Source organism: Arthrobacter sp. TmtSoilC48 (assembly GCF_059739425.1).
Genome location: NZ_AP046049.1, coordinates 3,197,723 through 3,255,393, shown reverse-complemented (window position 1 = coordinate 3,255,393; position 57,671 = coordinate 3,197,723). Strand labels below are relative to the sequence as shown.

The 57,671-nt window shown below is 60.7% G+C and carries 50 protein-coding genes and 3 pseudogenes; 35 read left to right on the top strand and 18 right to left on the bottom strand.

Features of this window, described 5'->3' with window-relative positions; translation table 11 throughout:
• Positions 1 to 376: 376 nt before the first annotated feature.
• On the bottom strand, positions 377 to 1,447 hold the full coding sequence (locus AC6I97_RS15065; protein WP_497945318.1) for a DUF4238 domain-containing protein: 1,071 nt from the start codon (positions 1,445 to 1,447) through the stop codon (positions 377 to 379).
• Between the two features lie 70 nt (positions 1,448 to 1,517).
• Here AC6I97_RS15065 and AC6I97_RS15060 point away from each other — a divergent pair, with 70 nt between their 5' ends.
• The 4 genes from AC6I97_RS15060 to AC6I97_RS15045 all read left to right on the top strand — a co-directional run bounded on the left by AC6I97_RS15060 (position 1,518) and on the right by AC6I97_RS15045 (position 5,466).
• Positions 1,518 to 1,709: a hypothetical protein gene (locus AC6I97_RS15060; protein ID WP_497945317.1), complete on the top strand. Its 192-nt coding sequence runs from the start codon at positions 1,518 to 1,520 to the stop codon at positions 1,707 to 1,709.
• A 276-nt stretch (positions 1,710 to 1,985) separates the two neighbouring features.
• Positions 1,986 to 2,681: a hypothetical protein gene (locus tag AC6I97_RS15055; protein WP_497945316.1), complete on the top strand. Its 696-nt coding sequence runs from the start codon at positions 1,986 to 1,988 to the stop codon at positions 2,679 to 2,681.
• Positions 2,674 to 3,786 carry an XRE family transcriptional regulator gene (locus tag AC6I97_RS15050; RefSeq protein ID WP_497945315.1) on the top strand — a complete coding sequence of 371 codons (1,113 nt, stop codon included), beginning with the start codon at positions 2,674 to 2,676 and terminating at the stop codon, positions 3,784 to 3,786. Before AC6I97_RS15055 ends, AC6I97_RS15050 begins: the two co-directional genes overlap by 8 nt.
• Before the next feature lie 27 nt (positions 3,787 to 3,813).
• Positions 3,814 to 5,466: a DUF6119 family protein gene (locus tag AC6I97_RS15045; protein WP_497945314.1), complete on the top strand. Its 1,653-nt coding sequence runs from the start codon at positions 3,814 to 3,816 to the stop codon at positions 5,464 to 5,466.
• Between the two features lie 57 nt (positions 5,467 to 5,523).
• Here the strand turns inward: AC6I97_RS15045 and AC6I97_RS15040 are convergent, their stop codons facing one another.
• Both AC6I97_RS15040 and AC6I97_RS15035 read right to left on the bottom strand, forming a co-directional pair.
• Positions 5,524 to 6,141, bottom strand: a complete 618-nt coding sequence (locus AC6I97_RS15040; RefSeq protein ID WP_497945313.1) for a phospholipase D-like domain-containing protein — start codon at positions 6,139 to 6,141, stop codon at positions 5,524 to 5,526.
• 506 nt (positions 6,142 to 6,647) lie between these two features.
• On the bottom strand, positions 6,648 to 7,889 hold the full coding sequence (locus AC6I97_RS15035) for a hypothetical protein (protein ID WP_497945312.1): 1,242 nt from the start codon (positions 7,887 to 7,889) through the stop codon (positions 6,648 to 6,650).
• Between the two features lie 153 nt (positions 7,890 to 8,042).
• Here AC6I97_RS15035 and AC6I97_RS15030 point away from each other — a divergent pair, with 153 nt between their 5' ends.
• From AC6I97_RS15030 to AC6I97_RS15000, 7 genes are all read left to right on the top strand, one after another.
• Positions 8,043 to 9,158 (top strand): hypothetical protein, encoded by a 1,116-nt coding sequence (locus tag AC6I97_RS15030; RefSeq protein WP_497945311.1) that lies wholly within the window; start codon positions 8,043 to 8,045, stop codon positions 9,156 to 9,158.
• A 1,184-nt stretch (positions 9,159 to 10,342) separates the two neighbouring features.
• Complete coding sequence (locus AC6I97_RS15025) at positions 10,343 to 10,885, top strand: cytochrome P450 (protein ID WP_497945310.1); 543 nt, start codon at positions 10,343 to 10,345, stop codon at positions 10,883 to 10,885.
• A gap of 202 nt (positions 10,886 to 11,087) precedes the next feature.
• Complete coding sequence (locus AC6I97_RS15020; RefSeq protein ID WP_497945309.1) at positions 11,088 to 11,507, top strand: hypothetical protein; 420 nt, start codon at positions 11,088 to 11,090, stop codon at positions 11,505 to 11,507.
• Between the two features lie 43 nt (positions 11,508 to 11,550).
• On the top strand, positions 11,551 to 12,336 hold the full coding sequence (locus AC6I97_RS15015; protein ID WP_497945308.1) for an SIR2 family protein: 786 nt from the start codon (positions 11,551 to 11,553) through the stop codon (positions 12,334 to 12,336).
• Positions 12,337 to 12,353: 17 nt separating this feature from the next.
• The gene (locus tag AC6I97_RS15010; protein WP_497945307.1) at positions 12,354 to 12,908 is read left to right on the top strand and encodes a non-canonical purine NTP pyrophosphatase; all 555 of its coding nucleotides are present in this window, start codon (positions 12,354 to 12,356) and stop codon (positions 12,906 to 12,908) included.
• On the top strand, positions 12,883 to 13,542 hold the full coding sequence (locus AC6I97_RS15005) for an SDR family NAD(P)-dependent oxidoreductase (protein WP_497945306.1): 660 nt from the start codon (positions 12,883 to 12,885) through the stop codon (positions 13,540 to 13,542). The genes AC6I97_RS15010 and AC6I97_RS15005 overlap by 26 nt, the downstream gene beginning before the upstream one ends.
• A gap of 4 nt (positions 13,543 to 13,546) precedes the next feature.
• Entirely contained in the window at positions 13,547 to 14,527 is a 981-nt protein-coding gene (locus AC6I97_RS15000) for a beta-ribofuranosylaminobenzene 5'-phosphate synthase family protein (protein WP_497945305.1), read from the top strand.
• 721 nt (positions 14,528 to 15,248) lie between these two features.
• Here the strand turns inward: AC6I97_RS15000 and AC6I97_RS14995 are convergent.
• Positions 15,249 to 15,560 carry a hypothetical protein gene (locus tag AC6I97_RS14995; protein WP_497945304.1) on the bottom strand — a complete coding sequence of 104 codons (312 nt, stop codon included), beginning with the start codon at positions 15,558 to 15,560 and terminating at the stop codon, positions 15,249 to 15,251.
• Positions 15,561 to 15,634: 74 nt separating this feature from the next.
• Between AC6I97_RS14995 and AC6I97_RS14990 the strand changes: the two genes are divergently transcribed.
• Both AC6I97_RS14990 and AC6I97_RS14985 read left to right on the top strand, forming a co-directional pair.
• The gene (locus tag AC6I97_RS14990; protein WP_497945303.1) at positions 15,635 to 15,931 is read left to right on the top strand and encodes a hypothetical protein; all 297 of its coding nucleotides are present in this window, start codon (positions 15,635 to 15,637) and stop codon (positions 15,929 to 15,931) included.
• 295 nt (positions 15,932 to 16,226) lie between these two features.
• Complete coding sequence (locus AC6I97_RS14985; protein WP_497945302.1) at positions 16,227 to 16,451, top strand: hypothetical protein; 225 nt, start codon at positions 16,227 to 16,229, stop codon at positions 16,449 to 16,451.
• Between the two features lie 269 nt (positions 16,452 to 16,720).
• Here AC6I97_RS14985 and AC6I97_RS14980 read toward each other — a convergent pair whose 3' ends face one another.
• On the bottom strand, positions 16,721 to 17,164 hold the full coding sequence (locus AC6I97_RS14980) for a hypothetical protein (protein ID WP_497945301.1): 444 nt from the start codon (positions 17,162 to 17,164) through the stop codon (positions 16,721 to 16,723).
• A gap of 103 nt (positions 17,165 to 17,267) precedes the next feature.
• On the opposite strand from AC6I97_RS14980, the gene AC6I97_RS14975 reads away from it, so the two are divergent.
• The 13 genes from AC6I97_RS14975 to AC6I97_RS14915 all read left to right on the top strand — a co-directional run bounded on the left by AC6I97_RS14975 (position 17,268) and on the right by AC6I97_RS14915 (position 30,454).
• On the top strand, positions 17,268 to 17,486 hold the full coding sequence (locus AC6I97_RS14975) for an AlbA family DNA-binding domain-containing protein (protein ID WP_497945300.1): 219 nt from the start codon (positions 17,268 to 17,270) through the stop codon (positions 17,484 to 17,486).
• A complete protein-coding gene (locus AC6I97_RS14970; RefSeq protein ID WP_497945299.1) occupies positions 17,487 to 18,542 on the top strand; it encodes a hypothetical protein in 1,056 nt (351 codons plus the stop codon). It abuts the gene before it with no gap.
• Positions 18,543 to 18,704: 162 nt separating this feature from the next.
• Positions 18,705 to 20,189, top strand: a complete 1,485-nt coding sequence (locus AC6I97_RS14965) for an ApeA N-terminal domain 1-containing protein (protein ID WP_497945298.1) — start codon at positions 18,705 to 18,707, stop codon at positions 20,187 to 20,189.
• Positions 20,190 to 20,238: 49 nt separating this feature from the next.
• Positions 20,239 to 20,466: a hypothetical protein gene (locus tag AC6I97_RS14960; protein ID WP_497945297.1), complete on the top strand. Its 228-nt coding sequence runs from the start codon at positions 20,239 to 20,241 to the stop codon at positions 20,464 to 20,466.
• Positions 20,467 to 21,362: 896 nt separating this feature from the next.
• Positions 21,363 to 21,650: a hypothetical protein gene (locus tag AC6I97_RS14955; RefSeq protein WP_497945296.1), complete on the top strand. Its 288-nt coding sequence runs from the start codon at positions 21,363 to 21,365 to the stop codon at positions 21,648 to 21,650.
• 6 nt (positions 21,651 to 21,656) lie between these two features.
• The gene (locus AC6I97_RS14950) at positions 21,657 to 23,063 is read left to right on the top strand and encodes a type IV secretion system protein (protein ID WP_497945295.1); all 1,407 of its coding nucleotides are present in this window, start codon (positions 21,657 to 21,659) and stop codon (positions 23,061 to 23,063) included.
• Positions 23,056 to 24,534 (top strand): SCO6880 family protein, encoded by a 1,479-nt coding sequence (locus AC6I97_RS14945; protein ID WP_497945294.1) that lies wholly within the window; start codon positions 23,056 to 23,058, stop codon positions 24,532 to 24,534. The genes AC6I97_RS14950 and AC6I97_RS14945 overlap by 8 nt, the downstream gene beginning before the upstream one ends.
• Positions 24,531 to 25,991, top strand: a complete 1,461-nt coding sequence (locus AC6I97_RS14940; protein WP_497945293.1) for a putative type IV secretion/conjugal transfer ATPase — start codon at positions 24,531 to 24,533, stop codon at positions 25,989 to 25,991. Before AC6I97_RS14945 ends, AC6I97_RS14940 begins: the two co-directional genes overlap by 4 nt.
• The gene (locus AC6I97_RS14935; RefSeq protein WP_497945292.1) at positions 25,988 to 27,781 is read left to right on the top strand and encodes a type IV secretory system conjugative DNA transfer family protein; all 1,794 of its coding nucleotides are present in this window, start codon (positions 25,988 to 25,990) and stop codon (positions 27,779 to 27,781) included. The genes AC6I97_RS14940 and AC6I97_RS14935 overlap by 4 nt, the downstream gene beginning before the upstream one ends.
• Positions 27,778 to 28,278 (top strand): hypothetical protein, encoded by a 501-nt coding sequence (locus AC6I97_RS14930; protein ID WP_497945291.1) that lies wholly within the window; start codon positions 27,778 to 27,780, stop codon positions 28,276 to 28,278. The genes AC6I97_RS14935 and AC6I97_RS14930 overlap by 4 nt, the downstream gene beginning before the upstream one ends.
• Before the next feature lie 85 nt (positions 28,279 to 28,363).
• Positions 28,364 to 29,509: an ArdC-like ssDNA-binding domain-containing protein gene (locus tag AC6I97_RS14925; RefSeq protein WP_497945290.1), complete on the top strand. Its 1,146-nt coding sequence runs from the start codon at positions 28,364 to 28,366 to the stop codon at positions 29,507 to 29,509.
• Positions 29,510 to 29,562: 53 nt separating this feature from the next.
• On the top strand, positions 29,563 to 30,069 hold the full coding sequence (locus tag AC6I97_RS14920) for a single-stranded DNA-binding protein (RefSeq protein ID WP_224089811.1): 507 nt from the start codon (positions 29,563 to 29,565) through the stop codon (positions 30,067 to 30,069).
• Between the two features lie 103 nt (positions 30,070 to 30,172).
• Positions 30,173 to 30,454 (top strand): hypothetical protein, encoded by a 282-nt coding sequence (locus AC6I97_RS14915; RefSeq protein ID WP_223948729.1) that lies wholly within the window; start codon positions 30,173 to 30,175, stop codon positions 30,452 to 30,454.
• A 69-nt stretch (positions 30,455 to 30,523) separates the two neighbouring features.
• Here AC6I97_RS14915 and AC6I97_RS14910 read toward each other — a convergent pair whose 3' ends face one another.
• Genes AC6I97_RS14910 through AC6I97_RS14900 form a run of 3 tightly spaced genes read right to left on the bottom strand, consistent with a single transcriptional unit; the run spans position 30,524 to position 34,945 of the window.
• On the bottom strand, positions 30,524 to 31,030 hold the full coding sequence (locus AC6I97_RS14910) for a hypothetical protein (protein WP_224089813.1): 507 nt from the start codon (positions 31,028 to 31,030) through the stop codon (positions 30,524 to 30,526).
• A 19-nt stretch (positions 31,031 to 31,049) separates the two neighbouring features.
• On the bottom strand, positions 31,050 to 34,610 hold the full coding sequence (gene mobF, locus AC6I97_RS14905; RefSeq protein WP_497945289.1) for a MobF family relaxase: 3,561 nt from the start codon (positions 34,608 to 34,610) through the stop codon (positions 31,050 to 31,052).
• Entirely contained in the window at positions 34,607 to 34,945 is a 339-nt protein-coding gene (locus AC6I97_RS14900) for a hypothetical protein (RefSeq protein WP_224089817.1), read from the bottom strand. Before AC6I97_RS14900 ends, mobF begins: the two co-directional genes overlap by 4 nt.
• Before the next feature lie 517 nt (positions 34,946 to 35,462).
• On the opposite strand from AC6I97_RS14900, the gene AC6I97_RS14895 reads away from it, so the two are divergent.
• Positions 35,463 to 35,678 carry a hypothetical protein gene (locus tag AC6I97_RS14895; protein ID WP_497945288.1) on the top strand — a complete coding sequence of 72 codons (216 nt, stop codon included), beginning with the start codon at positions 35,463 to 35,465 and terminating at the stop codon, positions 35,676 to 35,678.
• On the top strand, positions 35,654 to 35,905 hold the full coding sequence (locus AC6I97_RS14890; protein ID WP_497945287.1) for a hypothetical protein: 252 nt from the start codon (positions 35,654 to 35,656) through the stop codon (positions 35,903 to 35,905). The genes AC6I97_RS14895 and AC6I97_RS14890 overlap by 25 nt, the downstream gene beginning before the upstream one ends.
• A gap of 317 nt (positions 35,906 to 36,222) precedes the next feature.
• Here the strand turns inward: AC6I97_RS14890 and AC6I97_RS14885 are convergent, their stop codons facing one another.
• Genes AC6I97_RS14885 through AC6I97_RS14875 form a run of 3 tightly spaced genes read right to left on the bottom strand, consistent with a single transcriptional unit; the run spans position 36,223 to position 37,443 of the window.
• Positions 36,223 to 36,549, bottom strand: a complete 327-nt coding sequence (locus tag AC6I97_RS14885) for a DMT family transporter (RefSeq protein WP_224089818.1) — start codon at positions 36,547 to 36,549, stop codon at positions 36,223 to 36,225.
• Complete coding sequence (locus AC6I97_RS14880) at positions 36,512 to 36,898, bottom strand: DMT family transporter (RefSeq protein ID WP_224089819.1); 387 nt, start codon at positions 36,896 to 36,898, stop codon at positions 36,512 to 36,514. Before AC6I97_RS14880 ends, AC6I97_RS14885 begins: the two co-directional genes overlap by 38 nt.
• A complete protein-coding gene (locus AC6I97_RS14875; RefSeq protein WP_224089820.1) occupies positions 36,895 to 37,443 on the bottom strand; it encodes a TetR family transcriptional regulator in 549 nt (182 codons plus the stop codon). The genes AC6I97_RS14880 and AC6I97_RS14875 overlap by 4 nt, the downstream gene beginning before the upstream one ends.
• Positions 37,444 to 37,477: 34 nt before the next feature.
• Here AC6I97_RS14875 and AC6I97_RS14870 point away from each other — a divergent pair, with 34 nt between their 5' ends.
• The 6 genes from AC6I97_RS14870 to AC6I97_RS14845 are packed head-to-tail and all read left to right on the top strand — an operon-like array spanning position 37,478 to position 46,216.
• A complete protein-coding gene (locus tag AC6I97_RS14870; RefSeq protein ID WP_224089821.1) occupies positions 37,478 to 39,220 on the top strand; it encodes an ABC transporter substrate-binding protein in 1,743 nt (580 codons plus the stop codon).
• Positions 39,221 to 39,224: 4 nt separating this feature from the next.
• On the top strand, positions 39,225 to 40,280 hold the full coding sequence (locus AC6I97_RS14865) for an ABC transporter permease (RefSeq protein WP_497945286.1): 1,056 nt from the start codon (positions 39,225 to 39,227) through the stop codon (positions 40,278 to 40,280).
• Entirely contained in the window at positions 40,277 to 42,226 is a 1,950-nt protein-coding gene (locus tag AC6I97_RS14860) for a dipeptide/oligopeptide/nickel ABC transporter permease/ATP-binding protein (RefSeq protein WP_497945285.1), read from the top strand. Before AC6I97_RS14865 ends, AC6I97_RS14860 begins: the two co-directional genes overlap by 4 nt.
• Complete coding sequence (locus AC6I97_RS14855; RefSeq protein WP_224089825.1) at positions 42,223 to 43,494, top strand: ATP-binding cassette domain-containing protein; 1,272 nt, start codon at positions 42,223 to 42,225, stop codon at positions 43,492 to 43,494. Before AC6I97_RS14860 ends, AC6I97_RS14855 begins: the two co-directional genes overlap by 4 nt.
• A gap of 35 nt (positions 43,495 to 43,529) precedes the next feature.
• On the top strand, positions 43,530 to 44,483 hold the full coding sequence (locus AC6I97_RS14850; RefSeq protein WP_224089826.1) for an alpha/beta hydrolase: 954 nt from the start codon (positions 43,530 to 43,532) through the stop codon (positions 44,481 to 44,483).
• A gap of 35 nt (positions 44,484 to 44,518) precedes the next feature.
• Entirely contained in the window at positions 44,519 to 46,216 is a 1,698-nt protein-coding gene (locus AC6I97_RS14845; protein WP_224089827.1) for a CocE/NonD family hydrolase, read from the top strand.
• A 656-nt stretch (positions 46,217 to 46,872) separates the two neighbouring features.
• Here the strand turns inward: AC6I97_RS14845 and AC6I97_RS14840 are convergent.
• Both AC6I97_RS14840 and AC6I97_RS14835 read right to left on the bottom strand, forming a co-directional pair.
• Positions 46,873 to 47,150, bottom strand: a pseudogene (locus AC6I97_RS14840) (GntR family transcriptional regulator); the annotation flags it as partial.
• A 456-nt stretch (positions 47,151 to 47,606) separates the two neighbouring features.
• On the bottom strand, positions 47,607 to 48,458 hold the full coding sequence (locus AC6I97_RS14835) for an aldo/keto reductase (protein WP_224090959.1): 852 nt from the start codon (positions 48,456 to 48,458) through the stop codon (positions 47,607 to 47,609).
• Here AC6I97_RS14835 and AC6I97_RS14830 point away from each other — a divergent pair.
• Positions 48,435 to 49,651: pseudogene (locus AC6I97_RS14830) on the top strand (IS3 family transposase). The gene AC6I97_RS14835 and the pseudogene AC6I97_RS14830 overlap by 24 nt on opposite strands.
• 24 nt (positions 49,652 to 49,675) lie before the next feature.
• Here the strand turns inward: AC6I97_RS14830 and AC6I97_RS14825 are convergent.
• The 5 genes and pseudogenes from AC6I97_RS14825 to AC6I97_RS14805 form a co-directional block, all read right to left on the bottom strand.
• On the bottom strand, positions 49,676 to 51,124 hold the full coding sequence (locus AC6I97_RS14825) for an MFS transporter (RefSeq protein WP_497945284.1): 1,449 nt from the start codon (positions 51,122 to 51,124) through the stop codon (positions 49,676 to 49,678).
• An 887-nt stretch (positions 51,125 to 52,011) separates the two neighbouring features.
• A complete protein-coding gene (istB, locus tag AC6I97_RS14820; RefSeq protein WP_224089828.1) occupies positions 52,012 to 52,803 on the bottom strand; it encodes an IS21-like element helper ATPase IstB in 792 nt (263 codons plus the stop codon).
• Positions 52,800 to 54,016 (bottom strand): annotated as a pseudogene (gene istA / locus AC6I97_RS14815) (IS21 family transposase). The gene istB and the pseudogene istA overlap by 4 nt, the downstream one beginning before the upstream one ends.
• Before the next feature lie 460 nt (positions 54,017 to 54,476).
• Positions 54,477 to 56,183, bottom strand: coding sequence for a CocE/NonD family hydrolase (locus AC6I97_RS14810; RefSeq protein WP_497945283.1), 1,707 nt, complete (start codon positions 56,181 to 56,183; stop codon positions 54,477 to 54,479).
• A gap of 32 nt (positions 56,184 to 56,215) precedes the next feature.
• Positions 56,216 to 57,166, bottom strand: coding sequence for an alpha/beta hydrolase (locus AC6I97_RS14805; RefSeq protein ID WP_497945282.1), 951 nt, complete (start codon positions 57,164 to 57,166; stop codon positions 56,216 to 56,218).
• Positions 57,167 to 57,671 lie beyond the last annotated feature (505 nt).

Sequence of the window (57,671 nt, the reverse complement as noted above, 5' to 3'; positions counted from 1 at the left end):
CGGGACCGCGGAAGGGCACACCGGCCGGCCTCATGAGGGCCCCGAGCGAGACCACATCCGAAAGATGATCGACCTGCGCTGCCCGTGTCCCGAGTCGCAGAGGGACTGCTTTGCGTGTACGCAGGTGCGGCGGGTCACCGGCCACCAGCGGATCGGTTGGCTCGTTTCGAGAACACCTCCGGCTCCGGCCTCGTCGCCGGACCGTGATCGGAAGAAGATCGAGACCCGACTCGCCGCAGCGGAGGCAGAGGTCCAGCGGCTGCGCATGCAACTCGATGAAGGGTAAAGCTGTGCGTCGGCGCCTGACGCGTGCGCGGCTTCTCACGATCTTTCCTTCAACTGCAAGGAGGGAACCATGAAAGAACGCATTGTGCGCTCACGTCCTGTCGAAGTCGAAATCCACAGCTTCCGTTGTTTCCGGTTTCCCGAACCAGGGCTCGCCATCGAACTCCGCGTCCATGAACCCACCCGCGCTCATGTTGATGAGGTTCGGCCCGGGAAGGCGATCCGGGACAAACTTCGCATCTTCTGGATGGTGGTAAACATATTCCTTCGCGGAGTGCGCCAAATGCTCGTTGAAGAGCTTCTCCATGGCTGTTGTGCCCCTTTGTATTCTGTCGGCCTCCCCTCGGAGAACAGCACCTCTGATCTTCTGAACTCGCGGATCGTCTGATTCGAGGCCGTCAACCATGACCATCGGATCGCTCATGAGCAACCCGAGCTTCCGTGTGAGGGGAAACGTAATGCCCCATGCCGTCATGAAGCCCACACCTTCCGACGGCTCATCCTTTGGATTGGGGATCAGATTCACCGGGGCGTCCGAGGTGATGAGGGAACGTTGCACAAATTGCACCAGGCTCCACGGTCTGGTTGCGAAGTAGGGCGTCAACTTTTCGGCCGTATCTACCATGTGCTGAATGTGTGCAATGTTTGAGAAGCTGATCGGCGGGCCGTCAGGCTGAGTAGCTTCGGCCCAGATCCGATCTGCCTGTTCCGGGGACGGATCGAATCCCAGATTCTTCCTGGCCCAGTTACCAACATTCTTGCGCCCGCCGGCACCGATCTCGACGCGGACGAATTTAGCCCGAAGATGTTCCATCGTCTTGCGGGTATCCGGTCCGCGCACGCTCTGAAGGGCCATGTAGTAGGAGAATGTCCACCGCTCGCTTTCTGATAGGGGGAAATCATTCCCTTCGAGCTTCCCAATGATGCTGATGGCTTCGCCCTCCATGCCACTCAACGCCTTCTCGAACTCGTCAGGTTCCTCTAGGCCGTCTAACGTGTGAAAGTGTGTTTGCGCTGCCACGTTCTTGACTGATGAGGTGAACGATTTCCGGGAGCGATCGAGGGGCACAGCGACGATTCGCCCCTTTTCGGAAGCGAATCCCCGAAGGTATCCCTGGGGCACGTAATGGTGAAGCTTTGCAGTATTGCCCTTGCCGGTCATGTCTGGCATCTTGCCACAGGCAGTGCCAGGAAGCGCTGGCGACGGCCAGGTCTAGCTATTGGAGTTGAGGATGACCACTGCAGGTGGGCGCGGTGTGCGGCCACTGCTGGGTACAGCCCGCGGAGCGGACCTGCCGGGCCTTGCAGTCCGGCTCGACATGGCCAGGGTAGCGGTCATAGCGTCCCGCGGTCATGGCCAGCTCCGCAATCAGGCGGAGGCAACGTGGCTCCGCCACCTGAAGCTGAGCTTGATGTTCATGTGATGATCGCACCCTTCCGGCTTGTCTTGCAGCGATTGCAATATCACTCTTCATGGTGTTATTCGCACTCCTCCGGGAGTGCGTCCTTAAGTGTGTTTGTGATGCGTCCTCAGTAATCGCGGAATTCATGCCTGCGGTGTCAGATGAACGACGCCACGAAGACAGGCTCCGACACGCCGCGTGTTTTCCTTGAAGCGATCATGCGCGAATCGTGTGCCATACTGAAGTTCCGAGCTGGCCGCGCCCGCGGCACCCGATATCTGTTCAGGAGGCCCCGCCGTGGTTCCAAACTCTACCGCCGATGCACTCGGACTCCATGCCCCCACCGTTCGCGGCCTGCTCATTGAGGCCGTGCGATCCCGGCATGACCGTTTCGCGGAGGCGCACCAGATTTCGGGGTCCCGGTACGGGATGGGGTTTGGCAGCCAGTGGCGGGACCTGCTCGATGACGCGCATGAAGTACTGACCGGGCGCGGTTTCCGGTCTTACAAGCTGGATCCGGCCGGCTACAAGCTCCCCGTGGTCAACGACTGCCTCGTGTATCTGTGGAGGGTTCCGGAAACCGCTGACGCAGTTGCCTCGTTCGCGTCGAGTCCGACCAAGAAGAGCGGGTTCAGCGCTCAGCCCCTGGACCCGATGTTGTTCGACCCGGTCTTGTTGGCTGGTCCTGAGCCTGTCGAAGCTGCAGACGACGAGACAGAACTCGAGCGTGTCGTACGCGAGGTCGGCGATACGATGCCGCTGGTGCTTGTCATGGTCCAGTCGTCGCCGCATCAGCTGCAGTCGATCGAGTGGGCGATCGCGGAACTCAACCATACAACCGGCGAGGTCGAGCTTCGCGGTTATGAGACCATCTGGGAGTCGGAACTTGCCACTGCCGACGCGGCGTCCTTCGTCGAGTCGTTCGACAGCGGCATTCCGGTAGCGCCCGCCGTGGAGCTGCAGAGGCAGGAGGCGACGCAGCCGGATGCGTGAGGACACCCCGAGCCTGTTCGACTTGCCCGGCTTTGGGCAGACACATGGACGGTTTGAACCGGCGCGGCTGACCCAGGCCCGGGTTCGTGCCGGAGTAAGTAAGACAGACCTCGCCACCGAGGTCGGGGTATCTGCCGCCGCGATCGGGCAGTACGAAGCTGGAGTCAACTCGCCCCGCCCCGACGTGTTGGACCGGTTGGCAGAGGCACTGCGCGTTCGTCCTGGCTTCTTTGGCATCGGCCGTCCTCTTGCCCGCATCGATACTGTGAATGCCCACTTCCGGAGCCTGCGGTCCGCTCGCGTTAGCGATCGGCAGAGGGCGCTAGCCACTGCGGCCATGGTCTGGGAACTGACGTTCGCACTTGAGCGGTACGTGAAACTTCCCGAGGCTGATTTGCCAGCAGTGGCTGCGGGGACCGCGCCCGCCGATGCCGCCGTAATGTTGCGCCGGCATTGGGGGCTGCCCGATGGACCGGTCAAGCATCTAGTGGCTACGGCTGAGGCCCATGGCATCGTGGTGACCATTCGACCCCTAGGTGAGATCGATGCCGTAGATGCGTTCTCGGTAGTGATTCTGGATCGCCCCCTCATCATCACGACGCCTCGCAGGAGCGAAAACGTCTTCCGGCACCGCTTCTCGATCGCGCACGAGATCGGGCACCTGCTGCTGCACAGTGATTGCGGTGAGCACAGCGCGGCGATCGAGAAGGAGGCCGACGAGTTTGCTGCAGCATTCCTGACCCCCTCGTCCTCGATGGATGTAGCGCTCCCGCAGCGTCTCGACCTGGCAGCCCTGGACAGGCTCGGCAGGACTTGGGGTGTATCGCCGCACTCGCTTATCCGCCGGATGGTCGAACGTGGCCGCACGACAGAGTCTTCAGCACGCCGGGCCTACCAGCGCCTTGCCGTGCTCGACGATCCCGATGCCGACCCGACCAGCTCCTACGCAGGAGAGGTTCCAACACTACTGAGGAAGGCCGCCGCGTTGGCCGGCGACAACGGGGCCGGAATACCCGCGCTTGCTGACGTCTTGAAGCTCAGCACCTCGCAGGTGCGGGATCTGCTCGGAATGGCAGATCAGCGCCCGGTTCTTCGAATCGTCTAAGGCGTCATATTCAACAGGGGAGTGAAGATGGTCGAGAAAAAGCAGTCGGGAAGACGCACCACGATTTACCGATTGACAGGAGTCTCGGACTTCGAGGATGCGATCCGCCGCAAGTACCTCGATCGGGAGGGCTTCGATCACCGTAGCGTCGAGGTGGGCGAGCGACCTGCCTACCTGGTAGCAGGTGCCATGTCCAGGGACAGGGCGGATTGGTGCTCGACGGTGACGACTCTCATCGGAGACACCGTGGAGATTGGCGGCGTCACGCCAGCGGGCGTGCTGTTGGTGAGGCCGAGCGGGGACCAAGTGGCAGAAGGGGGCATCGCCTATGCACTGAGCTACGGGATGGGCTTCCAGCTGCTCGAGCCCAGCAGGATAGACAACCTGTTTGGGCAGCGCATCGCGATCCGCGCAGCGGATCCGGGTAAGTTGCGCTCCCTCACAGTCACCACGATGGACGAGCGCTCGCGGACGTCGCGAGCGACCATCCCGCAGGGCGATGGCCTGTTGGGCTTCGGCGTCGGTGATGTCGGGGAGGCCGTCAGCCGGATCGTGGCGATCGCGGATTTGCCGAACCTCTCGCGATCTGCTGGCGAACCCCTGCAGATCCGGGGATCGGACGCACTCAACGTCCCGCTGGGCCTCACCGCTGAGGAGGTGCTCGCGGATCTGGATGTGCTGGAGGAGCTGCTCGCGGCCGACCCCCTCCCGTCCCTCAAGATCCTCGAGCAGCTGGCGGCAGTGAAGAACCCTGAAACAAGGGAGCGGCTAGACGGGCTCCTTTCGAGCGCCTTGGACGGCACCGGCGGCAACGTCGGACTGGCGTGGCCTCACGAAAGGGTGGACGAGAACGGCACCCCGGACTCGTGGGTCCCTACTGGGTTGTGGTCACGTGGGCGGAATGGTGTTCGCCCGGGGCATCCAGAGTGGTCAGAGATACGAGCAGCGCTGGATGAGCTTCCTGCCGGGAAGCGTCTGGCGCGTCTGGACTCCGCGTCCATACAGCTGTGCCGTGATGCGGAAGGGGAGCAGCCGATCAGCCAGGCGATCCCTCTCAGGCGGTGGGTAGCGTTCGAGGGCGATCTCGACGGCCGGACCTACGCGCTCTACGACGGCTCCTGGTATCAGATCCACCATGACTACGTGGAGAACATCGACCGGATGACCAAAGAGCTCTTCGATCGCCCGGTCGACGATTTGGCTTTCCCGGAATGGCGCGTCTCCGATGACGAGGAAACGTATAACAAGGCTCTGGCCGCCGCGCTGGGAGGGGTCTGCCTCGATCGGAAGCTGATCACCACTGACCTCCACCGCCGAGGCATCGAAGCGTGCGACGTATATCTTCCGGACGCGACCCTGATCCATGTGAAGAAGACCGAAAAGTCCGCTGCCGCGAGTCATCTCCTGGCGCAGGCGCTCGTGTCCGCGGACGCTCTGTGCAACGATGCTCAGGCGAGGGAGAAGCTGCGAAGCAGAATCAAGGCGCTTGGCGGCAACGCGGATGGGCTGGGGTCGAAGCCCTCGAGGGTCGTGCTAGCCATGCATCGGGGTGAGGGGAAACCGGTGACAGCGAAAACCCTTTTCACCTTCACAAAGGTTAACTTGGTCAGACAGGCGGCGTCGCTCGAAGAGCGAAGCGTTTCGGTGCGTGTCGTATCGATCGAAGGTGCCAGCGCCTGAGCCATGGCTTAAGAGGTCGTGCAGGGCAGGGCCCTGCAGGATGTAGTGGCCTTCCAGCTACGTGCCCAGCCGCCACTCAGGTTCAACCCACCTTGATGTCCAGTCGAGGGGCTCGCTAAGGGAAGCGACGCGGCTGAACTCCTCGAAGTACGAATGGGCGATGGCTGTATCGTGGATCACCACGGCGTTCTCGAACGAGAAACCGGCATTCCTGGTGAAGTTGAAGGAACCCGTCCAGACGCTCTCGGCCTCAAGAGTGATGGAGTCAGCCATCTCCAAGCCCCCCACAACGTCGCCCGGAACTACCGTCGGGCGGAGACGGACCAAGAATTTGTGGTGCATGCGCGGGCTGGCCGCCTTCCGCTCCGAGTTGTGGTTGCCGACGCAACGAACGCCATCGATCCCGCTCAGGCTCAACGTCGACATGCTCCTGAGGGGCTCCGGGAACCACCAGCGCATCCACGGGTTGTCGATGCTGTCATACCGCTGGCGCAACCGGCCTTTCCAATCGTCACCCTTAGTGCCAAGATCAGGCCGGAGAAAGTCTTCCTTCTGAACGACCAGGGCCCCGTCGATCTTGGCGATCTCGTCCAAGACCTCCAAATCGGTCAGCCATGCAACACATCCGACCACGGCTTCGGAGCCGCGGATGAAATCGACAAGAGGTTCTTTCACGTCTCCGAAGTGGGAATTCACGCGCGGACCAGACGAGGAGGCTCCTCGGGTGCGCTGGTCCCACTCGAAGTCGCTCGGCTCATCAATATCTGGCCGTAGATCATGAAGAGACCGCTGGCCTGGATTTTCTGGTGCTGGTTGACTGAACAATCGCCCTCCTCGTTGTCCGGCGGTCACCCATCTGTCGCCTGCTGTCCGGGCCGCGGCTATTAGCGCTAAACGCATTCTCACATGTCCGACGATCGCTGGGAATCAACGCGGCTCATCGGGTTTGAAGGTATAGCTCCTGTCAGCACTTGGGCAGAGGCCGGGAGGGCCTTGAGGAGTCTTGGTCGCGAAGCTCCGGCCGTCCGGCGCGTGCAGTGGGGCCACGGGCTCGATCGGTCATGACCGCCGAAGCAGCTCGGTGTTTCGGCCCGCTCGGTTTGGTTGTCGCCGTCGCCTTGTGGGCCGCGCGAGCTTGTCCTATATGTCCCTTCCGGAGCCGGCGTCTGGAAGGAACTGGATCAGTCAGGAAGCCCGAAGTCCGGCGAGGAAGCGACGCGGCTGGCTCTGAATACCTGGGCGAGCGTCGAAAGCGCTTCGAAAACGCCAAGGGTCTCACTGAGGAATTCGAGATAAGTCATCCCAGAGGGATCCTCGTCGCTGACTACACGGCCAGTTTGGAGGTCGTGGTGCGCTGTCGCGTGCCCGATCGTGTTGCGGCGGCGGTTGTTAAGCAGATCCGCGAACGATTCCCAGCCGGGAACCTGAGTGACGTACTCGATCTTGCGCGCGTTGGACAGCGTGTCATACTTCTCGAGGCTCGTGGGGCGACCCTTCATGGGCACGCCGAAGTCATCGGGGCTGCCGCGCTTCACCGTGTTCTGAGCGGCAACGAGTGGCCAGAGGCACTTGCAGGCGAGCTCGAATCCGTGTTGATACAGATCCCTCACCGTCGAGAACTCGTCCCGGTAGAGCACCAGTTCGTCGAAGGCGACCTTCTCTTCCGGCCCGACGAATCTGCCGAGGAGACCCATCTCCCAGGACTCGTGCTGCTCGACGAAACGGTTGAGCTCGGTGAAAAGATCTCGCTCCAGAGCGGCCGCCGCTTGACCGCGACGACGAAAGGCCACGAGGTGGTCCCTGTGCCGGTTCATCGCTGCGGTGTGCTTCCGCGAGAAACGGCCGATGACTCTCTCGCTGGTGGTCCCAGTGCTCCCCGTGATCATCGTCGTGGCCGTACCCAGGGCCTGGTAAGCGACACTCGTTCGCTCATGGCTCGTGCTCGGGTCCCAGTCAAGGCCGAATTTCTGCTTCGCGATGCGAGAAAACATCTGGGTGTTGCCTTGGAGGTAGTACTGAAACAGCATGCGGACGTGGGGCCACATGGCCCGGCCTGCCTCGAGCGCAGTATGCCGTTCGGACTCGAACTTGGTGAAGACGTCATCGCCGAGGGTCTGAACGAGGGTGATCGTTGGGAAGGCCCCGGTCGGAGCGAAGGAGTCGGCTTCATAGAGAGACGGCACGAACGGGTTGATGGTCACAACGGCCGCGCCGGGAAGCTCTGGGTCGGAGCCGTTCAACACGTCGCATTCGATGTCGATCCGGTGGTTTTCAAGTTCGGTGCCCGACATGGAACCCCGGATCGGCAGACGGCAATGAGGACAAGGGAGATAGAAGCGCGTCCCGCTGGTCGGTTCTACACCCAGGCGCGCGATGAACACTTCCTCGCAGCCGGGGCACTTGAGGTGATAGCGGGAAATCATAGTCTCAGCCTAACGGCGGTCGCGTTCGTGTTCACTCGTTTTGCTGGCGAGCTCTCTGTAGCCGTTCACGCGCATATCCGACATACGATGGCTCGACGCCCGGAAGGCAACGGCTATTTTGGGGAATCGTGCCTATAGAGCAAGATGTCGTTGGTGTGGAGCAAAGAAGTCGCAAAGAGAGAATTTGTCCGCAAGAGCCTTAAGGCTCCCCGCAGGATTCGGCGGGATCCTCAACTCCGCGACAATCTGATCGCACCTTTGCTCGATGCAGATATGGATCGCTACGTTAGTCGCTACGCTAAATGCGCCCCGACGACACTCCAGGCTTACGTGGAGGAGATCTTGGTGATTCGCGGACCCCTGGGGGACCCCATCCAAGCGATGGCAGATGCGCTCTTGCCTAACGCACGGATCATCACCGTGACACCCGAATATTCTCTTGCCATGCACCTGACAGCTAGGGCCGTTGTCGAGGTTGCACCTCAAGTACGAGACCTTCTGGCCGCGCGTTTGAAGTTGATCGACCAGCTCGTGCCGCCTTGGGAGGCACTCGGAACGCTGGGCCCTCTGGTTGATGCCCTAGCTTCAGAAGTGATTCGTGGGCGCCGACTCGATGTACTGATCAAAGCACTTGCAGACCTGCGTGCGGACCCTGCATCTTCGATTTCCCGACTTGACGCCCTTCGTTCTGAGTACCAGGACAGACAGGCTGCGAACCTTGAGCAAGCCGGGATTCATTTCACTTTGGGCCACGAACTGGGCCATCACCTCTTGAACCATGGGTGGAACAATCCCAATGACAACCATGCCCCAGGAACCCTTGAGCTTAGCCTATGGCTCGAGAGTCTCGGATCGTGGGTACCCTCGGGCCGCAGGCGAGCTCACGCAAGAGAACACCAGGCTGACGCCATGGCAGTTCTTCTCGGCGCCACGCTCAGGGACTATCCATCCGCGGTTGAAAGCACAAGGGACGGTCGGCTGACTTGTGCCGGGGCCTTTCTGACAACACTCACAATGTGGCTCGTCAAGGAGAAACTGGAACCGGACAACGTGCTCGCGCCTGATACCCATCCGCCGGTTCACCAACGCAACCTATTCCTAATGCATTTGCTCAGCCACACTTTCTCTCCATTGGGCAACAAGATTGAAAGCCATCCCGGGCTCGATCGGGTACCCGATAACCACCCTGCCGGCTTTTCCATGCAAATCTGGGCCTGTTGTCAGGTCGTCGCTTATCTGTTGGATGCACAAACCCAGAGCCGGGTATAGAGGGCATCTTCGGTCGTCCCAGTTCCGCGTCGGGCCCCTTTGTTTGATGGTGTTTTGTCACTTTGCGTTTGTTTTGGGGTTGGCGCTGCGCCGACGGCTTTGCCGAACGAGGAGCCATGACGTACGCCGCGAATCGGGGTTGACACCTTCCGTGAGTGCTGCGGCTGTGAGGCAGCCCGCTCCGGCCGCCGTGGTGGTGATGTGGCGCAAGGTGAGGGTTCTGCTACGCGGGCCTTCGCACCCGGCTCCTTTACGAAGCCATCCGCGAGGCGCCCGCAGCCGATCGGTTGTTGCGGTGTATCCTCCAGGTGGAGGAAGGAAGCGCGTTGAATGTTGGAGATCAGACGGGTCAGGCCAGTTATAGCGCGAGGTGGCGGCTGGTGCATGTGGGCCGCGAACGAGCCTTTTACCGGAGCCAAGGCATCGAATTCCAAGGCACGGTTGCTCCACTCGGTGTCGAAGGCCGAGTGACAGGCCTCCTGCGACAAGGCCTCACTCGTGACCACTTGTTTGCAACCCAACAGTCTGCGGACTTCATGGGAACCACCAGGGGCTTCCGTGTGCAGCTGTACGCGGTCTCTCGGTCCGCTGTCGAAACGATCACAGCCCCGGGGCTTAGCGGCCTGTCCATCGACAGGTACTCACCGGCAGCTCACTCGATTGGGCGACTGACTCCTCGTGCGCTGACATTCGAGTCGGCCACGGTCCCTGGATTCCGGCTTCGCAAGCAGAATATGCGGAAGGTCGTCGACGCCGATATCGCCCAGAGGTTCGCAGCGGCTGGCACGATTCCTGTTCTTCCGGCGCGAGAAACTTCGGTTGACCTCCGCCCGATGGTGATCCAGTGGTCCCGATCCGTAATGGGCGATCTGGTATGGGGGCGGGACATCGGGTCTGCGCCTATTGACTATGTTGACGCGGAAGGAAACCAGGGGTCAGTCGAGTACCGAGACGGCTTGCACGAGACGTTTCGCCGGATAAGGCAATATTCGGCGCAACCATGGCTTCGGATGTTCCCGAGCGCGAGCGGGATGCCCGTTACGGCCGAGGCGAGATACCTCAGGCGTAACATCCGGAACATACGCGCATTCACCACAGCTTCGCTTCCTCGTGTGCCGGAGGGTCACGCGGCGAGGGTGCTGTCTGACCTTAACGCTCGTCACGGGATCGAGCCGGAGGCGACATTGGACGACGCGCTCACCTGCTATCTGGCCGGAATCGACACGCTGACCGCCACAATAGTCGCAAGCCTGTGGCACATCCTTCACCCAAAGAACGCCGCTTGGCGTGACGCGTTGTTCACCGCGTGCGGCAATGAACGTGATCGGATCGCCCAGGCTTGTGTGCAGGAAGCGCTGCGCCTTAGCCCCCCTGGATCAGTGTTCAACAACCGCGTAACGCGGGACGTTGAAATCCAGGTGGAGGGACGGGTATACAAACTCCGAAGCGGCACACTTATCATGCCTCACGTGCATTCAATTCACGCCCAATCGGGTTCCGAGTTCGATCCCGGCGCCTTCCTCGCGAAGGAGCCATCCCCAGACTTTCTCGCTTTCGGCCGAGGGGCACGTAGCTGTCCCGGGCGGCCGGCAGGTCTTGCACTCGCCTCCACGTATCTAGCGCGCTTTCTCAACGTCAACTCAACGGCCACGGTGGCGGATCCCAATGACAATCCGGCAAAGTTCAACACGACGTCGGACCGCGCGCTCGAAGCACTGATCAGGTGAACGGCGGACAATTGTCGGGGACGAAGATGGAACTTGGGAGTTTGTTCTTTGAGCTATACGAGCATAGGACCGACGAGTGGTCCTCATAATTATCACGGGCGCGCCGGGCGCAGGTAAGAGCACACTGGCTCGCACCCTAGAGTCATCGTTTGGCGTCTTGCGAGTGCGCCCGCTAACGTCGAGGCAGCGGCGGCCAAGCGAGGTGCCCCCGTACAGCGACTACGTCCACCTGGATCGTTCGGAAGTAACCGAAGCTATCCGGCGAAACGAGGTGGCGTTCTCTGACGAGGTCGCTGGCGAACTCTATGGGGTTCGAATTGCCGATCTCACCGCCGATGTTGGACTGAGGTCGCTCATCCTGCCTGCGGGCCGGATTCCGGACATCAGGCGATTCGCAAAAACAGTGCCTTTCTTCCTGTCGCCACGCGGTGGCGAGCGGGAACTCGTGCGCCGCCTGAGAGAACGGGGTGAGACGGACGAGTCAATTGAGCGGCGCATGGAGTGGGGGCGGCGTGACAGCGCCGCACTCCCCGCGGACGGCGTCTGGAAGCTGCGTGCTGGATCCCCGTCAGATCTCGCGGAGGAGGTGATCCGAGTTGTCGAGCTGGAAAGCGTCCTCTAATGCGAGCGTCGAGCGCCTTCGAGCGGACGTTCAAGCTGGATTGGTGATTCCGTTTATTGGTTCTGGCGCTTCGTATACGTCCAATCTTCCCTCCTGGGGTCGCCTGATCCGCGAGGTTGCCAACCACGTGGAGTTCGACCCAGACGTCTTTGAATCGCAAGGCAGCTATCCGCAGCTATTCGACTACTATCTGTCGGTCAGCCCTGCCAAGACCCTCGAAAAGTACGCATCCGAATTAAACAAGGAGTTCACTCGCGCCACGGTGGATTTCAAGCCATCCCCGCTGCACCAGGAAATTATTCGGATGGATGTTGATGTTTTATACACAACAAACTACGACGACTTACTGGAGCGCGCGTTCAAGGCGGCCGGCAGGTCCGTAGTCCCAGTTATCACCTATTCAGACCTTGCCACCAGGGCGCCTGCTGGGGCAGTGCAGATAGTGAAGTATCATGGCGACTTCGCGGTCCCCGAGACACTTGTCCTCACCGAATGGCAGTACTTCGAGAGAATGAGGCTCGATACTGCAATGGATGTACGGCTGAGGGCCGATGCGCTCAGCCGATCATTGTTGTTCATTGGCTACAGCCTGTCAGATATGAACGTGAGGTACTTATTGTTTCGGCTGAACAAGGAGCGGGCCGCGAACTCATCCAGCCATGGCAGGAGGAAGGATGAGCGGAGGTCGTACATCGTCTCGTCTTCAATCGGCGAGGTGCAGAAGGAAGTCTTGCTATCGCGCTATAACGTGGAGTCGATCGAACTACTCCCGGGCTACAGCGACCAGGATCAGCGTCTGGCTGAACTGCTGGAATATTGTAGGACATAGTGAGAGGGAGCGTCCAGATGCATGCGTACTTCGCCACCACCAGTGGCTTAAAGCTGGAAGAGGCCCAATACTGCCTCGCGCCGTACGACATATCTGTCTCGAAGATCACTCCGGGCGAGCTGCCTGAGGTTCTATCGATGGACCTCGAGCGCGTCTCGCGGGAGAAAACAGTGTATGCGTTCAAGACTCTTCGCGTGCCCTTGTTCTGCGAGCATGGCTCCCTCGCCGTCGATGCACTCTCAGGGCTCCCTGGCAGCCTGTCGAAGGTGTTCTACGACGCAATCGGGGATGGCATCTGTGATCTTCTTCCCGCCGGGAAGCCTCGGGCAGCTGTCGCAAGCGCCGCAGTCACATATTGCGATGGACGGAGGCTGCACACATTCGTAGGCAGCATGCGCGGCGAGATTCCCTTGGCGGGTCGGGGCAGACGTGACTATTACTACGACCGGGTATTCATTCCGAACACCAGCACTCGAACTTATGCTGAAATGAGCCTTAGTGAGAAGCTGGATCAGTCGCACATCAGGATTGCCTACGATCAATTAGGTGACCACCTCGCGCATGGGAAGTAAGCCTCATATATTCGTCTTTGGCGGTACCGGACGTCTAGGTCCAGACCTTGTTGACCACCTTATGCAGGGGGCCACAATCACGCTATTCAGTAGGCGTATTGATCTCGAGTTGCCATCGCCGCACCACGTGATCCAATGCGACGTCCGAGATCCTGTTGCAACGGCGGACGGAATTCAATACGCCTTAGCGATGAACAAGAACAGCAATACGAGACCACTCGGGATTCTCTACATGGCTACCGAAGGTATGGGCAAGGAATACGGGCGTCGGATTGATGACGAATTCGAAGTTGCCGTAGTGGGCCTCGCCTCAGTTGTGCGTGCCGTCGCCAGTCACATGCCCACGCCCCAACAGGTCGCGGTCGTCTTCGCCTCATCGCTCGCGGTTTCGACACATCCTGCGGGTGGGCTCGAGTATGAAGTGGGTAAGGCTGCTGGCGAACAATATTGTCGCCACATGGCAGCCAATCCACCTACGGAAGGGTGGCGCTTCAACGTGCTGAGAATTGGCCGAGTTTCTCTTGCACCGGAACTCAAGACCGCGGTCGCGCAGCTGGCAGGGTTTCTGCTCGGCGGTTCATCGCGAGGCATTTCAGGTCAAGTGTTCTCCGCAAGCTCACCAGCGTCGGAGTGAGGGAGTGAGCTCGTGCACGGTGCGCGCATACGCGCGCCTCGCCTGTTGCCTACTCGACATGAACGGCGAGCGAGGCCGAGTAGATGGAACCTTGGGGATATCACTTGGGGACCCGTTCGTGGAGGTCGCGGCAGCAGCATCGGACACGGTCGAGCTCGACGTCGATGACGCGGTCGCTGAGGCAGTAAACGCAGGCGTGGCACTTGCTCAACAGATTGCGGGAGTTCCGATCGGAGTGCAAATTCGACTTCCGCACTGGATACGCCCGCACGTAGGACTGGGGCACAAGACTCAGACAGTTCTCGCCGTCGCCGTTGCTACCCTGGATGCAAACTCGGTCGACTATTCGAAAGAGAACGTGGTGAACGCCTCAAAGCGGGGTGGGACCTCAGGTGCTGGGGTGCACGCATTTCTTGGCGGCGGAATCGTCTTGGATGGCGGTCACCGGTTTGGAGAAGGCGGGAAGACGACCTTCGCTCCTTCGTCCTCTTCACCCCATGTTGCGCCTCCGCCGCTTATCGCTCGGATCCACCCACCAGAGCATCTGCGTGTCGTTGTTGCCACAGCAACGGGAACTGAAGGTGCATCGGGTGCCAACGAGATTAGTTACTTTGGAAGAACCTTTCCGATTCCGCGCGCTGATACGGACGCGCTCATTGCCAATGTCTTCATGCGCCTGGTTCCTGCTCTGATGGAGGGTGACTTGGCGCAAATAGACGCCGGCATCGAGGCCATACAGTTGTCCACGTTTAAACGAAGTATCTGGGCGGCGCAACCCGATAGTGTCAGGCGGGCCAGGAAGGCCTTGCGGGAATCGGGGGTAACCGCTGGCCTCTCATCGATGGGATCGACGATGTACACGATAACTAGTGAGTTGGATGCTGGCAGGGTCGCTCTCGCGTACCGAGATGTGTTCAAGATCCTCGATATTGACGGGACCGTGCACACTACCCAAATCGCGAGGACCGGGGCGAGTATCCAGTGAGATCACACTGCCGCCGACTCGCAGATCCTCCTCGGACTCCAGAAGGCCGTGGCCCGTACCATGTTCTCCGAACCTCGCTATTGTCTGAGACGAGGGTCGCGACGCCGGTTGTCGGACTTGGCACTTGAATGTCCGCGGCAGACGCAGACCCAAACAGATAGTTGGCTTTGGCAAAGGCCTCCACGGCACCCTGGTCAAGGTGGCCAGCGGCAAGATGTGATGCCCGGTCTTGAGCACCGTCACGAGCCCCGCATATGGTCGAAGCGTATTGAGCTTGCTGCAGACGCGTGCCAGCTGTTGGATGTGTCTGGCAGAGTCCGTCATCCTGAAACTGCTGTGCCCGGCAGTCCTTGCTCGTGGCCTGGCCCGCTGAGAGGCCCTTCGGCTTCTCTGCTTCGGGCACAAGGCCGATGACTATTTGCTTCATCAAGGTAAGGTCGCGGTCAGACAGCGTCTCCGCATGTAGGTCATATGGCACAGGAAAATGCTAAGCCGCTTCCGGCCCATTCGGTTGAATCCCGCGGCCGCGACCTTTGACCTCCGACTCAGATCCTGACTGGTGGAAGCGTGAATATGTTAGGGATCGGAGAGGTCCTGAGCATGTACCTGATCACTGCCTCGCATGAATCCGCAGGGCGCTGGGGCACAATATCGGTCGGGTGAAGGGCTGGGGAAGCGCCGGAAGCGCCGAAGTCAGGTCCTACTCAAAGGTACGATCCTTCTACCTCATCCCATGCGGTCCGTGCGGGTTCCAGCCGTCGAGAAACGGCACGAGGTCTTCATCGCGATAGTCTGCCAGGACGGGAACCTCGATGGGGCGGAGCAGGGGATCCTTGTCATCGATGTAGTCCCGGGCCCATGTCAGCCAGGCCAGCCCGCGATTGACCAGCTCTGCGTCCCGTTCTGAGGGCAGTCTCGCCTCGAGGGCGTCCACGTACTGGCGCAGCATGGCGGCTTCTGCCCATGCGTCTGCCTGTATCTTCAGCTGCCGGGCCTTGTGGTGGTCCTGGATTCGTATGCGGGCGCGCTTCATGGCTGCTTCCCACCGTCGCTGGGGTTTCCTCCTCCTTGAGGCGTGCTTGCTCGTGCTTCCACTCGTTTTCCCAGATGTTGAATTTCGATCTCGCGGAGTATGGCCGGCAGGGCGCTGTCGAGTTGCTGCCCCTTGCCGTCGCGGAACCGCTCCTGGCGGCCGTTGGTTCGGTGTTGTTCACCAGCGTCCAGGACTGGTTGCGGGAATTGTACTTGGAGGTGTATGGCCTTGCGGCGCCACCATTCGGCGGGAGCTCCCGCATTTCCAACGCAACGGTAGTTGTGCCGATCGTGATGGCAATGTCGCCATCGAGAGTCGTGGGTCTCCGAGTGTCGGTGCGTCTGTGGCTCGACGGCAGTGTGACCTCGTAGCCACGGGCTGTACTTGCCGTGGCCAGCGCGTGCAGCAGTTTGGCTGCACGGGCGACGTGCTCTTTCGACACCCCCCGTGTGCCGTCCCGGAACACTTTGGCGACCGGATGGTATTTGCCCACTGAGTCGGGAATCGGGACCGGACGCTCGTCGACGTCATCAGGGAAATGACGCCCCAATGTGCCTCGTACTTGGGGTGCTGCCATGACCCGACGCTCGTTATCTCGAGCTTGTAACCTTTCGGGCGCAGGGCTGACTTCATGACGTCACGGATCAGGGCATCGTTGGCTGCGATGTGCGAATATCCGCCATCGACCTCAAGGACGCCGCCGGCGTCGATGAGTTTCTGTACGAACAGGTCGGCTTCAGATTGCCGGTTGTTGTCGCTGGCATCGGAGTCAGCGATACTCTTGAGCAGCCCCACACCCGGCTGGGTGATCTTGGCGGTCCAGGTCCGCCCCTTGCCTGTGATGGTGATGTATCGATCGTCCGCCAAGGCTCGGGCGGCTATCCGATGTGAGTAGCCTTCGAAGATGCTGTCTGGACAGCCGTCATTGACCCATTACAGGACTTTGGACTGCAAAACGCTGAGTGGCTTAGGCTGCAGTGGCAAAGGAATATCCAATCAGTAGGTCCGGGTGCATAGCCGCGTCCAGAACCAATGATCGACTCAGTCTTCAGAGGATCTGACCTCCGGCTTCTGAGAATAGCCAACTCTTGCAGCGTCATCTTCGTCGCGCCGCCAGAGATAGTAGGGAAGAAGTCGCATCTGTCGGTTGCGGCGGTCGTTTACCAGCCATGCACCCAGAGGCAATTCCTAGCATGGTCAAGATCCGTGGTGCCGATGTCCCACCAGTAGCTGTCGAAAGGATGCGCAGGCTTTTCTCCAGCTTTCGGGTCGATGGCTCCGCATGCCGGAGGACCGAAAAAATGGGCCATCGATTGCCGCACACTGACTCGGACGTGCCTTGCCCCGGTGGGGAGCATGGGTTCCCAACGTACGCATTCACGCTCGAAGTTCTGCATGATAGCGCTAATCTCGGAGCTCGGCGGCATCTTGGCGTCAGCATGCTCGACGAGGGCCACGACGGCATCCAGGGCTTCCGCCGCGTTCTCCACGGCACGTCGCCGGGCAGCCTCAGGCCCTCCACGGCGCTGGAGAATCTCCCCGCGGATCAACGCAACTACCGACATGACGACAGCGGCCACCGCAAACCAGAACCCAGCATCCATGAGGCGACTGTAATCTACGGAGGCTTGGGAGCCGTAGACCCCGGTCTAGAACTCGCTTCCAATCGATAAAACTGTCGGAGGGGCCGTATGGGATTATGAGCCCATGCTGAATGATGACGAACTTGCCGCGCTCATCGAAGTCGGCGTGGAGTCGCGGAGCATCGAGTTCAAGGGCCCGGGCTCTACTTCCTCGTCCGACTTTGTCGCGGTGGTGGCCAGAGCCTGCATAGCACTTGCCAACCAGCGTGACGGGGGTCACCTTGTGGTCGGTGTAGTGGACAAGGATCCTGGGGGAGCACGGGGCGGACTCGACGCGACTTAGATGGCTGAATGGTTGAGCTACGACACCGTGGTCGCGAAGGTGAACGCATACGCGGATCCGCCGCTTCAACTTCGGCTCGCGGAACGGCACCTCCCGAGCGGGGCGTCACTCGTCGTGATCGAGGTCGCTGAGTTCGCCGAAATCCCGATTCTGAGCGCCAAGGAGTTCAGCGGCAAGATCGTGCGGGAACAGCTCTACACGCGGTCCATGGCGAAGCCGGAGAGCTCGGCCAGCAATACGCAGAACGAGTTGCGCGAAGTGCTCGCAATCCCCACCGAGAAGCAGCTCCAGACGTTTCTCCGCACGCGACACGCAGGACTGGCGGTGGAGGCCATCGGCCAGAATGACGTCGATCAGTTCATGGCCGAGCGTGCGGCCTTCCTGCAGGAGTCCGTCGCGTCGGGAGTTGCCGGTCTGCCTCAGATATCGGTTGCGACCCATCCGGAGGTCTATCAGGCCGATCGATGGTCGTACGAAGAACTACCTGGCCTCGTGGGGAGCAACGCAGTGCGTTTTCGCGGCTGGCCGTTCCCGTTCGTCCAGAGCGTTGCGTTCGGTGATCGCTGGGTCGGCGAGGCGCAAACGAGCAAGCATCCCGAGGCATGGGGGATTTATCAGTCGGGGCAATTCGTGGACATCCACCCACTTCCCAATGGATACGGTCCCGATTGGGACGGGCACGCGGGCACTGAATCTGAAGGACCGTACCTCCCTGTGTGGTTCCCGGTTATGTTCATTCTTGAGGCGATGGCGTTCGCTGCTCGGTTGCAGAAGGCCACGACATCGACAGAGCCGCTCGTAGTGGAATTCGCGGTAGAGGGAGCGCAAGGATGGGCGCTGGTAGTTGCGGATCCACGACGGAGCGGCTTCCATGGCAGCCACCGAATGGGTGGACACCGCTGGGAGCGGCGTACCGTACTCGCACCAGACTTCCTTGAAGATGACATCAAGAACGCTGCGGCGGAAGTGTCGCGCGATCTGCTTCTCCGATTCGGCTGGAGCGGTGTTACAACCGATCTGATCCGTGGAATGCAGGATGAGGTCTTGCGGAGCTAGGCTGCTCAGGGCTGGTTTTTCAATCACCGGTATCGCTCTGTGCGACTCGCGCCTTTCGCAATCATGAGCGGGCCCGATAGTAGTATCAAGACCAGTTCCGCCTGCAGACGGGTCCAGGGCCGTTTCGGACTTGTTCTGTTCCGAGCTGCGACAGGAAGCGCCATGGCCAATGACCCTCTGAACCTCAATGCGTCCGCCGAGTGGGCTGGTCTCTGGTGGCTGCCAGACGACCCCGACCACCGGGTCCCCGGATTCCTTCGATACGAGCCCGGGGACGGTCTAACGCTGTCCCTGATCGGTACTTTTGAAGACCGTCTCATGACGACGCTCGCTCCAGGACTTGTCGCGGTCCACGAAGGGCAACAGACGTGGGAGGTGATCCATGGTGCGGCCGAACAGCGCGAGATCACCCTCCTCGACTGCATCCCGAATGGCGGGACGCGGACCATTGCTGCAAGAGTCAAGAGCCCCGACAAGCAGACCGTCGTAGCAACGATCGCGATTATCGGGGCGCACGTCAGTGGTAACAATGACGAGGAGTTCGCTGCGGCCGAGGTGTCTGTCGAAGACCTCGGCCTCTGGTCGGCATCGTCGGTGTTCAAGGCTCTTCTCGGCACTCCCGGCGGCAAACCGGACGGAAGCGGGAGCATCTCCGTGAACCGGATAACAGACCAGGCGGTCGTGGTCGATGGAACCGAGTACCGTCTCTCGCACCGGTATACGGTGCCGCACTTCGACCTGCGTAAGGGCAGTACTGTCGGGCGCATGCGCGACACCGTATTCGCACGAATCGCCCCCGCGGAAGCATTTTCGTTGAGGGGCGCATTGAAAGCGGCCAGCCTGATGCAGGATCTGGTCGCGCTCGCGATGCACCGCGCCGCCGGAGTAATTTGGCTTCGGCTGGAGGTGGCAGAAACCAACGCTGAACCCCGTGGTATCCGCCCTGCATTGCCCCGGAACGCCGACGTGCTCTACTCGCCGGCAGCCCTCGGCAAGCACGATGCCAAGGTTGTTGACCAACACCGCGTCTTCTTCACATGCGCATCGATCCCGTTCGAGGAAGTCCTGCCCCGCTGGATTGAAGCGCACGGGCGACTACAGTCCGCGACCAACATGACCTTGGGCCTCCGCTACGCACCGGCCCGCTACGTCGAGAACAATCTCCTGACAGCAGTCGGCGCGGCCGAAGTGCTGCACCGTGGTCTCCGAATCGATGAGCCACCGTTCCCGGCGGACGAGTTCAAACCGATGCGCGAAGCGATGCTTGAGCACGTTCCTGAGGAACACCGAGAGAGATTCAAGGGAGCCATCCGCAACGATCCAACGCTTCGGGACCGGCTGTACGCCCTCGCTGCGCGACCCGACCAGGAGGCGATCTCCATGCTTATGCCGGACGTGGACAGGTGGGCGCGACGGACTACTCTGGCACGGAACGACCTGGCGCATGAAGGCAAAACTCCCAAGCACTCCTTTGAAGAACTGATTGCTGTCGTGGACGTGACCACCGCCGTCGTGACCCTCAACCTGCTGCATGAGCTCGGTGTGCCTGCCGAACGGCAGCGCGAGATCGTACGGGATCATCCGCAGCTTCGCTCGACAGCCAGGAGCGCGCGCGAATGGTTCTTTGCGCCCGGAGCCGGTTCCTAACGCTTCCGTCCGCTGTCCAGCCAGAGCCTGGATGCGACAGCCTCGCGCGGTGTCGCACGTTGCCTCGGGGGTGCTCCCTGATCCGGTCATTGCAGGTAGTCCGGCCGCAGAAGCACGAACATGCAGCCATCAACGTCAGTCAATCCCAAGCCTGGCCGCACCAGCAGCGGCCGTCCTGGTGTTCCTGGATGACGAGGACACGTTCCTCTCCGAGCAGGATGATGTCTTCGTAGCTGAGCATGGCTCCAGTGCAGGATCAACGGCCGGCGGCCGGTAGGGGAGTCGTTGAGCATGTGGAAACAGCTGCGATTGCAGCAACTGCGGGCGGACGCTGGTGATGGACCCGTGCCATCCACTGCGCGGCAGCCTCTTTGGCGTGTCGCCTGTCCAGGTCGTGGTTGCGCGGCCGCCGCAGGTGGGTGCGGTATGTCTGCCGTACCCACCGGGCTCCCTTTGTGTGGGAAGAAGATGCCAGCGCGTCCGTATCTCCTCTCTTTTTCATCGCGGGAACTGAGCTCCCAAACTCAGTGTGTATGTGATGATCGCACTGGCATACCCCTGTTTGTGCTGATTTTGCAGGGATCTTTCCTCTTCGCTTATGAGTCCAACACATGCACCTGACAGGGACCCCCGGGAGCAGGCAAGACTATGCACGATCGGCGCGGCAGCGAACTTCACCCCGTCCGCTGACGCTTCGCCGTGGTGACCGATTCGGGCTTTCCCGTTTGGACTCTCGGGCGTCAAGTGTCAGGAGACAATGGGCAACGCACCTGTCGACGGCGCCCCGTCGGAGGCGGGTAATCATGACCGAAGCCGAGCGCGCGCCCAACGCGAGTATTATCCGTGCACCCGATTACTCGTTCGTCGGACGGGCCCTTGTTGGTTGGGCGAGCACGGTGCGACCGGCCTACGCCGACTCACCTCGTTCTCCCTCGTCCGCTAATGAAGCCTGGTTGGAATGTATCTGGGAAGGACGCCATCGTCCTCCGGACGACCTCTGCTTGGAGGTGGGCGAGCCACTTTCCGACATCTGTGACACGAGTGGCGGAGTCGACACATCGAATGGTTGTGGCTGCTGGCTCTTTCAAGTCATGTCGTTCCCTCTCTCCTCATCCATGAAGCCGTGAGCTCAATCAGCTCATTCCATTGGAAGACGACTGGATGGAGCACCAGATGTTTCTGGCAGCGGTGGATCCTGGGATCACACCAAACGCGAATTTCCCCTTTCTTGAGTCGTTGAAGCAGATCGGCGGGGGCATCCTCGTTGGGGCCTTCATCGTCATCGCCATTGTGGCGATCATCGGAGCTGCGATGCTCCTGGCCGGCAAGCTGAGCCAATCCTCGCGGCTTGCTGCCGGTGGTGGCGTGATCCTGCTGTGGACTGGCCCGGTTGCGGCCATTCTCGGCGGAATCAATGGCTACATCCTTTGGTCGCAAACGGCATTCCCGCTCGGCTTCTGAGCCGCCATGCCAGTCGACTGCGACTTCAACGGTTGGTGGCCGCCAGGATGCGGACTCGTTTCACAAGCGAACGACGGCATCCAAGGCTCCATCACATCCATCTTCGCCAACGTCCTCCAGAACATCGCTTCGTGGATGTGGGGCTTCATCACGGGCGCCTTCACTGTCTCCGACGTCGACGACTCCCAGTGGACCGCCATCGGAGGACTGACCAACTGGTGGGTCATCGTCATGATGACACCGCTGGTCGTGGTGATGATCATCCAACTTCTGTCTGGGCTGCTCAGCCAACAACCTCGGCGACTCCTGCGTGCACTGATCGGGGGAGCGGCAGCCGTCCCGCTCGTGGCGGCCGCCGTCTACATCGTTCGGCAGCTCACCCGGGCCAGCGACCAAGCCTCCGCCGCGCTCCTGGAGTCGATCGGTACAGACCCTTACGTCGTTTTCATGCGCCTGTTCGGCTTTGAACGAGCTCCTCAGGGCTCAGACCGAGAATGGAATGTCGTCTCCCTCGCGCCCGGCAACCAGGGTGGCGCAGTTGGAGGTGCGATCGTCACGGTCATGGCCGTCGTCGTGGTGTGGATCCTGGCGTTCATCCTCATGTGCTCGATGATTTTCCGGACGTTCGCGCTGGCGGTCCTTGCCGCAGTGGCGCCCGTTGCTCTCATGATGCTTCCCTGGGAGAAATCCAAGGTGTGGGCCGGGCGCTGGTGCGAAATCGTCGTCGCCCTTCTCCTTGCTAAACCTCTTGCGGCGACTGTCCTGGCCACTGCCATCAAACTGTTCGCCGATTCAAAGTCTTTCGCGGGTCTCGCCGCCGGAACGGTCGGCATGGTCCTGGCTTGTGGAGCACCATTGATGGCTCTTCGCCTTGTCAGCTTCGCGGGTGGGGAACTGGCCGCAGCGGCTCAAACCGCGGGCGGCGGCCACGTCCTGTCGAGGAGTAACAGCGTTGCCTCGCGACAACTTAGTCGGCAACTTGGCGGTCGTCTAACGATCGCGTCCATGATGGCCCGATCCTCGATTGCACGGCCTATTCCGTCGAGCCGCCGGGACATCCCCACCCGAGCTCTGCCGCCCTCCGTTCCGCTGCCACGGAGCCCATCAAGTACGACGCCGGTAAACCGCTCAGGCGGCGACGTCACTCGCATGGACGGGTCTTCGTCGGGCAGTTCCAACTCCAGCAGCTCAGTCGTCAGGGGGCAGGTGGTCACTGACCTTGACGTCAGCACGAACACGAACACGAACCGTGATGGAGCCGGTCCGGGCAGAGCAACGTCCCCGGGAACCCACCCAACAACGAGGGCACCTGAAGTCAGAGCCCCAAACAGTGCCTTGCCATCAACCGAACTGCCGCCGATCAAGCACAAAGACACCTACAGACCACTACCTCCGGACAAGTCCAATGAGTGATGAATCGCGGGCACTGGAACCCGTCAAATTTCCCAGATACGAACGTCGTGGAATCTTCATGGGTTTGAAGTGGTACCAGCTCGTGCTGGTGGCCACAGGCGTTCTCGCAGCGATTATCGCCTCAGCTGCGGGCGGGCCCGGCGCCCTGGCGCTGACAGCCCCGATGTGGATTTCACTGGTGCTCGTTGGAGTGCTGCAGTACTCGAGGATTCCGTATCCGATCTGGGGCAGCCTCATCGTCCTGTTCTTCGTTCGCAGTCTTCTAGGGCAGACTCGCTACTTGGCTCGGCCAGAGCGCCCGGTAAGGGCTGGAAAGCTTGCCCTTCCCGGCGGTTTAGGAAACCTCAAGGTTCAGCCACTTTCCCGTGGGGAATGTGTGATCCTCGATGCCCCCGGCAAAGAAGCGATCGTCGTTCTTCGCTGCAGCACTCGCTCTTTCGCATTGCTGGACGACGATGACAAAGCGTGGGCCGCTCAGGCGTGGTCTCGAGTGCAAGCGGGACTGGCTCAACGATCGGACATCGCCCGGATTGCCGTTCAGGACTACACGGTGCCGTACCCGTCGTCAGCGCTTCAGGACTTCTACGATCGAACGGTCACCGTTGATGACGGCGAGCGCAGCTCATGGGGGCAAATTGCGTACCAGGATCTGATCTCTGCGGCCGGGGCGGCGATGAGTCACGATGTGCTGCTGTCGCTCGTGGTGGACACATCGAAGTCTCGACGACGGATCAAGGAATCCGGCGGAGGGAAGAACGGGCTCGAACGCTTACTGCGTCTTGAGGTTGGCGCGATCACAACGTCGTTGGCAACTCACGGTGTCAGGGTTGACGAATGGTTGTCGGAGTCCAAGCTGCTTGGAGTCCTGCGAGGTGCATTCGATCCCGAGGCTCTCGCGCGCGGATCCTCGAAGTCGGAGCGTCAGCCCACGAGCGAGGCGCAGCCGCCGCGTCAGAGTTCCGGCCCCATGGCTGTCGAGGAGCACTGGACCTACCTTAGGAGCGACTCTGGGTTTCATCAAACGTTCTGGGTGGCTGAATGGCCGCGCCAGAAGGTGTATCCGGGCTTCCTGCATCCGCTCGTCTACGTCGGCGACTTCAGGCACACCGTTACCCAGGTCATTCGCACTGTGCCGACGATCGAAGCTCTGCGCGACATTCGCTCCGCCCAGGAGGCTCACGAAACACGACGGCGGATCAATGCGCGCTTCGATCGTCCGACGACGCGGGAGCAACGTGCTGAGGAAGAAGAGGTTTCTCAGCGGGAAGAGGAGATCGTCGCAGGACACGGCGATGTCAGACCCACGGCGTTCGTCACCATAACCGCCGAATCTTTGGAAGACCTTGCCCGGCATCGACATGAACTCGAATCAGCGGCCGCAGGCGCCTTCGTTGAACTGCGATTGCTCGCTGGTCAGCAATGGGCTGCGTTCATTGCAGGTGGACTCCCTTTGGGGCGGGGATTGCGATGAGCCTCAAGAACCAAGAGGTGACCTACACGCCGTCGGGCACTCGCTCCGAGCGGAAGGCCATCAAGCGGGCGGCGGTAGCGGAGGCGACTCCACCGAAGAGACGGCAGTTCCAGAGCGGTGAGGATAAGACGGCGGAACAGCCGGACCGCGAGCGCCTCCGCGGTGACTGGGGGAGTCGGGAAGCCAGTTCCCTGTGGGGTCCCCATCGCCTGCGGCCGGCGCCCCACCGCGCATCGACCATGACGTTCGCGGCTGCTTACCCGTTCATCACGGAGTCCGGTCTGGGCCACGAAGGGACGTACATCGGAACGGATGTCTTTGGCTCCGGCGCCTTCTCGTATGACCCGTGGATCCTCTACGACAAAGGGATCATCAGCGGTCCGTCGATCGTCGTCATCGGCACCGTGGGGACTGGAAAGTCGATGTGCGGCAAGTCGCTGGTTGCGAGGTCCATAACCTTGGGCAGAAAGGCTGCCGTCGCCTCCGATCCCAAGGGTGAGTGGGTTTCCGTAGCCAATGCTGTGGGCGGCAAGGTCATTTCTGTCGGCCCGGGTCGATCGGCTCGTGTGAACCCACTCGATGCTGGACCCAGGCCCAGCTTGCTAGCGGACACGCAGTGGAAGGCAGTCGTGCGGCAGCGGCGCCGGCAACTGCTCGTGGCTCTCGTTTCTCTCATGCGGCAGGGCACTCCACTGCTCCCGGTTGAACACACTGCGTTGGACATGGCGCTGATGGAAACGACCGCCGAGAACTCGACGCCAACGCTCCCCATGGTGCTGGACCACCTGCTGCGGCCATCGCCAGAGACGCTGGCGCTGGTTGGGAGGGATGGCGGCGTCGCAGTCAGTCACTCCCTGCGAAGGACGGTCTCGGGTGACTTGGAAGGTATGTTCGATGCCCCGTCGACAGTGGCGTTCGATGCCGACGCGCCGATGATGGTGATGGACACGTCGGCTTTGATCGGGGCGTCTGAGCAGGCGCTGTCTTTGGCTGCTGCCTGCAGTGCCACTTGGCTTGAGGCTGCGGTGACAAACCCCGACGGCGGTAAGCGGCTTGTGGTGTACGACGAGGGCTGGCGGATGCTCGCCGACCCCTACATGTTGGCGAAGATGAGCGAGCAGTGGAGGCTCGCCCGCACCTATGGAATCGCCAACCTGCTGATCATGCACAAGGTCGCGGACCTGAACGAGATCGGCGACAGCACGAGCGGCCATCGACAGAAAGCGTTTGGGCTACTGACTGAGGCGGACACACGCATTATCTACCGGCAGAAGCACGACGCCATGCGGTTGACCAAGGAGGCTCTCGGCCTCACAGAAGCCGAGTGCGACCATGTCGAGAACCTGCCCAAGGGTGTCGGATTGTGGAAGGTTGGAAACCGCTCGTTCATTGTGGCCAATCGGGTGACCACAGATGAGCTTGATGTCTTCGGCACCGATGATCGGATGCACCTGTGAGGACACGAACAGGAAGCACCAACCCGATGATGTCGGTAGGTCTATGGGCGATTGCTGGCTATGTCGTCTTTTGCTTTCTCGTCCAGGCCGCTGCCTCTGTGGTGACGCCTCGGCAATGTGGCGGCAGGTCGCCGTCGTTCTTCAATCCCGTGGCCGGCGTCGGGCTGGTAGTGGGCCGCGCTGACTGGATCTCGCGGGAGTGTGCGCCTGACCTGAGCGCAGTCTGGTTGATTGTGGGTGGCGTGCTGGCCGTGGTCGCTGTGCTCGCTGTCGGGGGAGCGCTCGGCTGGAGGATGTGGAAGCAATCCGGTGCCTGGTTGAGGCAGGACATCCTCAGCAGGGACGGCGTGGCTGGAAGGGCGGAGATTGTTCGAGACTTCGGCTCCCGGGCGGTTCGACGTCGTGGTCTGTACACGCGTCCCGGGCTTAGCCGACCGAGTATCCAAGACGTCTCTTGGACGCTCGGGCGCTCGCGGGGAGTCACCATTCATGTCTCGACGGAGGAGTCGATGGTTATTCAAGGGGCGCCTCGCTCGGGCAAGGGCCTGTATGTGGTCATCAACGCGATCCTTGATGCGCCAGGGGCGGTGGTCACGACATCAACGCGTGCCGACAACCTGGTGGTGACCATGAGGGCTCGGATGAGTGATGGGCGGCCTGTTACTGTCTTCGATCCGCAAGGTATGTCGGGACTGCCCTCGACGCTTCGGTGGTCGCCTGTCCGTGGGTGTGGGGATCCTGATATCGCCACCCGTCGAGCCCTGGTGATTACTGCAGATACCGAGATGAAGGGCGAGAACGCGGCGTGGCAGAAGCGCTCGCTGATCGTGTTGCAGTGTCTTCTCCACGCCGCGGCTCTGTCGGGCGAGGGTATTGCTGCTTTCCGCCGTTGGTCCTCCAGCCCGGTCCTGGCACGCGAGGCCTTGGACGTCCTCGGCCGCACGGGAGCCGCGCTCGGTTGGCAGGCAGACTTGATGGGGATACTGGAGGACGATCCGCGCAATACGTCGAACTCGTGGATCGGAGTCTCTGCAGCGGTCGCTCCGTTGTCCTCGCCACGAGTGTTGGCGGCGCTTAATCCGCAGGACGAAACCCAGGAGTTCGATCCGAAGGCCTTTATCAGACAGCGGGGGACGCTGTATCTGATCGGCACCCGCTCCGGAGCTGCCGCAGCGGGTCCGTATTTATCTGCGCTGATCGACGACATCGACAATGCTGCCCGTGAGATGGCGTTCGTCTCGGCGGGCGGTCGACTGGATCCGCCGTTGTCACTGATCCTTGATGAGATCGCCAACCTTTCTCCGTGGCCGGGGCTTCCGGTTGTGCTTTCTGATGGCGGAGGGATTGGCATCTCGACTCTAGTGGTCCTTCAGTCCTTGTCTCAGGCACGTAGCGGTTGGTCGATTGAGGAAGCGGCGACTATTTGGGATTCCGCGATCATCAAGGTCATCTTCGGCGGAGGGTCTGACGAGCGTGACCTGCGCTCGCTGGCGGGTCTGTTGGGGGAGCGCAGCCTTATCATGAATACCCGGTCCTGGTCCGCTCAAGGGCGCCAGGACGGCGAACAGATTCGGGACACTCCGGTTATCCGGTTGGATGAAATTCGGCGACTGCCAGTCGGGACTGCCCTCATGCTTGGCCGGCGGACGCGACCCATTCTTCTGGACCTACTCGACTGGCATAAGCGCAAGGACGGCGCCGAACTTGGCCGCTCGAAGTTGGAGACGGAGCGGGAGTTGGCTGCCGGTCATCTTAATCGTCAGGAATCGAACAGTGAGGCTGAGTCATGAGCACGCAGGCCGGCGATTCTGACTTTGAAGTTGGCCGGGTCTCTGACCTTGACGACGAACTGACGGCCGAGCTGTTTCGCTCGTCGTTTCAGCCCTCGCCCCGCACGGTTGGCGTTACTCGCCGGTGGCGGGACATGTCACCGGAACAGGCTGAGGTTGTGTGGCAGAGCCTCTTTGAATGGGTTCGATGGCTAGTCGCTACCTACCAGCTCACGACATCGGTTGTGCCGGATTGCTGGTGGCGCCATTCGGAGGTGGTCGCCGAGCTCTACGCGCTGCAGCGAGCGGAGATGGCTTCTTTCACTCCCGATGACTCGGGCTTCGGTCCGTTGGCCTTCCACGAAAGGCTCCCACACGCCGTCGAGCGTCTCCGAACCCACACCAGAACCGCAGGGTGCGTCGGGTTGCAGAGCCACAAGGAGCCGGTTATCAGGGTTGTACCAGCGGAACCGGCGTTCGATGACTGGAAATTGAGTGCTCATCAGTTCGGGGCCTGATCAGGTCATGGCGTCCTGGCCCGGGCCGGACATGGATAGGTGATCCCTTCTCGGGGCTGACTCAGAAGTACGAAGGATGGCTGTCGTGGCCGCTGAACCTGAATCGAACGCTCATCTGCCTGGCGTGACGGACGACGTCGGCCTTCCGCCGAGCGTTCGAATGTCACCTGAAGAGCGCATCGCGAGTCTCACCGAAGGACTTCACGCCGCCCTTGAGCAAGCTATTGAGTCGCCAGCGCGGTGGCAGGTGTTGCTTGACGCCTCAGCCACTTTGTGGCGTTACTCAGGGGGCAACGTCGCCCTGCTGATGGCGCAGATGGCGCAGCGTGGTGCCGAGGAGCCGACTCTCGTTGCTGGCTACAAAGAGTGGGCACGTCATGGCCGGACCGTGCTGCGGGGCGAGCATGCGCTCTGGGTGATCGCACCGCGGACTGCTTCCATGCAGGAGCTGAAAATGGCCGATGGTCAGCGGAAGCTGTTGCCCGTGGCTCAGGCTGCTCCGGTCGATGCGGTCAGCCTTGGCATGAAGAACGTGGTCACGGGTTGGCGCGGACAGGCGGTCTTCGACGTCACCCAAACGGAGGGAACACCGATCCTGGTGCCACGCGGGGGCATTCACTCCGGGGAAAACCTGGACGATCTGTGGCGGTCCCTGTGTGATGTCGCGAAGGAACGCAGCTTCCGGGTGGAGGTCTCAGGTGTCCAATACGGCTACACGAGTGGCTACACAGACTTCGATGCTCGACGAATCCAAGTTGGCCTTTGGATGAGCAGCGAGGAGCGGGTGGCCGTCCTTGCTCACGAACTTGGTCACGTCCTATTGCACGGTCCGGACGACAGTGTTGGCCGGCTCTATGGAAGCAGCGCGAACCATCGCGGCATGGCTGAAGTAGAAGCCGAATCGGTCGCTTACACTGTTCTCCGGGCTCACGGCATCGATCGCGGGCCACAATCCGCTACCTATTTGGCTGGATGGGCTGACGCGGTCATCAGAACCGAGAAGGAACTGCGGGAGTGGCGTGCTCCGACGTCGCGCGTGGACTTCGCCAAGTCCGTGCTGGGGCGGGTAACGGCGGCTACCAAAGGCATTCTCGCTGTTTCGGATCCTCCTGGATTTGGTGGGAAATTCTCTTCCGTCAGTGCTTCGCCCGCTGTCACGGCCGCCTCCACTTACGCTGGCGTTCCCGTTCCGGGTGCCTCGATGCCTGGCCCTGAGTTGGCAGGTCCCTGATCCGTTCAGATGTCCGATGGGAGAGGCCCGTCGGCGAAGAAAGGTAACCGACCATGAACACGAAGATTCCCATCACCATCGCGGGGAACCTTGTCGCGGACCCGGAGCTTACAATCGGGGAGTCCGGGACGCCGCATGCGAAGATTCGGGTCGCTGTGAATCAACGGATTCAAAACCCGGATGGTACGTGGAGGGACGGGGAGCCCGTCTTTCACAATGTCTCGGCTTTTCGGATGCTGGCAGAAAACGCGGCCACGTCTCTCAAGAAGGGGGATCCTGTGACAGTCTCGGGTGAACTGGAGTTCCGGTCGTACGACAAAGACGGCGAGCGCAGGGAGGCTCGACGCATCATTGCTGACACGATTGGTCCTGATCTTCGGTTTGGGACTGCTACCTACCAGCGTTCTGTACGTCCAGTGACTGAGCCAGAAGCCACGGTGGAGGCGACCGGCCCGGAGGCTACGACCGCGACGGGCTGGCCCGAATACAACGTGACGACCAAGAGTCCGGTGGTGTCGTCCCCTTTCGGCGGGACGCCGGGGAGTGAGATGTCGGCCTGATTCGGTCCTGCAACTCGCCGCCCACGTCGCATGTCGGTGACGTGGGCAGCTCGCTGTCTGGGGTCGAGTCCACGCATTCGAATATATGTTCTAATCTTGATCTATGAGACCGAAGCAAGACTCCATCGCTTTCGCACGCATGATGGCCCAGATCGAGGCCGACGACAATCACCCCAAACCGGACGACGGCAAGATCATTGAGCTCGACCTCGGTAAGCAGCCGTTGGTCCGCGTGGGCGAAATCTATGGTCGGGCCATCAAGTACACGAGGTCGTTTGGGTTGGTGGAGTGGGTGGATGACCGGCGGGTCTACCACGTGGAGTGGTTCCCGGCAGGGCAGATCAAAAGGGTGGACCAGGAATCGTGGCGGGGGCGGCCGCTCTGAAGCACGTACTGACTTTGTGCTGGAGCTAACGGATACGCGTCCTCAACGGTTACGGGTAGCTCCTACCGATCAGAGCTGTGGCGCCCACGAGAGGACGTGGTCGGCTGCAATCGAGTAGGTTGCTGGCCACGGGGTGCCGGGGCGCACCTGTTCAGGGTCCGGCCGGATTAGCAGAACGGAGCCAGGCCAGATCGGCTCGGGGAGTGCTTCGATCCAAGCGGGCTGGATGTAGTCGAAGCGGTTCCAGCGGATGGTGATCCAGGCTCCGGTCGGCTGAGGGGAGTCGACACTGAGTACGGTCACTTCGGCGGTGGTCACCGCGGTGTTCTTCAAGGATTCCAGTACCTGCCATTGCGCCTGGCTTGCAGTCTTCCACACGCGGCTGTCATGGACCCGCCTGTACCAGACGAAGGACAGGATGAGACCTGAGGCTGCGACTACTATTAGGACCCAGCTGCCAGTGGGAAACGAAAATGTCATTGCAGCCAGCGTGATAGCAAGTGCCACCGTCGCCGCGCTCATGACGATCAGAGTGGGTGTCGCAACTTTCGGTTTGAGTACTGGGTTCACTTGCATCTGTTGCTCCATGTCCAGTTTAAAGCTGCCAACCGGCGCTGGTAAGGCTTTGCTGCGTTTGCATTCCGTTGAAGTTCACGAGCGCTGTCGGCGCAAGTAGTGGCTTGGATGCCTTTTGAACTACCCCTTGGAGGTGTTCCCATTGCGATCGTTGTTCCCACTCCCAGTCGGCGGGAGATGCACCGAGAGGTAGAGGAGAGTCGTGAATACCCCAGCGTTCTCTGTAGACGGCCACTTCTCGAATCAAGGCTGCGTTCTCGAAGGCATCTGTTTGAGCCCCGAGTTCATTCACAAGGGCTGTCTTCCATTCCGGTTCCTCAAGTAGTGCAGCCCTGGCGACGTGGTCCGTGCGGTTCCCAATCCGCCGTCGTACTTGATTCAGAGTCTCTCTCAAGTCGTCGCGTTCGACGACGAGCTGTTCTGACAGGGGATCGATGGGTGCGTGGGGCATAGCGGAGCCGTAGCGGCGAAGACGTGAGTGGACCACTGCGGTAAGGTCCTCGGCCGTGGCGTCTGCCGCCAAGGATTCGGAGAGCACACGATGCGCCCCTGGGCGATTGATGTTTGTCGCCTGCCGCCATGCAGCTACTGCCGCTCCCCATGCGGGTGAGGCTCGCAGTGTGTCAGCCAGGCTGGGTGAAAGGGCTTCGATAGCCTTTGCCAGATCGGCGCTCGCGGCTATTTGGGCAAGGTAGTCGTACTCGCGGTTCAGCCGTTCAAGGCTGTCCGCATGGGAGCGTTCACGGTCGCGAACCTCGTGGGCCGTCCGCTCAGCGCCCTCCGCGGCCAGGACTTCACCAAGTATCGCCCGCCAGTTGGATCGAGTGCTTGGGTCAAGGATCTCGTCTTCGTCGGGGTCGTTCTCACTGACATAGGCCGAGTTGGAGAATCGTCCTCGGGTCATGCTGACGTACAGGAGTTCACGGGTGAGCCGGCCAGGTGTGACTACGACGTGGGCGGAGTCCACCGTGATGCCCTGAGATCGGTGGGCCGTTGTGGCGTATCCGAGCTCAACGGATGACTCCAGGTATGAGGCACCGAGTTCCACCGTCGCACCGGTATCCGTCCGCTGAGCATGCAGGGATCGGTGACGTAGGTTGACACCGAGTACTTCCAGGAGTGTCCCGTTCCGGATGAATGCGCCCTGGTCGTCCACAAGGGATCGATCATTCCGACGGGCAATGACGATGTCGCCGCGACCCGCATGCTGCCCACCCCTGAGCACGAGTGTCTGTTCTACGTCGGCGGCGCCCAGGATCACCCTGTCGGCTTGGGCCCGCTGGTTGAGCATGCTGACCGTCTCGTTGTCGGGGGCGATCAGGACCGAAGCGTGCCCGGAAAGGACGTCGGAGTGCCAAGCAGCATAGGCGCGGTCCATCATGTCCAGATACATGCCGTGATTGATCCGCCCATGATGCTCGTATTCCTTGAGCGCGGAAATGTGACCTTCACGAAGACCCACAGAGGCAGACGCCTCCCATGCGTGCTGGAAGCGCCAGACCGAAGTCAAACGGGCGGCTTTCCCTTGTCGGTCGAGCCAGCCAAGGACCCCGCCGGCGTCGATGGAATCAAGCTGAGCCGGATCACCGACCAGCAACACCTTCGCCTGAGCCTGTTTGGCTTGTGCCACGATGGCCGCGAGCTGCTGCGTGGAGACCATTGACGCCTCGTCGACCACCACAAGCTGGTTCGCCCTAAAGGTCCATTGAGCTTGCTCCGCCGCCAATCGGGCGATCCGTTTCTCGAGAAGAGACTTCGCAGCGTTCGTAGTCCCGTATGAGGTTAGCTGAGACTCTGCATCAAAGAAGGACGAACTCCTTTGCGCTGCTCCGCTACCCATGGACTCGTAAAGCCATTTGGAGACATTCTCAGCAACCATGGCCAACTCCGATCCAAGAACCTCGGCGCTCGCAGCTGCCGGAGCCAATCCGACAACGCTGCCTGAACCGAACTGCGCTTCCCAAGCCGCCTTGATTGCGCCAAGAGCTGTGGTTTTGCCCGTGCCGGCAGGGCCGACGATTGCCTCCAGTCGATGGGAGCCCAGCAGGATTTCGGCGGCCGCGGCCCTTTGGTCTTCGTGGAGCTCTGACGTGCCGTCCTTTCTGTACAAGGCGAGTGACGCCATAGCGACATTCGCGCTGACAGTCGGGCCGCCGTCGTCGTTCCTCGCCGCAAGAATCTGGTCCTCGAAGGCAAGCGTGGCCTCATCCGTGTAGAGGCGCGATCCGTGAAAGTCGAAGACGCTTCGGTTCGCGAAATGGAGATCCTCGGCAGCCTCGGCTGGGAGACTGTATCGGTACTCGTTGAGCGGCACGGACTGGTGCTCTGCTTCGGTTGCCACGCCGTCGATCACGGCGTTACGGTCCGCCGGCGAGGCGCAACGGATCTCGGCGCAAACTCGCTCGGCCTCGGCGATCAGGTTCCAGCGATTCCAGGTGGAGCGCTTAGCGGCGACGCGTTGCCTGGTGACATGCCCGACGGCGGCAATCCAGTCAGGTGCAAAATCGCCTACGCCGAAGGGTCGGTTGTGCGATCGGCGGATTGTCGAGGCGACGACTCGCTCAGGGTCGAAGCCTTTGGTCCGTGAACGATCGCGCCAGGTGGCAGAAAGCTCCCATAGGGGAGTGGGGGTGGCTTCTTTGGGGTTTCTTGTGGAGAGGGTCGCTTGTTGCCGCAGCTTGACTGTGGTGGTTGCCGATGGTCGGGTGCCGTGTTCGGTGATCCAAGCTTTGACCAGACGGTCGGTCTCGACGTCGATGAGTCTCGATCGGTTGGAGAATTCGCGGATGAGGGCGTCGTCGATGCCGGTCAGCTGTTGGCTCGGGTTGTGGGTGTTCTGGGCAGGAGCGCGGATGTCCGTGTCGGTTCCAAGGTTCTGTTTCAGGGCGTCGAAGAGCAGGCCGTTGTAGTGTTCGCTGGCGGCGACGACTGCCTTGTAGAGGCTTCGCGAGTCGAGTGTGGTCCAAGCGCTGTCTGTGATGCGCTGGACGCGGTTGGCGATGACGACGTGAGTGTGGAGTTGCGGGTCGCCAGCGCGTGATTCCCAATGGTCGAAGGCGGCGGTGATGACGCCTCGCGTGCCGAGGTGGGCGATGCCGTTTCGTCCTGCGCGTGTGTTGATGACGAGGTCTTCGAGCCAACGGATCGTTGCTTCGACTGCCTCGTGGTGGGTTTGGAGGATCTGTTCTTGTAGTTGGCGTGGGCTGAGGGCCCAGAGTGCCGAGACGGACTTGGGGACGCTGAAGGTTAGGTCGAAGCCGGCGACAGCGCGGTTGGTGGATTGTCCGCCGTTCTTTTGGGCTATGGTGGCTTCGCCGTAGGTGCGGCCGAGGGTCGCTGCTGTGTCGGGGTGCTGGGCGTCCTGGAAGATTGACCTTGCGTCGGATTCCGTGACCATCTGTCCTTGTGCCCGGTTGATGCCGTCGAGTCCGCGACCGATCCAGCGGCCCTGCGGTGTGCCGGTGGCCATGTAGTAGCTGATCGTGTCCGCGGGAGTGGGACGGGCGTCGTCGAGCATTGTCGACTTGAAGAGGTACTTCAGCCCCGACCTCACGGACAGCCGGGCGATGGACATGGTCATGCACGAAGCGCCCCGGTTCTGCTCTTGCTGGGCAGCCAGCCTCGACGGCGGAGGATGCCGACCGTTGTTGGGTCGAGGGCGACGCCCTTGAGCTTCGACACGTGGACCAGAGCCGCTGCTACGTGTGCGAGGTCCTGGACGTTCGTGCGCTGGGCGCGTTTGAGTCGGAGGACTTCGTTGTGTAGGAGACCGTTGCGTGTGTCGAGTTCGTCGTAGATGGCGTGGAGGCGTTCGAGTTCAGTCGATTGGGATCGTAGTTCGGTGGTGAGACGGTCGGTGTCGTCTTGGCAGGCGTCCCTGCTCGTGCTCTCGGATGCTGCCGAATTTTTCTTCACGAGCGTTCATGGTGAAGTCATCGACCGTGTGCATGACGTTTCGACTCAAATTCGGAACACTGGGCCTTAGATGCCAGAGGTGTGAGGGGAAGTAAGAGGGCCCGGCTGCCCGTGCGGCTGAGGTACAAGTTCAGCATCGAGTGAGTGGGTCGGCGCGGGAACCAGTGCGCGCGGCGGCGACGCAGGTCAGCTCTGAGCGGTGCAGGACATGCTTTGGGGAACGCACTAGTTGCGCCAGATTAGCTCAGATCACAAAGTGTCGTCAGCCGGACCACATTTGTTGTCTCCGGGCGCATACATAATGCTGAGGCGGCAAGGGCCCTTCCGAGAAGCCACGACACTCTGAACCGAATGAACTCACGCACTATGAGGCTGGTGTGTTATCCGATGGCCTAAGGCGCGTCGTCTGGATTGGTGGGGCCGGTGGTTAAGACTGGTCTTGTGCAGGGACGCGAGGCCGCGCAGCGCGGGGATTTCGATGTGGAGGCGCTGGCTTGGGAGTTATTGGCTCCGGGCATTGTCTTCGCTTGCCTTGGCCAAGGCATCGGGGGCGGTTGTTCCCGGAATCGATGATGAAGGACTAGTTCCCGTCGAGCCGGGACCGGCCCTCGGTTCCGGTTCCGTGATCGGCTCGGTGCTTGTGCTGCAGGCTTTGCAGGGTCTGGGGACCGGGAAACCGCCGAGGCGCTGGCCGACGATCTGCGGTGGATGGCTACGTGCGGTTACGGACTGACCGATACCGCGTTCCATCCGTCCAGGTTGACATGCTGGCGCCGTCGCCTATCCGTCTTGCAGAACCCGCACCGGGTCATGGAGGCCATCGCTGGGGTCATCGCGGAGACCGGGGTCCTGTCGGGCAAGCGTCGGCCGTGTGGATTCAACGGTGTCGGTGACAGGTGTCGCGAGGCAAGACGGGGTGTCAGGGGTGTCACTCCAAGCCCGTCAGCAGAAAAGGTTTAAAGCCCACATCGTGATCGAGCCCGAAGCCAGGCTGAGATGACTATCCCGGCGACAACGATGGGTGCTGCAATGTCGTGAACGCATTCCTGCCACTGTTGTTCGTTCACTGTGCAACCGCGCACTTTGGTGTAGGCGGTCAACCCCCGAGATAGTATCCGGGTGACTTCATCGTCCGACCTCACGCGAGTAGTTTGATACGAGGCTTATATGAGGCGGAGCCGAAAAACTTCGTGAGCCTCCCGTTTGTTTCGTTGAGGTTTGGTCGGTACTTGCCGCAGCCAGGAGAACGTGGAACTGACCCACTGAAAAGGTCATGACTACCCGTGGGTGGCACCAATTTCAACCAGAAGTACACCTGCGGCGATGAACAGCATTCCTAATAACATCGTCTTCGTCAGAGGTTCGCTAAAGAGGATACGGGCAATAATTGCCGTAAGTACAACCCCGCAGGCAACCCAAATCCCGTATGCGATGCCCAACGCAAGGCCCTCCTTCAGGGCAAGGCTGAGAAACGCGAAGGCGCTAGCATACCCAGCGATAATCGGAAGAATCCAGACTTTCTTCTTCAGCCCCTCGGAGGCACGAAGCGACATGGTCGCTGCAACTTCAGTGATGATGGCCAGACTCAAAAGAACCCAAGGCATGTTCTTCCTCCTTCTTTTGAGACCTGGCAGAATGCTGCGACCCGATTTCTACAGTCACGACTCCAATTAAGAGCAGTGCAACGCCGAGGCCCATCAGCCAGGTGAGTGCTTCGTCAAAAATAATTGCGGAGAGCACCGCCGTGGCGGTCACTCCGCCGGCGCCCCACACCCCGTAAGCAACGCTTATGGACATGCCGAGTCGCAGGCACACAGTTAGGAGGGCAAAAGCAATAAGATATCCGACAACGACGATGGCGTACCAATTGGGATTTTCGATGGCCGCCTTCAGGGCAAGGGTTGCGCTCACCTCCGTTGTGATCGCTCCGCCTAGACAAATCCACGGTTTCATGGTTGGGCGTCCTCGACGGTCAGATTCAGCAAGTTGGAAACAATTAGGGTCTGAGCACGTTCGTCTGGTGCCAGGACCCCGCTGGCTCTAGCGGCCCATAGTCCATCTGAAGCCAATCGAGCTGTCAGGAGTTTAGCCTTGGTCGCATCTGATATTTCGTTCGGCAGCGATAGCCAGGGGCCGAGGTGCTTGGTCCAAGCGGACTGCAGTTCGGGACGATACGCAGACTGAAACCAGAGCGCCCATTCTGCCCGCATGTTGTGCCCTTCGGCGGTAACCAGAACGTAGGCGCGGTAGCGGGCATTGGCAGAGGCTGCCTCCGCGCTTGTGCCGAGTAGATCCGTCATGCGCCGCTTAACCTGGAGAGCGGCATGCTCAATCAAGGCAACCATAAGAGCCTCCCGGTTCGGGAAGTGGTACATCAAACCGGGCTTAGTTACCCCGGCTTCGATGGCCACTCCTTCAAGGGTGATGGCGGCGCCAGTCGCGCCACCTGCCACGCGCAATCCCGCTTCCAGAATTGCGGTTCTTTGACTCTCTCGCATGAAAGATACTTTACCATCCGGAAGGTAAAGTTTATTGACACCCGCCCATGTGACCAAGATAATAGTTGGCGAGCCAGTTTCTTCGGAACGCCGTACCACTGAGTGGCATGACACCGTTAATCGGCTCATCGACGATGAGGTCGGCCCTAAGGTTTTGACGCCGTTCCTCGAATGCCTAGGGATTGAAGGAGTGCAGATGATGGTGGGTTTGTGGAGGGTGTGGCCGGGGCGCCGGGGCCGGTCTTGGCGTTGGGCGGCGGCGGCTGTGGTTGGGGTGGTTGGTGTTGGGGTGCTTGCTGGTTGTGATGGCGGGGCTGCGAAGTCGTCGTCGGCGTCGGACACTTTGACTGTGGCTATTAATGGTGAGTATCCGACGAGTTTTGAGCTTAATGCGCAGTGTAGTAGCCCGATTTTCCAGTTGACCTACGAGCCGCTTATCCGGGTTTCTTCGTCGGGTGGTTACGAGCCGGGGATCGCTGAATCGTGGGAGTACTCGGAGAGCAACACGGTGTTCACGATGAAGATCCACTCTGGCATCAAGTTTGCGGATGGCACTGATGTGACGGCTAAGTCTGTGGTTGACACATTGAATTATTACAAGTCTGTGCCTGGGGTCAATGATGGCTATATCAAGCCGTGGAAGGTTGAGGCGAAGGGCAGCGATTCGGTGCAGATCACTTCCGAGCAACCGTTTCTGGGAGTTGAGCAGGTCCTTTCCGATAACGGGAACTGTAATAACGGCATGATCATCAGTGAGGCTGGTTTGAAGGACCCGGCCAAGCTGAAGACCCAGATGTTTGGCGCTGGGCCGTATGAGTACGTTGCCGACGAGAGTGAACCGGGCGATCACTATGCCTTCAAACCGCGCCAGAACTACTACGATAAGTCCCGTCAGAACTACAAGAAGATCGTTCTGCGTGTTATCGCGGATCCGAATACGGCTTTGAGTGCCCTCGCGACGGGCCAGGTTCAGGTCGACATGACCGGTGGCACTTCCCTTGTGGCGCAGGCGAGGTCGCAGGGCTTCGACGCAACGGTTCAACGGAATTCTGCCGCTGCGGTAATGCTGTGGGACCGGGGTGGGGAGACAACGAAGCCGCTGGGTGACGTGCGTGTTCGTCAGGCGATGGCTTTGGCTCTGGACCGGGATCTCATCGCGAAGGCCGTTGGGCCGGAGGCGAAGCCCGCGGACCAGTTCACGCTTGAGGGTTTCCCTGGCTATGACGCCAATTTGTCGTCCAAGTACACCTATGATGTGGACAAAGCCAAGGCTCTGATGTCTGAAGCGGGATACGCGGATGGTTTCTCGATGACGATGATCACCAACTCCGATGACACGGCTGTGAACACGGCTGTGGGTGCTGCTGTGGACCAACTCGCTAAAATCGGGGTCAAGATTGACCTGAAGTCCATTGCTGGTCTTGGTTTTTGGACGGATATGGCCACCAAACAGTACTCGGCGGGGGCGGTCTCCTACGGGCTGTATGGTATTCAGCCGCTTGAAGCCTACCGCCTTTACAAGTTGCCGTACTCGGCGGTGTGGAATCCGTTTACGTCTGTTGATCCGGACATTGAGAGTGCGTACGAGTCGCTGATGGCGTCATCTGAATCAGATTTTGAAAAGAACGCAAAGCAGTTCAACGAGACGATCTCTTCCAAGGTCTGGTACCTGCCCATCGTGAACACTCCGCACTTTGTGTACTCGAAGGGAGTCGATATCGGTACTCCTGAACCGATGGGCAATTTCGCGGTGTCGGCTTGGAAACCCAAGGGCTGATTTGATGTCCCGGCCCTCACAAGGGGCCGGGACTAACCGCCTTGGAGACGGGCGCAGGCATTGCGATCGCTTATCAGCGTGTGTTGCTTGCGTTGCTCTTAAACGTGAAGGAGAGATCATGCTGGGAGTTGTAACTCGCCGGTTGTTAATGGGGATTCCTCTGATGGGGATCATCTCGCTTGTTGTTTTCGTGCTGAGTTCCCTCACACCTGGCACTGTGGGGCAGGCAATACTCGGTCCGACAGCTTCCCCGGAAGCGGTCGCGAAACTCAATGAGCAAATGGGCGCGGACCGTCCTGTTTTGGAGAAGTACGGGGCCTGGCTGATGAACGCAATGGGAGGGGACCTGGGTACGTCCATTACCTCCGGTCGTCCGGTGACTGAGACCATCCTGGCGCGAATCCCTGTGACCATGTCACTGGCCACGGGTGCCCTGATCATTGTCATAGTGCTAGGCATCAGCCTGGGAGCACTGGCAGCTGTCCGGGGAGGTGTCATCGGCCGGGTTGCCGAGGTCCTTGCCGTTTTGGGTCGAAGCCTCCCGAGTTTCTGGCTTGCCCTGATCGCCGCTCTCATCTTCGGTGTGACGCTGGCCTGGCTACCCGTTTCCGGCTATATTCCTTTCGCTGACTCTCCATCTGAGTGGGCCCGGTCACTGGTGCTTCCGGTCGCCGTTCTCGGTATCGCCGAAGCTGCCCTGGTTGCCATCGTGACCAGAGCTGAAATGCTCACCGCGATGCGCAGCGACTATGTGCGCAGCCTCCGTTCCAATGGCTATTCGGGCACGCGGATTCTGCTCAAACACATCGCCAAGAATGCCGGCGGGCCTGTCCTGACCATGGTGAGCCTGGTCTTCGTGAGTCTGCTTGGCGGCACGATTCTGATGGAGCAGATCTTTGGAATGTCTGGTCTGGGTGCGCAGCTGGTGACGGCCACAGCAAAGCACGATCTGCCGGTCATCCAGGGGCTGGCTGTTTTTTACACAGCCATGGTAGTCGTTGTTTTTCTTCTCACGGACATCGTTAACGGTCTCCTGAACCCTAAGGTGAGGTCGCTATGAGCATGGTCGCCCCTACATCCGAAGCGGACGCCCGCGCGGCGGCGCGCGGCTCAGGCTTCGCTTCGCGGCTGCTGCGGCAGCCACTGCTGGTTGCCAGCGGCCTTACCCTGCTGGTCGTCATTATCGCCTGTATTTTGGCCCCTATCGTCTCACCGTATGGTCCGCTCGATCAGGACTTGCTGAATATCTACGCCAAGCCTTCTGCAGCTCACCTGCTGGGAACGGATCAACTGGGCCGCGACATCCTGGCCCGGTTGCTGTTCGGCGGGCAGACGACTCTGTTGGGGATCGCGCAGGCCGTTGTGGTGTGCACGGTTATCGGTCTTGTTCTGGGCATCGGGGCGGGTACGCTCGGCGGATGGGTGGAGCAGGTTGCGATGCGCCTGTGCGACTTGCTCCTCGCCGTGCCGGGTCTGGTCATGCTCCTGGTGGTCCTTAGCATCTTCGGCAACAATGAGACCGCCGCCATGGCGACGCTCGGTGTCATCATGTCGCCCACTTTGGCGCGAGTTGTCTATTCAGCAACGATCGCTGTCCGAGAGGAAGCCTACGTAGCTGGTGCACGAATTGCCGGACTGACCAGCCTTCAAATTATGAAGAGGCATATCCTCTCCGGCGTGGCCGGCCCTGCGTTGACGCAGATCAGCATTGTGGCGGTGGTCGCTTGCCTTGCCGGTGCCGGGATCGGATATCTCGGCCTGGGGGTCCCACCTCCGGCTCCGACGTGGGGAAACATGGTGGCCGACGCGCAAAAGGCGATGCCCATGGCCCCGTGGATGCTCGTGCCCACAGGCGGGATCATCGCTGTGGTCGCGCTGAGCTTGACACTGGTCGGAAACGGTATTCGTGACGCCTACATGGGCAGGTCCAGCGGTTCTACCAAGGCCTATAGTTGGCGGAGCCTGCCTGCCCGGGTCTCCCGGATCGGGGCAACGGTCGGTGCTGAGGAAGAAGTTCCGAAGCGGGACTTTGTCCTGAGCGTGAACCGCATGTCGGTCAGCCTCCCGCGCGGCAAAGGCGAACTTCCTATTGTGGACACCGTGAGCTTCGATATCCGCCCCGGGGAAGCACTTGGTATCGTCGGCGAATCCGGTTGCGGTAAGTCGATGACGATCTCTGGGATACTGCGTGTGCTTCCTCCTGGCGCCCACGTCCAGTCCGCGTCCATCAAGTTCAAAGACGTTGAGCTGTCGTCGCTGAGCGAGCGCGAATTGAATTCGTACAGAGGAACCGGAATCGCATTCATCTCACAGGAACCGATCTCCAGCTTGAATCCTGCGTTCACGGTCGGGCACCAGCTTGAGGAAGCGATTCGGTTGCACCAGAGGGTCGGGAAGAGCCGTGCGCGGCAGATCGCCCGTGAGCTCATGCAACGAGTCCGGCTAACCGAGCCGGACCTGATTGCCAGGAAATACCCGCATGAGCTTTCCGGTGGCATGGCGCAACGGATCGCTATCGCGCGTGCCCTTGCGGGCCAACCAGAACTGTTGATCGCCGACGAGCCCACGACGGCCCTGGACGTTTCAGTCCAGTCTGAGATCCTTGACCTGCTCAACGAGCTGCGCGAGCAAAGCGGGATGGCGCTGATACTTGTCACTCACGACTGGGGGGTCGTCGCAGAAGCGTGCGACCGGGCCCTTGTCATGTACGCCGGACAAGTCGTCGAGGAAGCAGATGTTCGCTCCCTCATCTCCAGCCCGGAGCATCCCTATACCCGGGCCCTGCTGCAGTCCTCATCTGTGGGTACGGCCCCACGCCAATTGCTTCCGGTCATCGCCGGGACGGTGCCGCTGCCGGCATTCTGGCCTACCGGTTGCAGATTCGCTGGCAGGTGCGGCCTCGTCGAGGAAGCCTGCCTCGCGGCACCCATCCTGATGATACCTCTCAAGGACGGCGGCAGCGCGCGCTGCATCCGCACAACGGCAGCCGGATTGGTGACGAAATGAGTGCGCTGCTTGAAGTACGTGACCTGAGTGTTCTTTACCGTGGCCGGGGCCGGCGGAAGGACAAACTCGCACTGGACGATGTCAGCGTCAGCCTCAGCGCAGGGCAAACCCTCGGGCTTGTCGGAGAGTCCGGGTCAGGCAAGTCAACCCTGGGCAATTGTGTGCTGGGGCTTGTGCAGCCTGCGAAGGGGACCATCGCCTTCCACGGACGTGACATCACCGGCGCCTCCGGGCGCGAACGGCTGGCCTTGAGCACGCAGATCCAAGCGGTATTCCAAGACCCGTACAGCTCCTTTAACCCCCACCGGACCATTGAGCAGACAGTGGGCGAGACGCTGGCGACTCTGTCATTGCCGCCCTCGGAACAGCGTGCGCGGGTAGTGGCCATGCTGGAACGCGTTGGTCTGGACCGGTCGGCATTGGCCAAGTTCCCTGCTCAGTTCTCCGGCGGCCAGCGCCAGCGGATCTCGATCGCCCGTGCACTGCTCCCAGAGCCCAGGCTTGTCGTCTGTGACGAATCAGTGTCTGCACTGGATCTGTCCGTACAAGCCCAGGTTCTCAATCTGCTCCTCGAGCTTCAGCGAGAGCGCGGGGTCGCGTACCTCTTCATCACTCACGACCTGGCGGTCGTGCGGCACATGAGTACCCGGATCGCGGTCCTGGAACACGGCCACCTGGTCGAAGAAGGCGAAGCCAGTGCAGTCACCGAACAACCCACCCAGCCCTACACCCGCAAACTCATCACGGCCTCCCTCAGCTCCGACGCAGATCTCCAACAGGTACGTCGTGCTACCCGAAAAGCAATGGCTCGTCTCTCCACGGACACCGCGAGCCGGCACGCCAGCGTTGGAGACGAGCTTCTTTTGGCACTGGAGCAACAGGCGGTCACCGAGGTCGTGGCTCAGCCCACTCCAAGGGCAACGGCCCTCGCGCACGCGCTGCTCAACGCTCCGGAAAACACTGCGGACCTCGATAGGCTCATTGAGCTGCGGGCTGCCATCCTCGAACTGGCCCCCCGCACATCCGCCGATACTACCCCCACCGCCGTACTGACACTCGTCGAAGAAGCCCGAGCGAAACTATGCCGTGCCCTCAGCGCAGACGGACAAGCGGAGGAATTCCTCGGACGGTACCGCGACCTGGCAACCGCGATTGAGGCCGGCAACCGGGAACGAGCACGAACGCTCGTCGGATCCCTCGATGGTCCGCGGGACAGTGCGGCGGAACAAAACGGAGACCACGCTGCAGTCCAACGCAGCCAGGTATGAAGTCCCGACCAGACGAAAGGAGAAGGTGATTCAGAATGAACCGTTCGCAAACAGCCACGACGGAGCTCGAACTTGTAAATCTTGACCATTGGGGGATGTCACCTGAGGTAAACCTCTCGGACGATAACCAGACCCCGAGCAAGGACCTCGCCACTTTCGAGTTATCAGAGAACGAAACGGCCTCCGAGTACCACCTGACGTCCGCCTCGCTTCCGCAAGAAGGTGTGCCCGCCGGAAAGTACTACTACTTCCGATGGACCAGTCACACCGTCTACCCCGGCGTCACCAGCAGTGTCTACCTCTACCTGCCCCATGGCGCCGAGGAGGCCGAATCAGTCAACCTCATGGTCTGCCTCGACGGTCTCTACTACGTCGGCGAACAGTGTCGCGCCACCACGGTACTGGACAACCTCGTCCACAAGGGCCAGATCCCGATGACCATTGGCCTGTTCCATAATCCAGGGGAAACCGGCCCCGGCTACCCCATCTATGGGGGAAGCACCAACCGCGCCATCGAGTACGACACGGTCAGCGAGGACTTCGCCCGCTACCTGGTCGAGGAACTGTTTCCTGTCATCCGGACCAAAGTCAGGCTCACCGAGGACCCAAGGGGCCGCGTTATTTGCGGCCATAGCTCCGGCGGTGCAGGAGCCTTCATCGCGGCATTCCACCGCCCGGATCAGTTCGGGAACGTGATCTCGCACTGCGGAAGCTTCATTAACATCCTGGGAGCAAACAACCTTCCCAGCATGATCCGGCGAGCCCCGCGGAAACCGATCCGAGTCTGGCACCAGTCCGGAAAACGCGACGTCGACATCATCTACGGCAACATCCCGATCGCCAACCACGACCTCGACGCTGCTCTGAAATACCGCCGCTACGACTCCATGTTCGAGTTCGGCACAGACGGACACACCCTCAGGCACGGCGGCGCAGTGCTTCCCGAGACACTCCAATGGATCTTCCGCGACCAGATTGAAGACAAATGACCCTGGACACGGAAATGCATGAAATGAATAGTTCCATGAACACGGAGGCTGAGGCACCAACGTCCGTGCAGGTGCAGTTCGATGTCCCCGCGCGGATGCGCGACGGCGTCGTGCTGCGGGCCGACGTCTACCAGCCAGCTGGGCACGGCCCCTGGCCCACCTTGCTCGTGCGCACCCCCTACAACAAGGCCGGCGCAGCGGACAACCTGTGGAACGGTTTCTCCCCGACAGAAGTAGCCCGGGACGGGTTCATGATGATCATCCAGGACGTCCGCGGCCGCTACGCCTCAGATGGTGAGTGGGAGCCCTCGCAGCACGAGGGTGTTGACGGCGCTGACACTGTTGCCTGGGCCGCCCAGCTCGCCGGCTCCAACGGCCGGGTTGGCATGCTCGGTGGCAGCTACTGCGGCAATACCCAGTGGCAGGCCGCGCTTGAGCAACCTTCTGCGTTGAAGGCGATCACGCCCCTGATGACATGGACCGAGCCCCGTGAAGCCCTCGTTGCCCGCGGTGGTGCAACCCAGATGACTGTCATCGCGTCGTGGTCGCTGTCTGCCGGGTTCAACTGGCTGGCCCGGCAAGGTCTGACTGATGAGGAGTTGACCGCACGGGTCGCTGCCCTGATCGAAGACTTCGACAATCTCGAGAAGGACGGGTATTGGGCACTGCCTGTCGCCGAGCTGCCGGTGCTGCGCCGGCACGGCACGCCGATGTTCGTTGAGCCCGGGGAAGCCAATGACGTGAAAGCGACGCAACATCTGCGCGTCGCCGGGCGTCACGCGCGGGTTGAGATCCCGAGCCTGCACACCGGCGGCTGGTTCGACAGCTGCCTGCAGGGAACCATCGACAACTACACAACAATGCGTGACCTTGGCCAGGAATCACGACTGATCATCGGCCCATGGACACACACGGACTTCGGCAACCGAATCGGCGCCCAGGATTACGGAATCATGTCCATGCGGGACGCCGGGGCCCACCCAAACGGGAGCTGGAGCGATGAGGTTCTGGCATTTCTCCGACCCCACCTGACCGACAACCAGCCGGCAAGCACCTCAGCGCCAGTACGGATATTCGTGATGGGACGCAACGAATGGCGCAACGAGGAAACCTGGCCACTGCAACGCTCCCAAACCCAACGCTGGCACCTGCATGCCGACGGCGGCCTCAGCACCAAAACACCACTCACCGAATCAGAGCCTAGTCAGATCGACTACGACCCTGCCGACCCCGTCCCAACCTGCGGCGGCCCCCTCGGCCTCGGCCCAGGACGGGGTCCCATCGACCAAGCCCCGGTCGAGGCCCGATCTGACGTCCTCGTCTTCACCTCGGAAGTCCTGGAAAAAGACCTCGAAGTGACAGGACGGATCCGCGTCCGGCTCCACGTCCAAAGCTCCGCGCCCTCAACGGACTGGATCGCCCGCCTGTGCGACGTGGACCCCGACGGGCGGTCGCTGAACCTCGCCGACGGCATCCTTCGCATAGACACCAACGCAGACCGCGCCCAGGAAATAGAGATCGACTTATGGTCAACAAGCAACGTCTTCCTGGCCGGACACAGACTCAGAGTGCAAGTCACCAACAGCTGCTTCCCCCGATGGGACCGAAACCTCAACACCGGCCACCAAACAAAGACGGACTTCATCACCGCGCACCAACGGCTTTTCCACGACGCCAACCAACCATCACACATCGAACTGCCCATCATCCCGGACGGGGCCGCAGATTCCTAAAGGTCACCAACGTCCCCACCAGCACCGCACGGGCTGCCCGGCGCCGGAAGCTGGCGACGGAATCTTCAGTTGTTGGCAAAATGGGAGGGATCGAGTGGCCTGTGCCCGCATGTATTGCTCGTTGATGGCAATGCGCGTGCGGGAGCGGCCTGCCGAGCTCGGTCGTAGGTGTATGGGAGCAGCGATGGCAAGAGGTGTCGATGACATTGCATAGGCCATCGTTGTCGCTCGGGTAGGAGTGGCTGGGATAGGCATCTCAATCCCGGTTCAACGAGTGTCGCTGAGTTGCAAGAAGAGTTCGGGTCATATTGGTGAAGGCTGTCATCGCCTATGGCTTGGGAGGAGCGCTGTCAGCCTTGGGCTCGGCCCAAGTTCCGCACAAAAATGCAGATACGATGCCGAATGTCAAGGGAGTTCGACTGGAAAAATGGGCATAAGGTGGCCGTTACCAACTCGTCAAGCGGGGCGCCCTCGTACCTCTGTCGAACCATCAGTTTGATGTCGATATAGAGAGGGCTCCCGGATCCATGCTGGTCGAGTTGTTCGTCGTGCCTGAATTCAACGCGGCGCTCAATCCAAAGCACGTTGTGAACGGGAAGCCAAGCCGGTGTCGTGGTTCCCGGTTTGGATCAAAGATGTCGGGAAGTGGAGGGTCACGCTGCCAACGCCGATGCCCGGCATTCCAGAGTCTCGCGGAGCTCGAATAGTTCGTCGATGCTGTCCAGCGAGAGGTCGGTGACGACGACGCCGCGGCCACCTGCCGTCGTCGTCGATCCTTCGCCCGTAAGCCGCGCGAGCGCCTCCCGAACCGGCGTGCGGGACACTCCCCAAGGCGTTCGGATTGCTCTACTTCAGCAAGGACCGTCCCAGCATGCAGGCGCCATTCAATAATGTCTACCCGAAGGGTGGTGTAAGCCCGATCACTGGCGCGCATGCCATCAGCGTATACATTTTAAAGAAATTGTCTTCGGTGAGAAAAATGACGTCTATGCATACACGCAAAATGGATGGTGGCCTGCGGGTCCATACAGACCGCGCCGTACTTCACCAACAAGGTCGCTCATCTACGGGATGGTGTCCCGGTTCAAAGTCACTCCAGCTGGTGGCCCGGTCGCGGAAGCTTGGGAGCCAATATGCATGGATGGAAGGTGACGCCGCCTCCGGCACAGGGCAATAAGTCACGACGCTCCTCCGTAAAGACACGTCGTGTTTCCGCAACGCCACAGAAGGTAGCCGAGACCGGCTCGCCTCGACGTCAGTTGGCGCGGCGGCGAGCGGCGCGATTGTGGTCGGCCTGTGGTCAAATACCTAAGAACAGCCAACTGACACAGCAGAGAGTCAATGCTTTATCCCTATTCAGTTGTACACGAGATCCCGTAGTGGGGACTAATCAAATGGCTTGATCACGGGAATCCGAAGTGTGGAATCCAGCAAACTCCAATCTTCGACGTGCTTCTGCGTATACGTCCACAGCCAGACTGCCCCGAGCTGCAGCCTTGGCATTCTCCCGGACGTGCTCGGGAGACGCCGTTCCTACGATCACTGTGGAGACTTCGGCGCGGGTCATGACGAAGCGAAGAAGGAATCCCTCCAAGCTGTCACCGTCCAGCAGATCGTTCAAGAATAGATCCGGGGACGCCCGCTGGCTGTCTACTGTCCGTTTGGCCAACGCGGCGCGTGCCGTTCCTCCTCGTACTATGACGCCGGCGCCGGTGGCGTTGATAAGTGGAAGAGTATTTTCGAGAGAACGGTCCAGTGCGGAATACGAGATTTGGAAAGTCTCGAATACGCCGAGGTCGATGTGGTCAGAGAGGTTTGGAAGAGTGGAAGATATGCCAATCGCTCGAACCTTGCCCTCCTCTCGGGCACGTTCCAGTGTCCCCAAGACGTCATCACGTTGAAGAATCCCAACAGAAGGCCCAATGTGTACCTGTGCCAGGTCCAGGTAGTCAGTGCGTAGACGCGAGAGGCTTTGCTCGATACCTGCCCGGATATTCGCAGGCGAATAGTCATGGACAAGAGGACCGTCAGTCGGGCCTTCAGGCTTATGGTCCAGGGGACAGCCCACTTTGGATGCAAGCAGATACTCCGACCGACGATGACCTATATGGCGCCCGATGAGCGCCTCGCTCTCTCCATAGTCGATCGAGGTATCTATGAATCGGATGCTGCGGTCGTATGGTTTTCTGAGACAGGTTGATGGGAGATCGACTTCAGAATGACTGGTCCCAGAAGAAAATATGATGCTGCGTTTCGTGAGGAAGCTGTGCAGCTGGTGTTGTCCTCGGATCGTTCAGTGAAGCAAGTCGCTGACGAGCTCGGGGTGAACGAGAGCACGTTGGGGAACTGGCTCCATCGGCAGCGGGGCAAACACCAAGAGGGCTCGGTCGCCCCGGCCGCGGACCGGGGCCCGGTGTCATGGGAAGAACACCAGAAAACCGTGGCTGAGAACGAGCGGTTGAAAGCTGAGGTTGAGTTCCTGGGAAAAGTCAGCGCCTTCTTTGCCGCGAAGCAAAAGTAGAGGACTTCTACGAGTTCATCGAAGCGGAGAAGGCCAACCATTCCGTGGTGTGGCTGTGCCGGGCGTTGAAGGTTTCCCGGGCCTCGTTCTACCGGTGGCGGACCCCTGCCGGCCCGTCACCGCGGGCGGTACGGCACGAGCAGCTCGCTGCCGAGGTGACCAAGCTCTACGAAAAAGAAGAAGGCCGTGCCGGGCGGGACCAGCTGACCCTGCTCCTGAACGAGAAGGGCGTGAAAGTCTCAGCCCCGACCGTGGGAGCGATCATGCGCGAACACGGGCTGCGGGCCATCCGCACCCGGGCCTGGAAGGCCACCACGGTCCAGGACCCGCAGGCCAAGACCGCGCATATCGAGAACCACATGCTCGATGCAAAGGGCAAGCGGGACTTCACCTCAACAGTGCCCGGCACCCGCCTCGTTGGTGACATCACGTACCTGCGCACCGGTGAGGGGTGGCTGTACCTGGCCACCGTGATCGACCTGTTCTCAGGCATGGTCATCGGCTGGTCCATGGCAGCACATATGCGCGCGGGCCTGTGCACCGCGGCCCTGCAGATGGCCCGGAACCACGGCCATCTGACCGGGACCTCGGTGGTGTTCCATTCAGACCGGGGAACCCAATACACCTCTGATGAGTTCCAGAAGTGGTGCGGCGATAACGGGGTCACCCAGTCCATGGGCAAAGTCGGGGTGTGTTGGGACAACGCGGTCGCGGAGAACTTCTTCTCCCACCTCAAAACCGAGTTCTACCACCACCAACGCTATCCGTCGCGGCTGGCCGCCAGGACTGGGGTCATGGACTACATCGAGGCCTGGTACAACCGCCGCTGACCCAACCGCAGAGCCGGCGGCATCCCACCAGCCAAAGCCCACACCAACTACCAAACCCGCGCCCAGCAACCCCTGGCCGCCTAACCAAAAACAAACAACGAACCTGTCTCAAAAACTTGACGACCGCACTTGATGAGCAACAAGGGTGTGAGGCAGTTTCGCTGGATCGAGGAGGCTGTTGGTGTCCTGGGTATCAACGAGGAACTGAGCCTCTTCCTTTGTTTCTACGTTGGGCAGGGACCCGTTCAAAGGCTTCTTACTTGTTTCTTTGAGGAAGAAGACGGAAATCAGTCCCAGAAGGGCAGCGCCCATCAAGTAGTAAGCGGGCACCATCTTGTTCCCTGTGACTCCAATAATCGCAGCAACAACCAGTGGAGCTGTACCGCCAAAGGCGGCATTTCCCACATTGTATGCAAGCCCAAGAGCGCTGGAACGTGACGGCGTCGGGAACTGCTCAGGCAGCGAAGAAGCGTAGCTCGACGAAAACAGGGTTGCGCAGATCATGATGAAAAGTGTCCCGAGTTGTGCGCCCCAAAGCTGGCCGGACCCCATCATGACGAACGCTGGAATCGGAAGCAGAACGCCCAAGATGGCGCCACTGAAAAGGATCCGCTTCCTGCCTATTTTGTCCGAGAGCGAGGCAAAAAACTGCGTTGCAAAGGCCGCGAGTATGAACAAGGGAAATATCACAAGGGTGCCAAGGGAACCTTGGAATCCCAGTGACTGATTCAGATACGTGGGCGTGAACGATGTCATGGTGTAGGCAATGACGTTTCCGGCGGCCGCTACGCCCATGACGGGCAGAATAAAGCGCCCGTGGGATCTTATGACCTGCACAATACCCGGGTTCTTTGCCACCTCACCGTTTTTCCGAGATTCCTCAGCCCTCTCCTTCAAGACGGCGCTGAAGGTAGGCGACTCTTCGATTCGATATCGGAAGTACAGGGCTATGACGGCAAGAGGCCCTGCGATAAGAAATGGAATACGCCAGCCGAAGGACTGCATCGCGTCTTGACCAAGCGCCAGCTGTAGAACAGCTACCAAGCCAGCTCCAAAGGCGAATCCGAGGTAACTGGACCCCATAAATCCAACATAGAAACCCCGTCGTTTATCCGGGGCGTATTCGCTCAGGAAAGTCGCACCACCTGTGTATTCTCCACTGGCTGAGAATCCTTGCAGCAGTTTCAGGAACACGAGAAGCGCCGGAGCCCAGAGCCCAATGACGGCGTGACCCGGTAGCAGGCCGGTGGCAAACGTGGCAACTGACATCAGGAGCAGCGTGAACGTCAGGACCTTCCGTCGCCCAATCCTGTCTCCCAGCCATCCGAAGAATACGCCGCCCAGCGGTCGGGCAACGAACGTTACTGCGAAGGTGCCATAGAGGTACAGGGCCTGGACTGTCGGGTCGGCCTGGGGCAGGAAGACAGGGCCCATTACGGTAATGAGGTAAGCGAATACACCGAACTCATACCATTCGATGATATTCCCGACGACGGTTCCGGCAACTGCGCGCCTCAAAGCGGCCTTGTTGACTATGCGGATGTCGCTTATTTTCAAACGCCGCTTGCCCAGATGGGTGCCCGTGGCATTCCCAAATCTTTGGTCTCCAGAGGACATTGGTACCCTTCGTTCACAGATATTAGGTGAGGTCGCTGTAGATCGCAGCCCGGCGACGCGGTCTTGCGTCGCTAGATACCTAAGCAGCTTTCCTCAGGGTGAACCATAAGACGTTCGCCAACTGAACACTTGCATTCTTGTACAGCCCCCGATTGAACACTTGCATTCTTGTACAGCCCCCGATTCTTCGCACGGTGCCAAACGAAACCTCTCCGGTGTTTCGTACGCGGAGGATGGCTTCTGCGGTCGCTTCCAGAGAGGGTTCATGGTCGCCAGGTTCTTGCCTATCCTGACGGAGATCTCCTCTCAAGTTCGGCGTGGAGCTCGCCGGCTAACGTACGGTTTAGCTTGCGACAAAGGGCTTGTGCTCTGACACCTGGTACCAAGGCGTGCTCGGGCGAGTCTTCGGGCCTGCGCTTCAGAGTTCGTATATCGAATCGACCGGCAAGGGTTTACGTTACGGAAATGCGCATCGTCAACGGTGGAATCTTTGGCTCGTAGGTTTGAGTTAGCGCCGGAAAGGGCTGCAAAAGTTCGAGTTGAACCATGCTGGGGGAGGGCCTAACAGTGAAGTCTCGAAACTCGTCGTCCAATGAATCAGGTGCGTCGCGTTCAGTAGGATGGGAAACAGCCGATATTGCGCGAACGTTGATAGCACCGTATGACGAAGCCTGCGAACGCGCTGCATGTTTTTGTTTGGAATCCCCCTAGACGCTGCGGTGAGGCACGAAGACAAGCTGTCTAACCCCGCAGAATTCGAGCAGTTGTCGGCGCTGGTCGAATAGTGAGCCATTTCGTGGGTTGAAAACTGAGCCACGTTGACGTGGTTATTCTCCCGTATTTTCCGGTCTTGTCGAGGGCAGCGAGTCCGTTTGTGTGTGTTTGAGCCGGTAGCTGGAGCCTTTGAGCGTGATGACTTCGGCGTGGTGAACGATCCTGTCGATCATTGCTGAGGCCACGACCTGGTCTCCGAACACATCACCCCATCGGGCGAAGGGCAGGTTCGAGGTCAGGATCAGGGATGCGTGTTCGTAGCGTGAGGAAACGAGCTGGAAGAACAGGTTCGCGGCGTCTTGCTCGAACGGGATGTAGCCAACCTCGTCCACGATGATCAGCCCGTAGCGACGCAGCCGGACGAGCTCCTGCGGCAATCGCCCGTTCTGGTGCGCGGCTTGGAGCCGGGCGACCCAGTCGATAGCGGTAGCGAACAAGACCCGGTGGCCCAGTTGCGCGGCGCGCAGTCCGAGCCCGGTCGCGAGGTGGGTTTTCCCGGTGCCGGGCGGGCCGAGCAGGACGATGTTGGATGCCTCGGTCAGGAACGCCCCGGTCGCCAGGTGGGCGATCGTGTCCCGTTTGAGGCCGGGCTGGTGGTCGAAGCTGAAGTCCTCCAACGATTTACGGGCCGGGAACCCCGCGGCCCTGGTACGGGCTTCGGCTCCGGAGGCTTCGCGGGCGGCGACTTCCCGGGAAAGGACCGCGGCGAGGTATTCCTCATGGGTCCAGCCGGCCTCTCGTGCCTGCTCGGCGAGGCGGGTGGCCGCTTCCCTGATCCGAGGTGCTTTCATGGCCCGGGAGTAGTACTCGATTTGGCCGACGGTTTCCTTGGTCCCGGACATCATGCGACCTGCCCGTCATCAATGACGATCCCGAACGCGCGGTCATAGTCAGCCAAGTCCCGCAGCCCTGCAGTGCCGCGGAGGAGGCGGGGTTTTGGAAGGCTTTCCGCAGGGTCCGGGCAGCCTCGACGTGGTCCGGGTCGGTGATCGTCAAGCCCGTGCCCCAAGACCGGGCATGATCGCCGACGCTTCTGCCGTCTAGGCTGATGCGGACCGTGTCCAGGTCTGCGGTGATCTCGACGAACCTGCCGATGGCCTGCGGGTGGACGGAGTAGTCATTCGATCCCACCCGGACGTAGTAATCCCGTGGAAGCCTGATCCTCGCAGCGAACCCTGTCACGGGCGGAACCGGAGGCAGGGCCAACATCCCCGCCTTGTCCTGGCCAAGCAGTTCCGTGGGCCGGGCCCCGGTCCTGCGGACCAGCCGGGCGTTGGCTCTGGGCAGCCACTGGCCGAGCTGGGTGTTGAAATCCTCCGGTGAAGCGAAAGACCGACCCGGCAGGAAGGAGGTTTCGAAAAACCCGTTGGCCCGTTCCACCACTCCCTTGGACTCCGGGTCGTAGGGCTTGACCTGCACAATCTTCGTCGCGAGGACCATGGCGAAAGCTGACACCCCGGCCGCGAAACTGTTCCGGCGACCGATGCCGGTTTCGTTATCCCAGACCAGCCGCCGCGGAACAGCGCCCAAACCACCAAGGAGCTCCCACATGCCAGCGAGCAGATCCCCGGTCATGCGCGACGGAATCATCCTCGCCATGATGAACCGCGAATGCGAGGACACCATCACCAACACCGGCAGGATCCGCGGCTTCCCGGACCCGACCGGGATCCGCACCTCCGGGAACCACAGATCGCACTGGGCCTGCTCGCCCGGTTCGTAACTGATCCGATCCGCGGGATCCGGCGGTGCGTACTCCGGCCGGATCCGGGCCACGTTTTCCCTGAACCAAGCCGGAGAACCGGTCCACCCCACCCGCTCCGCCATTACCGTGGCCGGCATCCGCGGATTCTCTTTCAGCAACGCCCGGATAGCCGGCTCGATTGCCTTGATCCCGGAATCCTGCGGCGCGCGCACATACACCGGCGGCCCCTCGGCACTGACAGCCTTCGCAACCGTGTTTCTTGAGATACCCAGCCGCGCTGCTATCGACCTCATCGACTCACCCTCGGCAAGATGCAACCGCCGAATAAGCGCCCAATCCTCCACAGTGATCACCCACCCAATCGTTTGGAACGAGTGGCTCAGTTTTCAACCGTCACAATGGCTCACTTTTCGACCGTCACCGACAGCAGTCGCGGGGAGCCGCGCCGGGGCCATCTGCACGCCGCAGCTTCATGCTCGACGTGGCCAGTGTGTCCGCGAGAGATCGATAAGACTCCTCGGCGGCCAACCTTAATAGCGACCGGGCGTTGCATCTACTCGCATATTCTTCGAATGCAAATGCATCTTTCCTCAGCAACCGTGTGGGAGGCCCCGCCTCCGAGCGCTGGGTTAGAACTCCGCTAATTTCGTGCCTGCGTTTTTCGCTCCCAGGTAGGAATCAGCGGAGGACCACTCCGCGAAAGGTGTCGGGTCCAGCGGTTTCTGGATGCTGCAGGGCTGCTCAAATACTCTTGCCCCGGAGCTAAGCCAGTCCTACTGCGTGGTATGGCCCGCGCAGTAGGACTAACAACATTTATGCGTCGAAAGGTTTATTCTCGTCAGGGACGACGGGCAGTTCGATGTAGGACGGGCGGTTGGCGTCGTGGAATAACTGTTGATGTGCGATGATGAGCTCTGTTCCGGCCTGATCACCTGTGTTGAGGTTTCGGTCCCAGCGTGGGAAACAGCTGTTGGTGATTTGTACTCTGATCCTGTGTCCGGCGAGGAACACGTTGCTTGTTGACCATAAATCGATCTCGATCTCCTGAGTCTCGTCTGCCCTGTTGTTTATGCGGAAGATTCCGTCGGTTAGGTTCAGAGACCGCCCGTCGGGGTCCACGTCGCACAGGCGGGCGATCCAATCGGTTGAGGGCGCCGAGCTCTGGACGTGCAGCCGTACACGGATCGGTCCTGTTACTTCCAGGTCCTCTTTGAGGACGTCGGAGGTGAAGACGAGCACGTCAGGGCGTGATTCGACGAGACTTTGGTCATGGGGGCCTCGTCCTGGTGTGGCGGCCATTGGGCCACCGTGGGTGGGGACGGGGTCGGCGGGGTTGTAGTCGATCTCACTCGGATCGGCGTGGACCGGTGGCGTCGTCGTGTTGAGGCCGCCATTGGCCTGCAGGTACCAGCGCCCAGTTTTTGCGCGCTGCAGGGGCCAGGTTTCCTCGTCGCGCCATTGGTTGCGTCCCATGACGAAGATCCGTACCGGCGCCGAGGTGCTCACCGGTGTTTCATCATCGGTGAGGTGTCCGCGGAGAAATGCAAGCACTTCATCGCTCCAGCGCCCATTCGGGTGGGCTCCCGCGTCTCGACTGGACATGATTCCAAAGTCTTGGGCGCCGACCCGGGGCCCGAAGTCCACGTGCGTCCACGGTCCGATGATCAGTCGTGATTCCTGGCCGAGGTCACGCATTGTCGTGTAGCTGTCGATGTTTCCCTGCAAGCAGGTGTCGAACCAGCCGCCCGTGTGCAGGCTGGGGATCTGGACACGCGAGTGGCTTCCGGCGACACGCATGTGCTGCGTGGCTTCCACATCATTGGCTTCGCTCGGGTCTACGAAGACCGGCGTGCGGTGCCGGCGCAGCACGGCCAGCTCGGTGGCTGGCAATCCCCAGTAGCCGTCTTTCTCAAGACTGTCGAAGTCTTCGACCAGTGCCGCGACGCGGGCGGTCAGCTCCTCGCCGCTCAAGCCCTGACGCGACAACCAGTCGAACCCGGCAGCCAACGACCATGACGCGATGACCGATATCTGGGTGGCACCACCGCGGGCTACCAGGGCTTCGCGCGGCTCCGTCCACGTCATCAGAGGCGTAATGGCCTTCAACGCAGGCGGCTGTTGGAGTGCGGCCTGCCACTGGGTGTTCCCGCAGTAACTGCCACCGAGCATCCCGACGCGCCCGGTGGAGCCGGGAAGCTGGGCGGCCCAGGCAATGGTGTCGGCGCCGTCTTCACCTTCGTGCTGCAGCGGCTCCCAGTCACCGTCAGAGGCATAACGCCCACGGACGTCCTGGATGACCATGATGAACCCTCTGCGGGCCACTTCTGTGGGGGAGAAGCCGTTCCAGACGTTGTCCGCCGCGCCGCTCTTGTTATAGGGCGTCCGGACCACCAACGTCGGCCATGGGCCCTCGCCGGCCGGCCGGTAGACGTCAGCCCGCAGCACGACGCCGTCCCGCATCTGGGCAGGGGCATCGAACTCCACTTGCACTGATGTTGCCGCGTCAGTATCGGCGTTCATAGTCCCAATTTCCTGCGCTTTCGTGTCCTGGGTCATTTGTCTTCAACCTGGTCGCGGAAGATCCAGCGGAGTGTCTCCGGGAACACCGCACCGGCATGCCGGAGGGTGTGTCCGCCTGTGCCGTACACGAACATCGAATCGTAGCGGCGGTACTTCAGGGCCGCGTCGAGGTCGTGGTTGGCGATGGGGATGTTGCCGTAGATGACGTCGACGTCGCGCGTCCCGGTCTGGTGCCAGACCCTGATCGGCTTTCGCGGTGCGCGGCGTACCATGCTGGGCAGGTTGTTGGCACCCAATATGTTGATGAAGCTGCCGCAATGCGAGATCACGTTTCCGAACTCGTTCGGGCGATGGAAGGCCGCGGTGAAGGCGCCTGCGCCGCCGGAGCTGAAGCCGCAGATCACGCGGCCGCGTGGGTCGTCGGTGAGCCTGACCTTGGTCCGGATGACGGGAAATAGCTCCTCCACGAGGTAGCGGGCGAAGTCATCGTTGACGGTGTCGTACTCGACAGCGCGGTTGGTGCTCCCGCCGTAGATCGGGTAGCCCGGTCCGGTTTCGCCCGGGTTGTGGAAGAGGCCAACGGTCATGGGGATCTCGCCGTCATGCACCAGGTTGTCCAGCACTGTGGTGGCACGACACTGCTCTCCGGCGTACTCCAGGCCGTCCAGGCAGATCATCAGGTTGACCGATTCGGCTTCCTCAGCGCCGTGGGGCAGGTACAGGTAGACGCTGCTGGTAACGCCCGGGTAAACGGTGTGACTGGTCCAGCGGAAGTGGTAGTACTTCCCGGCAGGAACGCCGTCTCGAGGAAGTGAGTCGGACGTCAGCATGTATTCGGACGCTGTGTCGTTTTCTGATAACTCGTAAGTGGAAATGTCCTTGCGCGGCAACGTGTGCGCCAAGTCATCATCGTTTGTCAACATTCCCCAGTGGTCAAGATCCACCAGTTCGAGTTCGGTTGCAGCTACCTGCGGATAAGTCATGGTAAATACCTTTCTTCTTCTCAAGGTGGTCGAGGTCTTGTCTCAAGGTCGCTTGAGCACTTCGCCGTAACGGTGGGCGTTGAGCTCCAACCTAAAGTCTTGGCGCTCTGTTGTGACAAGCACCACAAAACCAACACCAAGCACTCTGACGACGGCGGCGCGAGTCATCGTCTGGATCGGCTTAGCGCGCTTCGCCGGCTCCCTTTGTGTACATATCCTCAGGTGGTCTCCTTAGGTCCGTAAGTATTCGGCAGCGTGCACTGATCTTGCCCTACGTAAATCGCTTCGGGTAGTGGTGGTTTAACCAATCGACGAGCACGGATTTGGTGTTGTTTCAGTGTCTAGACCCAGTTCGAAGGTGACGTCCGCGTAACAAGCAGCCGATGTTCCCGCGGGCGGAAGAGTCACGGACGAGAAGAGCCTTGGGTGAGCCATCAGTTTGGTGGTCCTCGTCGAGTGAACCGGGCCCGCGGTGTGGGCCTCTGCGGTTCCGTTCCTAGCTAAC

Excerpts from the sequence above, each read along its gene's own strand:
- AC6I97_RS15065 (WP_497945318.1), bottom strand. The coding sequence starts at position 1,447 with ATGACCGGCAAGGGCAATACTGCAAAGCTTCACCATTACGTGCCCCAG.
- AC6I97_RS15060 (WP_497945317.1), top strand. The coding sequence starts at position 1,518 with ATGACCACTGCAGGTGGGCGCGGTGTGCGGCCACTGCTGGGTACAGCC.
- AC6I97_RS15050 (WP_497945315.1), top strand. The coding sequence starts at position 2,674 with ATGCGTGAGGACACCCCGAGCCTGTTCGACTTGCCCGGCTTTGGGCAG.
- AC6I97_RS15045 (WP_497945314.1), top strand. The coding sequence starts at position 3,814 with ATGGTCGAGAAAAAGCAGTCGGGAAGACGCACCACGATTTACCGATTG.
- AC6I97_RS15035 (WP_497945312.1), bottom strand. The coding sequence starts at position 7,889 with ATGATTTCCCGCTATCACCTCAAGTGCCCCGGCTGCGAGGAAGTGTTC.
- AC6I97_RS15010 (WP_497945307.1), top strand. The coding sequence starts at position 12,354 with ATGCATGCGTACTTCGCCACCACCAGTGGCTTAAAGCTGGAAGAGGCC.
- AC6I97_RS14995 (WP_497945304.1), bottom strand. The coding sequence starts at position 15,560 with ATGAAGCGCGCCCGCATACGAATCCAGGACCACCACAAGGCCCGGCAG.
- AC6I97_RS14990 (WP_497945303.1), top strand. The coding sequence starts at position 15,635 with ATGTTGAATTTCGATCTCGCGGAGTATGGCCGGCAGGGCGCTGTCGAG.
- AC6I97_RS14980 (WP_497945301.1), bottom strand. The coding sequence starts at position 17,164 with ATGGATGCTGGGTTCTGGTTTGCGGTGGCCGCTGTCGTCATGTCGGTA.
- AC6I97_RS14975 (WP_497945300.1), top strand. The coding sequence starts at position 17,268 with ATGCTGAATGATGACGAACTTGCCGCGCTCATCGAAGTCGGCGTGGAG.
- AC6I97_RS14970 (WP_497945299.1), top strand. The coding sequence starts at position 17,487 with ATGGCTGAATGGTTGAGCTACGACACCGTGGTCGCGAAGGTGAACGCA.
- AC6I97_RS14965 (WP_497945298.1), top strand. The coding sequence starts at position 18,705 with ATGGCCAATGACCCTCTGAACCTCAATGCGTCCGCCGAGTGGGCTGGT.
- AC6I97_RS14955 (WP_497945296.1), top strand. The coding sequence starts at position 21,363 with ATGTTTCTGGCAGCGGTGGATCCTGGGATCACACCAAACGCGAATTTC.
- AC6I97_RS14950 (WP_497945295.1), top strand. The coding sequence starts at position 21,657 with ATGCCAGTCGACTGCGACTTCAACGGTTGGTGGCCGCCAGGATGCGGA.
- AC6I97_RS14945 (WP_497945294.1), top strand. The coding sequence starts at position 23,056 with ATGAGTGATGAATCGCGGGCACTGGAACCCGTCAAATTTCCCAGATAC.
- AC6I97_RS14940 (WP_497945293.1), top strand. The coding sequence starts at position 24,531 with ATGAGCCTCAAGAACCAAGAGGTGACCTACACGCCGTCGGGCACTCGC.
- AC6I97_RS14930 (WP_497945291.1), top strand. The coding sequence starts at position 27,778 with ATGAGCACGCAGGCCGGCGATTCTGACTTTGAAGTTGGCCGGGTCTCT.
- AC6I97_RS14920 (WP_224089811.1), top strand. The coding sequence starts at position 29,563 with ATGAACACGAAGATTCCCATCACCATCGCGGGGAACCTTGTCGCGGAC.
- AC6I97_RS14915 (WP_223948729.1), top strand. The coding sequence starts at position 30,173 with ATGAGACCGAAGCAAGACTCCATCGCTTTCGCACGCATGATGGCCCAG.
- AC6I97_RS14910 (WP_224089813.1), bottom strand. The coding sequence starts at position 31,030 with ATGCAAGTGAACCCAGTACTCAAACCGAAAGTTGCGACACCCACTCTG.
- mobF (WP_497945289.1), bottom strand. The coding sequence starts at position 34,610 with ATGACCATGTCCATCGCCCGGCTGTCCGTGAGGTCGGGGCTGAAGTAC.
- AC6I97_RS14890 (WP_497945287.1), top strand. The coding sequence starts at position 35,654 with ATGGCTACGTGCGGTTACGGACTGACCGATACCGCGTTCCATCCGTCC.
- AC6I97_RS14885 (WP_224089818.1), bottom strand. The coding sequence starts at position 36,549 with ATGCCTTGGGTTCTTTTGAGTCTGGCCATCATCACTGAAGTTGCAGCG.
- AC6I97_RS14880 (WP_224089819.1), bottom strand. The coding sequence starts at position 36,898 with ATGAAACCGTGGATTTGTCTAGGCGGAGCGATCACAACGGAGGTGAGC.
- AC6I97_RS14875 (WP_224089820.1), bottom strand. The coding sequence starts at position 37,443 with ATGCGAGAGAGTCAAAGAACCGCAATTCTGGAAGCGGGATTGCGCGTG.
- AC6I97_RS14865 (WP_497945286.1), top strand. The coding sequence starts at position 39,225 with ATGTCCCGGCCCTCACAAGGGGCCGGGACTAACCGCCTTGGAGACGGG.
- AC6I97_RS14860 (WP_497945285.1), top strand. The coding sequence starts at position 40,277 with ATGAGCATGGTCGCCCCTACATCCGAAGCGGACGCCCGCGCGGCGGCG.
- AC6I97_RS14855 (WP_224089825.1), top strand. The coding sequence starts at position 42,223 with ATGAGTGCGCTGCTTGAAGTACGTGACCTGAGTGTTCTTTACCGTGGC.
- AC6I97_RS14850 (WP_224089826.1), top strand. The coding sequence starts at position 43,530 with ATGAACCGTTCGCAAACAGCCACGACGGAGCTCGAACTTGTAAATCTT.
- AC6I97_RS14845 (WP_224089827.1), top strand. The coding sequence starts at position 44,519 with ATGAACACGGAGGCTGAGGCACCAACGTCCGTGCAGGTGCAGTTCGAT.
- istB (WP_224089828.1), bottom strand. The coding sequence starts at position 52,803 with ATGATGTCCGGGACCAAGGAAACCGTCGGCCAAATCGAGTACTACTCC.
- AC6I97_RS14810 (WP_497945283.1), bottom strand. The coding sequence starts at position 56,183 with ATGAACGCCGATACTGACGCGGCAACATCAGTGCAAGTGGAGTTCGAT.
- AC6I97_RS14805 (WP_497945282.1), bottom strand. The coding sequence starts at position 57,166 with ATGACTTATCCGCAGGTAGCTGCAACCGAACTCGAACTGGTGGATCTT.